Below are 44,746 nucleotides of genomic sequence, written 5' to 3'. Positions count from 1 at the left end.
CCGCCGCCGTCGGGGATGCGGCCGAGCTTCTTGACGTCGATGTGGACCAACTCGCCGGGGCGGGCGCGTTCGTAGCGGCGGATGGGTTTTGCGGTGGTGCGGTCGCAGGCGGCCAGAGGGGGCAGGTGGTGGCGGGCCAGGATGCGGTGGGCGGTGGAGGCGGCGATGCCGCAGCGGGCGGCCAGTCGTACCGGTCCGATGCGGTGCTCGTTGCGCAGGCGTAGGACCTGTTTCTCGACGGTGGCCGGTGTGCGGTGTGGTTGATGGTGTGGGCGGCTGGAGCGGTCCTGCATCCCGGCCCTGCCGTGCAGTTGGTAGCGGTGTGCCCAGCGGGCCGCGGTGGTGTGGCTGACCTGGAACCGTTCTGCGGCCCGGCGTAGTGGCCAGCCCTCTTCGACGACACAGTGGGCCAGGCGCAGTCTGCCGGTCGGAGTCAGCGGGGCATTACGGTGGGACATGAGGGCCTCCTGCGGTCGGTGGTAGATGTCGCAATCCACACCGAACCCGGAAGGCCCTCACCCGTTCAAACACCCCGACGGTGCATGTCACCTGTCACCAACGTGCCGGGACAGCACACCTAGGGGGTGCGTGAGGGCGCGAGTGTCCGGGGGCGGCACAGTGGCCAGACCGAGGCCAGCGACGAGGCCGGGGCAGGCGGCCACCCGTACTGGTGGGCCTGGCCGCTGTACGGCACTGGCGACCGAGTTGCCCTCGGCGCTGCGGCCGCCGGCGTGCTCTTCGCTCCTCAGGAGTGCAGGGCCTCGCGGAGTGCTCGTACCTGGGTGGCCAGGCCGCGCTCGCCGAGGGAGGTGTGGGCGAACATCAGGTCAAAGCCGTGTACGGTGCCGGGGACTTGCACGAGTTCGGTGTTGACTCCGGCGTCGCTGAGTCGGGCGGCATAGGCGATGTTCTCGTCCCGCAACGGGTCCACCTCCGCGACCATCACCAGAGCCGGCGGCAGACCGGTGAGATCGGCGGCGCGGGCCGGGGCGGCGTATCCGTCGGGCGCGCCGTCGGGGCCGTAGTACTCCCAGATGCGTTCGAGGGCGAAGCGGGTCAGCACGGGGATGTCGGTGAAGTTCCGGGCCGAGGGGGTGTCCAGGCGGTCGTCCAGCCCTGCGTAGATCAGCAGTTGGAACCGGATGGCGGGTCCGGCGGTGTCGCGGGCGCGCAGTGCGGTCGCCGCGGCCAGTGCGCCGCCGGCGCTGGAGCCGGCCACGGCCAGTCGCCGCGGGTCGGCACCGAGCTCGGCGGCGTGTTCGACGGCCCAGAGCAGACCGGCGTAGGCGTCCTCGACGGCGGCTGGATAGGGGTGTTCGGGGGCGTGCCGATAGTCCACCGACACCACGACGGCGCCGACGTCGGTGGCATAGCGCAGGGCGCGTGCCTCCTCCGTCTCCGGTCGGCTGTGCACGAAGCCGCCGGAGTGCAGGAACAGGATCAGCGGCTGACGGCCGGTGTCGGCCGTGCGGTAGACGCGCAGCCGCAACCCGCCTTCGGTGTAGTGGTCTTGGACTGCGACCCGGTCGTCGCGCGGCACGTCCGAGACGGTGCGCAGCGCCGGGAACCGTTCGGTGGTGGCGAAGATCGAGTCGGGGTCGTGCAGGAAGGGGTCGTCGGTCGCGTCCAGGGTCGCTTGGATCTCGGGATCAATTGCGGGAGTTGTCATGGGTCCAACTGTCGCGGTGGGCGGAGCGACCGGGAAGTGGCTGGCGGGGCGCGTTGTGCAACAATCGGGCCATGGTCGAGAGGCGCACCGCACACCGGGTTGTTGTGCTCGCCGTACCACCGGTGGTTCCGTTCGATCTGAGCATCCCCGCGCAGATCCTCTCCGGCGTCGAGGTGGTCACCGGCGGGTCGGCGTATGACCTGCGGACCGTGACCCCCGATGGCCAGACAGCACCGACGACGGCCGGGTACGGGATTGCTCCGCAGGGCGACCTCGGGGAGCTGCGGGAGGCGGACACCGTGGTTGTCGCGGGTTCCCACGCACCCGGCCTGCGCGATGCGGGCGAGCTTGAGCCGCGCACGGCCGCGGCACTGCGCGCCGCTGCCCGGCGGGCCCGCATCGTGTCGTTGTGCACCGGGTCCTTCGTCCTGGCGGCCGCCGGACTCCTGGAGGGGCGTCGGGCCACGACACACTGGGCCTACGCCGACCTGTTCCGGCAACGCTTTCCCCAAGTGGACCTCGACGCCGACGCGCTCTTCGTCGAGGACGACGGCGTGCTCACCTCGGCCGGTGGCGCGGCCGCGATCGACCTCTGCCTGCATCTGGTACGCGACGATCACGGCAGCGCCGTCGCGAACCGGGTGGCACGCCTCAACGTCGTCGCCGCGATGCGCGACGGCGGGCAGGCACAGTTCGTCGACCGGCCGGTTGCCGAGGACGCCGACACGTCGACGGCGAAGGCCAGGGCCCGGATGCTGGCTCGGCTCGAACAGCCCCACACATTGGCCGAGTTGGCCGCCGAGGTCCATATGAGCGTGCGGACGTTCACCCGCCGCTTCCGTCAGGAAACCGGCCTGTCACCGGTGGGTTGGCTCAACCAGGCCCGACTCGACCACGCCCGACACCTGCTGGAAGCAACCGCACTCCCCGTCGACGAGGTCGCCCGCCAAGCGGGCTTCGGCACCGGCACCAACCTCCGCAAACGCATGGCAGCCGCACTCCACACCACTCCCTCCACCTACCGACGCGGATACCGCACCCGAGCCCACGCCACCCCCGCCTCGCAGCAGTAGGACGGGCATGTCCCAGTGAGCTCACGAGTCAGTGAGCCCACGCACCGTCATCAGCCTTGGAAATAGGCAAAGTTGGCGGCGAGGAGCGAGCGGCCTGGCTATTCTTCCGCTCATGTCTCTCTCCGATCCGGACTGACAGATCGGAGAATCCATGCCACATCCCGACAGGGGCAGTGCGTCATACCGCGCCGTCCTCGCGCTTCCGCACGCCCGCAATCTGTTCGCCGCCGCGATGCTCGCGCGGCTCTGCTACGGCCTGCTCGGGCTCCCGCTGCTGCTCACTCTGCGGGAGGGCACCGGCTCCTACGCCGTCGCCGGCACCGCCACCGGCCTGTTCGGTCTGGTCACCGCCCTCCTCGGCCCCGTCCGGGCCCGGTGGGTCGAGCGTCGCCGCACCGCCCTGATGCTCCTGGCAGTCTGCTACGCGCTGCTCCTGTGCACGTTGGCCGCCGCCTGCGCCGCCCGGGTACCCGCCCCACTCGCCGTCTGCCTGTCCCTACTGGCGGGGGTGTTCCCGCCCCCGGTCGGCCCGTTGATGCGCACCCTGTGGGGCAAGTTGGCCACGGACGAGGCGCAGCGGCAGTGTGCGCTCAGCCTGGATACTGCGGCGGAGTCCACCGTCTTCGCGCTCGGCCCCGTCCTCGGTGGATTCCTGGTCGCCCTCGGCTCCGCGCCCGCCGTGCTCACGGTGTGCGCGGCCATGGTCATCGCCGGGTTCGGCTGGCTGGCCACCGCCCTGCGGCGGAGCCCGGTGGGCGGTGGCGCCACCTCGCCCGCTGCCGTCCGCCCCCAAAGTCCGCTGCGCGCTGTGCAGTTCCCGCCGCTGCTGGTGCTGGCGCTGAGCACCGCAGCCGCACTGTCGCTGGCCGAGATCGCGATCGTCGCCGCCTGGGGCGCGGTGACTGCCGGGGTCCTGACGACGCTGTTCTCCGTCGGTGGTGTCCTCGGTGGCCTGGTGTACGGTCGACGCCGCTGGCGCGGCGCCCTCTGGCGCCGGCCGCTCCTGCTGGTAGCCGCCGCCACTGTCTGCTACACGCTCCCCGCCCTGGTGTACGCCGCCGCGGCCGCGGGGGCGGCCCTCCTACTCACCGGGGCCTGCACCGACGTCCTGCTGATTTCGACCTACCAACTCGTCGACAGGTACCTCCCCGAGGGTTCGCGCACCGAAGCGGGCGCGTGGGTCACCACCGCTTACAACCTGGGCGTCTCCTTGGGCACGGCTGCCGGCGGCGTTCTGGTCGACCGCTCCGGACCGCCGGCAGCCTTCGGCGCTACCGCCGGGCTGCTCGGTGTCTGCGTCCTGATCTGCGCCCCCTGGACGCGTCGGCGTCGCACGACGGACGCCGAGCGGAATCCGGCGCCGTCCCGAAGCGGAGCGAAAGCCACCACACCAGAGCCGTTCTGATCACCAAAGACCGCATGAGCGCTCGGCGTTGGAGCCCGGAAGTCCAGCAGGTAGGTGCCCGACCTTCGCGGGGCACGGCTCTGCTCCCCGTCGGTCGGGGTCAGTTCGGACACGGTCTTCCGATCAGGTCCAGCACCTCGTCCGTGGACCGTACGTCGCCGAAGGACCGGTAGATCGTGTGCAGCGCCGCGTTGTGTTCCCGGTCGCGTCGGGCCGCGTTCGCGTCGGCGACCATCAGCACGCGCAGGCCCATGGTGGCCGCGTCCCGGGCCGAGGACTCGCAGCAGACGTTCGTGAGGGTGCCCGTGATGAGGACGGTGTCGATATCGCGCTCGTCCAGCAGGCCCGGTAGCGGCGAACGGCCGGGGAAGAAGGCGCTGTAGGCGGTCTTCTCCACCACCAGGTCGTCCGGCCGGCAGTCGAGGGCGCGCCACAGCCGCGAGCGCAGTGGCCCTTCGCCCGCCGTCGCCGCGAACTTCGCCCTGACCCTTGGCCCGTAGAACTCGCCGCTCACCCTCCCGAGAGGGGCCTCGTTCGCCGGCAGCACCCAGACGACCAGCCCGCCCGCCGTGCGCAACGCCTCGGCGAGGCGACCGATGTTGGGCACAATGCCGCGGACGTACGGATTCGCCTCGGCGAAGAACGGCACCATGTCGACCACGATCAGCGCGGTGCGTACCGGGTCCACGCGCTGGTACGCGTGCCGACTGCCGCGCCGCGCCTCCTGCCGCGCGTACTCCCGGGGGTCGATCCGCCAGTCGTGGATCTTGGTATCGGTCCGCATGCGTCCCCTCCATCGGCCGGCCGGTCACCGGGAACATGCCCTCCTACACCGGCAGATAGGCGATGATCGGAGTCGACGACCACCCCGACGACGGCGCCCCGAGCCCCGCCCCGCGCAGCACCGGCAACGACCACCACCTGACGCACCACGGAGGCAGACACAGTGAAGCGCATCGGCATCATCGGAGTGGGCGAGATTGGCCGGGCCCTCGTGCTGGGCCTGCACCACGGGGGCGGCACACCGCCGGAGGTCTTCCTCTCCCCCAGGGGCGCCCGCACTGCCGCCGAGCTGTCCGAACGGTACGAAGGCGTGCGGGTATGCGCCGACAACCAGGAGGTGGTCGACCGCTCCGAGTTGGTGATCATTGCCGTACGCCGCCAGGACCGGCAGGAGGCCCTGGCCGGCTTGCGGGTGGGCGACGACAAGATCGTGGTCAACGTGATGGCCGGCGTCGCCAACGACGACCTGCGCCAGACACTCGCCACCAACGCGCCGCTGGTCCGCGCCATCCCCCTGCCCGCCGTGCGCGAACGCCGCTCCGTCACGGTGGTGCACCCCTCGCACCCACAAATGGACGCCCTCTTCGAGCAGTTGGGCGGAGCGCTCCCCGTTGCCGACGAGGCCGCCTTCGACGTCTTCTCCACGCTGACGGGGACGTTGACCACCCACTACACCTACCTCGCCACGCTCACCGCATGGGCCGCCGACCAGGGCATCGCCCCCGATGACGCCGATCGCTACGTCCGCGGCCTGTTCCAGGGCGTCGGCCGCGCCCTCGGCGACGAGACGCGCTCCCTGTCCCAGCTCGCCGCCGACCACGAAACCCCGAACGGAAACAACGAACGCATCCGCACCACCTGGTTCCACCAGGCCAACTCGGAAGCCCTCAGGAAGGCCCTCGACGGCCTCCTTGCCGCTCTGCGGTAGCCCCCGGCGCTCTGTGGGGCCCGGCCGCCGGCTTCGCAACCCCGAGGGCGGCCTCCGGGATCCGAGGACCTTCCCTTTCGCTGGCGGCTGAGCTTGCCGCCGCCGTGGCGCGCGTCAACCCCACGCCACTGCGGAGCGACGCGCGAGGTCAACGACGTACACCCGGGCCACCCCGTACGCCTGGTCCCGGATGGCCGTCCTGGTTGTTGAAGTACGGGCTGCTTTCCGGGCTGCCTACAATCGAGCGGTGCAAAAGGACATCTCCCCCAAGGCCATCACCCCCGACGTCGTAGTGGTCGCCCCCGATCCCGGCTGGGCGGTCCAGGGTGAGGATCTCGCCGAAGAGTTGTACGGCCTGCTTCGGCCGCTCGCGGTTCATGTCGAACACATCGGTAGCACGGCCGTTCCCGGTATGGCGGCCAAGCCCGTGCTCGACGTCCAGGTCAGCGTGGCTGACCTGGAGGAGGCGGAGAGCGCGTTCGCCGGGCCGTTGGCCGAGCGGGGCTTCACCCTCGCTCCGTATCGGAAGGACCACGTTCCCGCGGGCAGTGACGACGATCAGGCGCGGTGGGTGAAGCGGCTGTGGGTCCGTCAGGGGGGCCAAGGGCTGGACGTCAACCTCCATGTGCGGAAGGTCGGTTCGCCGAACGAGCGGCTGGCGCTGCTGTTCCGTGACTGGTTGCGGGCGCACCCCGAGGCGGTACCGGCCTACGCCCGCTTCAAGCAGGTGCTCGCCGGCGCCGTACCGAATCTCGCCACCTACGCCGACGTCAAGGACCCCGTGGTGGATCTCGTGGTCGCCGTGGCCGAGCCCTGGGCGCAGGCCACCGGATGGCAGCCGTCCGCCACGAAGAAGACCCGGCCGGCGGCCCACCGCGGCTGACGCCCGCCGACTCCTACGAGGCGCGCCGGCACCGGCGTTGGCACCGCACTAGGTCCTGTCGTCAAACTCCCGTCGTTCGCCCGGAGGGCGGGCCGGGCGGTGGTCGGTGCGTGCTCTCGGTGCGCCGGGCGGCGGCCCCTGTACTGGACGTACTGGGGTCGTCGCCCGGTGCGGCGAGAGTGCGTGCCGGGCGCCGAACGGCAGACGGGAGTTTGACGACAGGGCCTAGGCGGCCGCACCGGTGTTGCCCGGCGCGGCCGCGCGGGCGGTCCAGGCGACCCACTGTTCGACGGCGTTGGTGGCGTAGCAGCCGGTGGGAAGGAAGAGGGCGAGTTCGCAGGCGTAGCGGCCCGGGGTGTTGGTGTCCCTGCCGGTGCGGTCGACGCGGACGCGGGTCTGTACGACGGTGGGGCGCAGGCCCTCGGTTTGGCGGATGGCGCCGTCGGTCCAGCGGTAGCGGGTGTAGGGCAGGGTCGTTGCTTGTTGGAGCAGGGAGAGTACGTCGTCGCGGTGGGTGGCGAAGGTGTAGGGGATGCCTTCGCGGTGGGTTTCGTCGAGGGGGTGTCGGCTGAGGTTTCGTAAGTGTGTGGTGAGTTGGTCGTTCCAGGCGTGGGAGGCGTGGGCGCAGAGGTAGAAGGCCCGGACGCGGGGGTCGATGCGGTCGAAGAAGTCGGGGGCGGGGCCGGTGAATTGGCGGGCGTGCCGCGCCTCGGGGGTCTTGGATGCGCGGACGAGGTCGAGTGCGGCCTGGTGGTCGTTGTCCAGGAGGGCGCGGCCGATGTGGTGGGTGGTTTTGGGGCCGTCGGCGACGCCGAAGCGTTGGGTGTCGTAGTAGTTGAGGAAGAAGAGGTCCCTGGTGTGTTCGCCGAGTGTGTCGAGGGCGGCGGCGAAGGTGCGGCTCAGTCCGCGGACGATGATGCGGAAGCTGTTGCCTTCCAGGTGGCCGGCGCGGAGGTCTTGCCGTCCGTAGCCGTGGGGGGTGAGGCTCATGGTGCGGTCGCCGGTGGCGTGGTGGACGTTGAACTCGGCGATCTGGTCCGGGGAGAGGCCGCCTCGGCACGCGAGGTGTTGTTCGGTGACGGCGTCCTCGTCCTTGAGTCCGGCCGTGGAGAGGTCGGAGGCGGGGATGCCGCAGACGGCGGCGATCCGGTCGATCGCCTCGAAGGTGGTGTAGCCGCGTTTGCGCAGCCGTAGGTACTGGTAGGCGGCGTCCGGCTCGTCTTCGACGGGCAGGATGATGGCTTCTTGGACGATGAAGTCGGTGTGCCGGGCCTTGAGGACGGGGTGTTCCACGGTCACTTGGGTCCTTCCGTGGTGAGGGTTTTTTCCGGGGCGGGGCGGTAGGTGCCGCCGCGTAGGAGCGAGACGCCGGTGGCGGCCAGGCACAGGCAGAGCAGGGCGAGCAGGGCCGTGCGGTGGGACTCGGCGAGGGCCTGGGAGCCGGCCGGCATCGCGCGCAGCGGTGCGCCGATGTCGTCGGGGGTCCGGTCCGCCTGCGGCCCGTGGACGGTCACCAGTGCGAGCGAGAGGCCCGTGCTGATCAGGTACCCGGCGCTCTGGAGCGCGGAGCGGACGCCGTTGGCGATGCCGCGGCGGTGTGGCGGCACGAGCGTCATCAGTTCGCCGGTGTTCGGTACTCCGAAGATGCCGGCGCCGGCGCCGGTCAGGAAGAGTCCGAGTCCGGTGAGGGTGGGGGGCGCGGGCGGGCCGAGCGCGATCACCAGGATCGCGATGCCCAGCGCGGAGGTCGCGGTACCGACGCTGGAGAGCAGTCGCGCCGGGTAGCGGGTGGCCAGGCGTCCGGCCAGTGGGGCGGTGAGCATGGCGCCGACGGACATCAGCATGACCTGGAGGCCGGCGGAGAGGGGGTCGAGGTGCTCGACGGTCTGGAGGTAGAGGGACATCACCAGCACGACGGAGAAGAACGACACCGCGGTGAGGAAGGCGGCCAGCAACGCCATGGTGCGGCGGCGGTCGCGGAAGAGCCACGGGTCCAACAGCGGGTACCGGCGGCGGCTTTGGACCACGGGGAACACGAGGAGGGCGGCCACCGACAGGGCCGCGCTCAGCAGTACGGGGGCGCTCGTCCAGCCCGCCGGGGCGGCTGTGCTGCCGCCCCTGGGCCCGCTCCCGGTCAGGGCCAGCGCTCCGCCGCCGAGGAACACCATCGACAGCAGGGCGCCCGCCAGGTCGAACCGCTCGGCGGAGCCGGAGCCGTGGTCCGGCCGCAGCACGAAGGCGGACCAGCCCAGGGCGGCCAGTCCGGCGACTCCGCTGGTCCAGAAGACCCCCGACCAGCCCCAGGCGTTCGTCAACACCCCACCCAGCAGGGGCCCGGCGGCCTGGGTGGCGGAGATCAGTATGGCGTTGACGCCGAGCGCCTTGGTCAGTCGCTCGGGGGGAAAGGCGTCGGCGAGCAGTGCGGTGGTGTTGGTGATCACGGCCGATGCCCCAACTCCCTGGAGAACCCGGCCGAGGACGAGGATCCAGGCGTTCGGGGCGAGGACACAGCCGATGCTGGCCAGGGTGAACGCGGCGATTCCGGCCAGGTAGAGCCGGCGGCGTCCGAAGAGGTCGGCGAGGCGGCCCCAGACGAGCAACAGGACGGTGCTGGACAGGAGATAGCCGACCATGATCCAACTGGTCTGTGCGGCGGACGCGTGGAAGTGCCCGACGATGTCGGGCAGGGCGACGTCCAGGCCGCTGGTGTTGAGGCCGGTCAGCAGGCCGGTGAACGAGGTCACGGAGAGGACCTGGCGGCCGTAGCGGATCGAGGGCGAGTGGTGGGCCGGGGGCGAGTGGACGGTGTCGTGGGGGCGGGTCAAGGAAGGGTCCCCGATCGATGGCGTGACTGACGCGGTCAGTAGGGAAACCTGCGCGGGGTGCGGTCAGTCACGCGCTGATCCGGGGTATTCGCTGCGGCCCGTCGCGTCGGCCTGCTGGAAGGCGTCAACGGGCCCGCCGTCGGCGCGTGTTCCCCGACGGCCGGGGTCGGTGTCGGTCTCGGTGCCGGTGTCGGTGTCGGCGGTGGGGTCGATGAAGTGCAGCAGCAGGGTGCGCCGGTCCTGGCGTGCGGCGCCTGCGACCGGGGTGACCGAGTGCCAGGAGTCGGTCGACCTGACCAGCAGGACCGAGGAGCCCTGGCGGGGTGCGACCTCGGCCGTGACGTCGTCGGGGGCGGCGGAGCCGAGGATGCGTAGCGTGCCCTGCCAGTCGGCCGGCCATTGGGAGTTGAAGTACCAGAGTTGGGTGACGACCTTGTCGGCGCGGTCGGTGTGGGGTGCGATCCAGTAGCCGGGGCCGTAGCGGACCGCGCGGACCTCGATGGTGCAGTGTTCGAGCCGGCGGCCGGTCGCCTGGGCCACCGCGGCGCGGTAATCGGGTGCGGCGAGTTCGTCGACGAGCCGTTGCCACAGGGGGGTCAGGGCGTGGCGGCTTTCGGCGACCGGGCGTCCGTGGGTGATCAGGGGCAGGTTGCGGGTGCGGTAGGTCTTTTCGGCGCCGTGGTCAGTGCGTTCGGTCAACTGGAAGCCCTGGGTGGGGAATTCGGCCTCCAGTTGGCGTGCGGTCCGGCCGTCGGGGTCGTTCAGGGTGTGGGGGAGTTCCGCCCAGCGGTAGGGGTGCTCGGCGAGTTCCGCTCGGCGTAGTGCGGGCAGGTCGAGGAGGGGGGCGGGGTTGTTGGGCGGGGCGGGGTCGGTGGTCGACGGGGCGTCAGTCATCTGTCGTCGCCTCCTGGTCCGGGGCGGCGGTGGTGCCGGGTGTGATCCGTGCGCCGAGGGAGCGGAGTTTGGCGGGGAATTGGGCGTATCCGCGGGCCAGGTGTTCCACGCCGTACAGGCGGTGCGGGGTGCCGACGGCCAGGGCCGCGAGCAGCAGTGCGGCGGCGGCGCGCAGGTCGTTGCCCCGGAGCGGGCCGGAGGCCGGGCGCAGCGGGCCGGGGTGGATGCGCAACTCCTGTCCCGTTACGGATAGTTGGGCACCCATGGAGCGCAGTCCGTCGACGTAGCCGAAGCGTCCTGACCAGACGGTCTCGATGAGTACCGAGGGCGCGGAGGCGGCGAGCAGGAGCAGGGCGAACAGAGGTTGGGCGTCGCTGTAGACCAGGTGGGAGGCGGCGATGACGCGGTCCGGTGCCAGGGGGCCGGTGGCGGGTCGGACGTGGAGCAGATCCCCGTTCCAGTCGAGGGGGACACCGATGTGCCGCAAGTGGCGCAGTTCCGGGGCGAGTCCGGCTTGCACCACGTCCGGGCGGCTCAGGCGCAGGGTCAGGCCCCGGTCGAGGAGGACGCCGGCCGTGATGAAGGTGATGACCTCCATCAGGTCCGAGGGCAGGGCGACGGAGGCGGCGCCGAGGGGGCCGTCCGCGCCCTGGATCTCGATGGCCTCCGGTCGTACGTCCAGGGCCACTCCGGCTCGTGCCAGGACTCGGGCCAGTTCCTGGGCGTCGGGCTTGGGGTAGGGGTGGCGCAGTACCGTGGTGCCCCGGGCGGTGGCGGCGGCGAGCAGTGCGGTCTTGGTGGCGCCCGAGTAGTGGGGGCCGGTGGGGAGTCCGCGGTGGGGGTCGGGGGTGGCGAAGTCGGCCAGGTCGATCACCGCGCCGTGCAGGCCGTGCGGGGCCGTCGCGGTCAGTCCCGTGCCGTCGGTGGTGCAGTGGGCCCCGAAGCGTTCCAGGACGTGGGCGAGGTGTTCCACCGGCCGGCCGCCCTGGCGCCCACCGCCGATGCGGCAGCCGCCGTGGGCGCCGGATTCCACTTTCCCGTGTCGGGCCAGCAGTACGGGGAGCAGGTAGGAGCCGCCGTGGATCTGGGTCGACCAGTCGGCCGGGATGCGGTGCCCGCTCAGCGGGGCCGCGTCGATCCGTACCCGCTCGGTGGCCTCGTCGACGTCGACCCGCGCGCCGAGCTGCGTCAGCATGACGGCCAGTGCCTGGCGGTCGGTCAACTCGGGTGCGTTGTCGAGGGTCCAGGGGTCCTCGGACAGGCATGCCGCGGCCATGCAGGGCACCATGAGGTGCTTGAACCCGGCCATCCGCAGCTCGTCGGTGAGCGGTGGGCCCGACTCGATGTCCCAGTACGGGCCGTGGGGGGCGGGCGCGTCGGTGGCCTCTCCCCCGGTGGCGGGGGTCAGTTGGGGTTCCACATCTCCACCTGACAGGTCAGTCGGAACTGCGGGGCGTGGGCGGCCACGGGGGCGACCGCGTGCCAGGAGCGGTCCGAGCGGGCGAAGAGCACCGAACGGGCCCCGCCCGGTACCACGGTGGCGTACGGGTCGACGGCCAGGTCGGGGCCGCTGCGGACCTCGAACAGTCCGCCGTGCTCCGGTGCCCAGTCGTCGTTGAGGTAGAGGACGTGGGTGGCGCGCTTGCCTGGTTTGTCGGTGTGCGAGGAGATCCGGTCGCCGCCCTGGAAGACGAAGAGTCCGATGTCGAAGGTGGTGTCGCTGACGTCGACGCCGATGGTCCGGGCCACCCAGTCGCGGTAGGCGGCTGCCTGGAAGTCTTCGACGAGCCGGTGCCAGGCTTCACCCACCTCCGCCAACCCCGGCTCGGCCGCGCCCTGGTGGATCAGGGGGAGGACCGCCATGCGGTAGGTCTTGTCGCCGTCGCCGGTGCGCTCGGCGGGGTGGAGCGCCCCTGGTGGGGGCATCTGTTCCCGGAGCAGTCGGCAGGTCGGTGCCGGGATGACGGAGTGGGCCACGGCCCATGGGTACGGGGCGTCGTGCCGTTCCACCGGCGCGTGCAGGTCCAGCAAGGTCCTTGTCCTTACGTCACGGGTGTGGGGTGGGCGCGGGCGGGGCCGTGGCGGTGCCTGGCTCTTCGGGGGCCTGGGGCGTGCGGGCCCCGTAGGACACCTCGGGGGTGCCCTCGGAGCCGGGTTCGCGGCTGCGCAGGATCTGGACTTCGGTGAAGGTCCGGCGTTGGTCGGCCGCGATGTCCCAGATGATCCGGGCGACGTGGTCCGGGTCCATCATGGCGCCGAAGTCCAGGGCGAGTCCGGTGTGGAAGTCGGGGACGGCCAGGCCACCGGGGTTGATGAGGGTGATGCGGTTCTCGGGGTGTGCCGCGCGCAGTTCGGGGACCAGGTTGCGCACGATCGTCGCCTGCGCGGCCTTCAACCCGCAGTACAGGGACTCCCGTTCGCGCCGCTTCCAGGCGGACGAGGAGGCGACCGTGATCAGGTGGACGGGCTCTTCGACCGCGGCCAGCAGGCGGCGGAGGAAGAGCACCGGGCCGGTGAACATCAGTCGGGTCAGTTGCTCGACCTCGTCCTCGGTGGTGTCCGCGAGGGTCTTCTTCAGGAACGCCCCGGCGACCCAGAGCACGTAGCAGGGGCTCGGCACGTCGACGGGGGTGTCCCGCACGCTGTGTGGATCGCACAGGTCCAGGTGGCGAGGGTGGAGGCCGTCGTCGGAGAGGGTCTCGGCGGTGCGGCCGTAGACGACGGTATGCAGCCCGCGGTCGCGTGCGGTCCGGGCGAGCGCGCGGCCCAGGCCGTGGGTGCCGCCGATGACCGCGGCGCCTCGGAAGCGTTCCGGGAGGGGCGGGGTGGCGGAGGTGGATGGGCTCATCGGGGGCTCCTGTCACCGGTGGTTCGGGAGAGAGCGGACGGGCGGGGAGCGCATCGGAGGGATTCTCTGTCCTGGGGAGGAGGCAAGGAGCTGGCCACTGCGGCAGGTGCCGGCCGGCGGACCGGGACGGCGTTTCTGGTTGACTCGCGGCTGACCTTCTCCTTGCCTCCACCGTTGGACAGGGAACCGCCGCGCGGCCCTCCGGCGACCGTGGTGTCTCAGGGGCTTTCGGGCTCAGGGCGGTTGGGCGCGGGACGCCGGCGGGTCGCGGAGCGCGGCCGTTATGGCGGCGAGGTCGCCGGGGCGGGCCCCGGCCCGCAACAGCGCGGCCCGGGCGCCGCCGTGGCGTTGCCGCAGCTCGGCCAGCCAGGTCCGCATGACCATGGCGGGGGTGTCGAGGTGGAACAGGTAGTCCTGTTGCGTCCAGCCGTGGGCCCGCCACTTGTCCGCGAAGCGGTCGACCAGCGGTCGCAGCGCGGCGCCGCTGGCCGCGTAGTCGGCGGCGATCGCCTCGTCGGGCACCCCGGCCAGGGCCAGCGCGGCGGCGACCGCCACCGCCGTGCGGTCCTTCCCCAAGTGGCAGCAGATCAGGAACGGTTCGCCCGCCGCCTCGGCCAGCGCGCCGAACAGCGCCCGGACGGCTCCGGGGGCGCTGCCCAGGAGGATGCCGTGGTAGTAGCGCACGTAGTGGTCGGGGGTCGGTCGGGGGACGTGCACGGTGTCGCGCGGGTATCCGGTGAGCGGGGTGCGGGACCAGCGCACGCCGCGCCCGAGGAGTGCCGTCGGGGCGCCCGAACGTTCCGCCTCGCCCGCCGACCGGAGGTCAATGACCGTCCGCAAGCCATGCCGTTCCGTCAACTCAGCGACGACCACCGGGTCCATGGCCGCCCCGGCGCTCGCTCGCCAGATGCGGCCGCCGGCGATGCCCACCGGTGCCACGGCGCGGAGGTTGACCGCGTCGGGCGCCGGTCGGGGCTGCGGCGGGGAGGGCGGCGGGCTCATCGGGCGGGCGGGACGCAGAGCGGTCCGTTGCCGGCCGCGGCGCGGGTGGGGTCCATCAACAACGGTGCCTTTCCCGGTGAGTTGGCCGTTCGCGCCCAGGGGGCGCCGGCCGTTCCGTGCGGCGGGCGGTTCGCGGGGACCGGCCGTGAGCCGGCGGACGGTCAGGGGTAGAGAAAGTCGCGGTTCGCGGGCCGGAAGGAGCGGCGGCCGAAGGCCGGGCCGGTGGGCGGCGCGGCGGCAACCGCGGCGGGCCGTCTGAGCAGTTGGCCGGCGGCCACCTGCGCCGCCAGCTTGTGCGCCCAGGTCTCGTGGCCGTCCTCCGCGGGATGCCGGCCGTTCCATCCGGTGCCGGAGGCCCTGAGCACAGCGGCCATGGACCCGTCGGCGTCGCCGAACCGGTAGAAGCGGGACCGGTCCACCAGCTCCACTCCGGGGCTCTCGGCCAGGCCGCCGCGGCCGAGGCTGTCGAAGGAGCCCTCGATGGCGTCGAAGAACAGATACGGAATCCGGTACTGCTGCAAGAACGCCTGGAGGGAGAGGATCTGGGTGAGCAGTCGAGTCGCGCACTCGTGCTCGTGCCAAGCGAACTTCCGGTAGAGATCGGTCAGTTGTTGGACGTCCGGGTGCCGTTGCGGCTGGTAGGGAATGACCTGGTGGAATGCGCCGTCCACGTAGAACTCCCGGCGCATGGCGCCCGACCAGCCGATGACGACCAGCAGTTGGCCTTGTTCGGCCGCTTCGCGGTGGCCGGCCAGCCAGTCGATGGTGGTGCGGAGGATGCGGTCGTTGGATCCGGAGATCACCGCATCGTTCACCACGCGGTCGGCGTCCAGGAATTCCCCGAGCCGGCCCGGCCAGGCGTTCTGCTCGCGGTAGCGCTGACGTTCCGGGTCCGGGTCGAGATCGTCCACCAATTCCGCGCCATACGTCATGGAACAGCCATTTGCATAGACCATCATGCGGATTACCCCCAACGCGCGGCAGGGAAGTAACGTCAAAGTGGGCAGGCTTCGGCCGCGGGCTTTCGATTTAAGCAGTTCCCCGCTCCGTTCGGCAACCGGCGGCATGACCGGACCGCGAGCTTCGGCCATGCGACGGCAGTGAACCATGGGGTTCCTGTTACCGCAGGAAATTCACGCAGTTCGGGCCCGCGTCATATCGGCACGGAGCGGCACGAGCCAGGGTCACCCGGCGTGTCTGAAAAATATCGGTCGGGCCAATTCCCGGGAATGAAAGGGGTTTCAACGGGGGTAGACGACCCCGCAGGTTCCCCGCGCACTGTGCCCGCTCCGCCCGCTAGGCAAGGAAGCGCACATGACCGACGTGCTACTCATCTGGCCGCCCCACGTGCCCAGTTACTTCAACGCCGGCCATCACACCCCGCTGTATATGGTGGCCGGCCAGTTGCGCCGCCTGCCGCAGACGGGGCGGGTGGACACCTGCGAGGCCGGCACCCTCACCATGAACTGGAAGGGCGTCGGCGACCTGCTCTACCAGGGCCGCTACGACGTCATCGCGGTGATGAACGACTTCGACGCGGTGGACGGCCTGGCACGGTTCGCCGAATACGCGCGAGCGCTCTCCCCGCACAGCCGGCTGATCACGTTCGGCCGGCTCTCCAGCCTCAACCCCGAATTCTTCCGACAGTTCGACCTGGACGCGGTCGTACAGTCCGGGGACTACGAGTGCGGGGTCGCACACTACGTCACCGCGCTCGCGGAGTCCGGCGCCGGGGACGAGCGCGCGGCGGGATTGCCCGGCGTCGCGGTACGGCAGGGTGATCACTGGCTGGAGCCCGACGGCCACGGAGATCGACTGCCGCCCGAAAAATGGGTCCTGCCCGACATCGACGAAATCCCCTACCAGGACTACGACCGCTTCTACTCCCGCGACGAACACAAATTCTGCGGCATCCCCTTCCGCCGCGAACTGGTCGTGCCGGCGGCCCGCGGATGCCCGGTCGGCTGCGAATTCTGCGAGGTCCCGGACATCTTCGGGCTCCGCGAGCGCCGGCTGCCCGTGGACACCGTCATCGACTACATCCGGGACAGCTACGCCCGCCATCCCTTCGAATACGTCGCCTTCTACGCTCCCACGTTCACCCTCGATCGCCGCTGGGTGCGGGAGTTGTGCGAACGGTTCATCGAGGGTCCGATATCGCCGCAGTGGAAATGCGCGACCACGGTCCACCACCTGAGCGAGGAACTGGTCGCCCTGATGGGCCGGGCCGGCTGCGTCCGCATTTCGGTGGGGTTGGAAACCCTGGAGGAAGAGGGCCAGGGCGTCCTGCCCCGCAACAAACGCATCGAGGAGGAACGGTTCCGGGCGCTCGCCCAGTGGTGCACCGAGGCCGGGATCGAGCTCAACGCGTTCATCATCGTCGGCCTGCCAGGCACCTCCGTCCAGGGCGCCACCCGCACCATAGAGCTCGCCCGGTCGCTCGGCGCCCGCATCCGCCCGACCATGTACACCCCGTACCACGAGATGACGGGCGATATGACGTCCCAACAAGTCTCCCGGTACAACCGGCAGTTGATCACCGCCGAGAGCCTCAAGGACGCCGCGGGCGGCGACCGGTCCCCCGGTCGGCAACCCGAGGCCGACGCCCGTTACGGCTTCCTCTTCGGCCGGGAGGACCGGCTCACCCAGGTCCAGGAACGGATTCCGAAGCGGACCGCCCGTTGACCGGCCCGGAACCCGACGCCCCGGAAGGCACACACCCGGTCAGCCTGGACGGCTTCCGCTTTCCGCTCGGCACCGAGACCCGCACCCTGACCTGGCAGCCCCGCGAACTCCGCCCCGGCGTCCTCAACCTCAAGAGCTGCGAACTCCAACACCCGTGGAGCGACGACTTGGTGGGGCGGGAACTGGCCGCGCTCTCCCTCCCCGAGATCTTCGCCTACCCCGTCCAGGACCACGCCCTGAAGCAGCTCGCCGCCTACCACGGGCTCGACCGCTCCCAAGTCCTGCTCACCCCCGGCTCCGGCTACGGCATCGGCCTCGTCGTCGACGCGCTCGCCCGCCCGGCCGGCCAACTGCTCCTCCAGGAGCCCGCCTTCGAAGCCTGGCGCCACTACGCCACACTGCGCCGCGTCCAGGTGACCGGCGTCCCCGGCATCACCGGAGCACCCCCCACCGCCGACCCCACGCCCCTCATCGACCTGCTGCGGACCACCCCACGGCCGGCCGTGGCAGCCGTCACCAACCCAGGCAGCCCCAGCGGCCTGTGCTACGCACCGTCCGCCATGCGCCAACTCGCCACGACCGCACGGGAACACGGCCATCTGCTGGTGATCGACGAGTGCTACGGGGACTTCGTCGACGTCTCCCACGCGCCGCTCGTCGCACAGTTCCCCAACGTCGTCGTGGTGCACTCCTACTCCAAGACCTTCGCGCTGGCCGGGCTGCGCATCGCCGCCCTGCTCTGCCACCCCGTCCTGCACGAACACCTGGGCCGCTTCCTCCCCGAGAGGGCGGTCGGCGCGCCGGCCGTCGCCCTGCTCAGGCGCCTGGCACCGCAGCGCGAGCGCTGGCGGGAGATCTGGCGGGACGTCCGCACCATCCGACAGGACTTCGTCGACCACGTCCTGTCCACGCACCCGTCGTGGCGGGTGCTCCAACCAGGCGCCAACTTCGCCACGTTCTGGTCGCCCGTCCCCACCACCGCCGACGCCGCCCGCGACCATCTCGCCGCGCACCACATCCGCACCCGCGCCCTGACCGACGTCCCCGGGCTGCGCGGCTGCTTCCGGGTGTCCCTGGCGGACCGCCCGCAGATGCGACGCGTCGCCCGTCTCCTGGACGACGTCACCGACCGCGGGCGTCCCCCCACCACCGTCCCTCCCTCCACACCCGCCGACTCCCCGCACGACGCACGACCCGCGTGACTCCGGCGAACTCGGCCCGAGCGCCCTCGACTTCCGCACACCTGGAGGTGCCGCACCATGGCGCACATCCTCGGCCTGTCCTGCCGCAGTCACGATGCGGCGGTCGCCGCGGTCCGCGACGACGAACTGGTCTTCGCCTCGCACTGTGAGCGGTACAGCCGGCGCAAGAACGATCCCGCACTGTCGCCCGCTGCACTGTCCGCGGCCCTGGCCCACCTGGACCGCGTGGACGACGTCGTCTACTACGAACGCCCGGTCCTCAAACGCACCCGGCAGCTCCGCTCCGGACAACTGCGCCTGGCCACCGACCCGATCGGCCTGCGCGCGTACCTGCGCCGCTTCCCGCAACTGCGCGGAGCCCGGGTGCACATCGTCGACCACCACCGCTCGCACGCCGCCGGCGGCTACTACACCTCCGGCCTGGACGAGGCCGCCGTGGTGGTCGTGGACGGCATCGGCGAGTGGAACACCGTCTCCCTCTGGCGCGGACGCGGCGACCGCCTCGATAGGGTGGCCACCGTCAACTACCCGCACAGCATCGGCCTGTTGTACTCCGCCTTCACCCAACGCACGGGCTTCAAGCCCAACGAGGAGGAGTACATCATGATGGGCCTGGCGGCCTACGGGACGCCGGACCTCGCCGACGTCATCTGGGACGACCTCGTCGAACGCGACGACTGGCCCCACTTCCGCCTCACCCGCTCGGTACACCGGGGCATCGCCGACTGGCGCCCCGGTCTCACCGACCGGGCCACCCTCGCCGCCAGCGCCCAGGAGGTGACCGAGCGCCTGTTGGACGGGCTGTTCGCCTGGGCGGCCAAGGAGACCGGCTCCCGCAATCTGGTCTACTCCGGCGGCGTCGCCCTCAACTGCGCCTACAACGCCCGCCTGGCCCGCTCCGGCCTCTTCGACACCATCTGGATCATGCCCAGTCCCGGCGACGCCGGCAGCTCGGCCGGCTCGGCCCTCGCCCACCTCGGCCGACACATCCGGTGGCCCGGCCCGTACCTCGGCCACGACATCGGAGGCGAACCCGACCTCGACGAGGCCCTCGCCTCGCTCCTGAGGGGCGAGGTGCTGGCCGTCGCCCACGGGCGGGCCGAGTTCGGCCCCCGGGCGCTCGGCAACCGCAGCCTGCTCGCCGACCCCCGCCCGCCCACGGCCAAGCGCCGGGTGAACGCGATCAAGCGCCGCGAACCCTTCCGCCCGTTCGCCCCCGTGGTCCTGGAAGAACACGCCCACACCTACTTCGATCTACCGGTACCAACCAGCCCGTACATGCAGTTCGTCGGGCGGGCCCGCGATCCCGAGGCCCATCTGGCCGTCTGCCACGTCGACGGCACCAGCCGCGTGCAGACCGTCAACGCGCGACAGAACCCCTTCCTCCACGCCCTGTTGCAGCGCTTCCACGAGGCGACCGGCTGCCCGATGCTGCTCAACACCAGTCTCAACATCAAGGGCGAACCACTGGTCAACACCGCCGAGGACGCCGCCCGGTTCGGGAAACTCCATGGCATCCGTGTCCTGTGAGGCGCATCCGGCGCCGCCCCGGCGGATCGTCGTGCTCGGCAGTCCAGGCAGCGGCAAGACCACCTTCTGCCACCACCTCGCCGCCGCGACCGGCCTCCCCCTCTACCACCTCGACGACCTCTACTGGTCCGCCAACTGGTCCCGCCCCAGCGAGGAGGAGTGGACCCGCCTCATCGGCGACCTGTGCGCGCTCCCCCGGTGGATCGCCGACGGCAACTACGCCGCCAGCGCCGAACCCCGCACCCGCGCCGCGGACTTGGTCGTCCTCTTCGACCGCCACCCGCTGCTGTGCGCGACGGCGCTGATCCGCCGCTCCCTGCGACTACGCCGCACGGGCCCCGGCCCCACTCCCCCGGCCCGCGGCGCACCGCGCGCCTCGCTCGCCGTCGCACGCCACGGGCAGCGGCAACGCACGCCAAGCCCCCGCGAGTACGTACCGCGCGGACTCCGCGACACCGGCACACCACCGGTGCGCAGCCTCACCGCCCTGCTCCGCAAGGCGCTCCTCTTCCGGCGCCGGGACCTGGTCGTCATCCGCACCGCCCTCCGCCGCACCCACGCTCCCGTCCGCCGCTGCCGCACCCGACGCCAGGCGGCGGCACTCCTCACCACGCTCGCCCCGTCCCAGGACCGTAGCGCCCCGCCGCCGGAGAGGCCGCCGCCGGACGGCACGGGCCCCGCCTTCCTTCCCTGCACCTGCCCGGCCGCCGCCCCCGCGACGCCCCCATGGAGAAGCACGTGAACACCCAGCCCCCGCCCGGCCGCCCGGAGCACTCCCCCGACCTCGCCGAAGTCGCCGACATCGTCACCCCGTTCGCCGTGCGGGCGGCGGCCACCCTCCGGCTCGCCGACCACATCGCCGCCGGACACACCCGGCTTCCCGACCTGGCCGAGGCCGCCGGCGCCGACCCCCAGGCCCTCCTCCGGCTCCTGCGTTTCCTCACCTGCCGCGACATCTTCGCCGAGCCCGAACCCGGCACCTACGCCCTGACCCCACTGGCCGAGCAACTGCTCTCCGACCACCCGGCCAACCTGCGCCAGTGGTTGGACGCCGACGAGGTGGCCGGCCGGCTCGACTCCACCTTTCCGCACCTGGTGGACGCGGTCCGCTCCGGCACCTCCGTCTACGCGGAGGTCCACGGCGCCTCGTTCTGGGAGGACTTGGGCGCGTCCCCGGCCCGTACCGCCTCGTTCGACCGGCTGATGGCGCAGGTCTCCCAGTCAACGCGGGGCATCAGCACGGCCTACGACTGGTCGGACGTGCGGCACGTGATCGACGTCGGCGGCGGCACCGGCGCCCTGCTCCACGAAATCCTCGAAGCCCACCCGCACCTCCGCGGCACCGTCGCGGACCAGGAAGGCTCGGTGACCGAGGCCCGCCGCTTCCTGGCCGACCAGGGGCTCAACAGCCGCGCGGACGCGGCGGTCTGCGACATGTTCGTCTCCCTCCCACCCGGCGGCGACGCCTACCTCCTCTCCCGCGTCCTGGCCGACTGGGACGACGAGAAGGCCGCACGCATCCTGCGCACCTGCGCCACCGCCGCCCCCGACGACGGCCGGGTACTGATCGCCGAACGCGTACTCCCCGAGGCGCCGGAAGCTCCTCAAGACCCCGCCGAGGCCCGGCGGTTGACCTCGCACGACCTGCGCATGCTGCTCCTCCTGGGCGGCCGCAAGCGCACCACATCCGACTACGCCCGCCTCGCCGCCCAGTCCGGCCTGACCCTCAACACCTCCCGCCGCCTCCCCGGCGGCGCCACGGTGCTGGAGTTCCGGCCGGGGGCCGGTGGCGCCAGGCGCGGCTAGGGTCTGTCCGATGGGTCAGGGTCGGATAGGCTGCGGCGTCTGGTGCGGTGCATCGCAAGGCGCCGGAGCGGCCTGATAGCGGAGCTATTGGGGCGTTTCGGCAACGCCGCGAGGTGCCGTGCCAGACGCCGCAGCCCCGGCCCTGGCCCATCGGACAGACCCTAACCACCTCGGGGACCCGGCCCACCCTCCTCAACGGGGTCGACTCGTCTCCCCCGGCACCCCAACGGCCAGCAAACCCCCGTCCGTTGCCACTACTACCTACTACTCCACCGCATACAGCAACCTGTACTCAGCCCCGTCCGCCCTGAAGCGCAGACTGCGCTCACCAGGCGTATCCGTGATCCACTGCTCCCCGACCCCGCCGTCCCCGCCCAAGGCGCCGGCCTCCCCGAGCGAGACCCCGATCCTGCCCGTGAAGTCGCAGTCGTACTTGACGGTGAACATCCGGTCTCCCCGCACCGTTCCGTTCCACACGGTGCCGCGATCCTGGACAACCAGCCTCGGCTCACCGGAGCCGCTCCAGCCCTCAGTCGTGACGCACTTGAGCTTCTCCAGATACAGCTTGGCCATACCGTTCCCCTGTGAAGGATCCTTCTCGACGCTCCACATCCTGCCGAGCCCCAATAAACGATCACTAAACAGCGGGGCTGAACGGCGGTGTGCGCCGCAAGGACCCTGTCCTCGCGGCGCACTTGACCCCGTATCAGCCGAGGTGCTTCACAGCAACGGAGCCTACGGCGCGTCCGGGCTGTCGACGAAGCGCGCACGCAGCGCCTTCTTGTCCACCTTGCCGACCTTGGTCGTCGGCAGCTGATCCAGCAGCACCGTCTTCCGGGGCGTGTACAGCTCGCCCAACTCGGCGGTCACCGCCGCGGCGACCGCCTCCGGGTCGACGTCGACGCCCGCGGCCGTGGCCAGGAAGATCTGTACGGCCTCCCCGTACTCCTCGTCCGGCACGCCCAGCGCCGCGGCGTTGCGCACGCCGGGCAGCGTGAGCAGGAAGTCCTCCAGGACCCGGGAGTAGACGTTGTCGCTGGTGCTGCCGGTGACGATGATGTCCTTGGCCCGGTCGACGAGGTAGAGGTACCCCTCGGCGTCGAGATAGCCCATGTCGCCCGTGCGCAGCCAGCCGTCCTGCAGCGCCGCCGCGGTCCGCTCCGGGTCCTCGTAGTAGCCGAGCATCACCGGCTCGCCGTGGACGCACACCTCGCCGACCTGCCGGACGGGCAGTGCCTCCGTGCTGTCTTCGGCACGGATCTCGATCTTGACGTCGGAGATCGCGCGACCGCAGCTACGCCAGAGCTCGGGACGCCGGGCGCCCTCCGAGGCGAGGTCCTCCGCGCCGAACGCGGTGATGCCGAGCGACTCCGACTGCCCGTAACCCTGGCTGACCACGGGCCCGAACACCTCGACCGCCTGCTGCAGTCGGCTGGGCGACGTGGCCGCGCCGCCGACGACGATCCGCCGCAGCGCGGGCAGGACGCCCGGCTTGCACTCGGGGTGGTCGAGCACCGCATAGAGCATGGGCGGCACGAACATGGTGGCGGTGATGCGCTCCTCGCGCAGCACCGTCAACGCCGCACCCGCTTCGAACTCGGGCAGTACGACGAGGGCGGACCCCGTCACCAGAGCCTGGAGCGAGGTGAGGTGACCGCTGCCGTGCGTGAGCAGCGTGGCGGCGAGTACCCGGTCCGTGCCCTGGTCCATGTTCGGGAAGAACGTGGAGCCGGAGTTCTCCGAGGCGTCGTCCACCAGGTCCACCAGCATGTTGTAGAGCCGGTGGCTGTGCGAGGCGAGCTTGGGGCGGCCCAGGGTTCCGCCGGTGTAGAGGACGGTGACGGCCTCGTCCGCGCCCGGGGCGGGCACGCCCTCGGGGCGCTCGTCCGAGCAGTCGTCCGCAAGGGCCAGCAGGTCCGTGCACTCCTGCTCACAGGGCCCGAGGCTGAGCAGTTCGGGCTTGTGGATGCTGCGGCCGGCAGCGTCGGCGGCCCGGTCCGCGAAGAGCGGGTCGGTGACCACCGCGCGCGCCCGGGACTGCTCGACCAGCGCGGCGAGCTCGCCGGGCCCCGGCTCGGGCGGCAGGAACACGACGCGACAGCCGATGAGATGGACGGCGAGCTGCACCAGCACGGAGTCCACGCGGTTGGCCAGGAACAGCCCCACTCCGTCGCCGGGCGTGAGCCCCTGCCCACGCAGCGCGTGCCCCAACCTGAACAGCCGCCGACGAGCTTCCCCCCTGGTCAGCCGCTGCGCCCCCTGGACGAGCGCCTCGGCGTCCTCGTCCTTGTACCAGTGATCCAGAATGCGGTCCACATAGGTCCGCGACTCGGATGTCTCCTGTGCATTAACAATCACTAATACATCCAAACATGCCGCCGAGAGGCCGTGGCCGCGCGGGGGCCTCTTCGCTCTGCGGCCGGCGGAGTACCATGCCCCGCCCTCGCGGAAATTCAACATCCGCCAGACATCCGCAGGCCATTCACAGGCCATTGCAGGTCAATTGAGCGCTAGAGAGAACGCACTGAACGCCCGTCAGGACCGGGCCCGCGAGACCGCCGTTCTCGCGCTCCCGGAGGCTGTTCGAGGAGCCCAACGCAGCGGAACTCGAAGGCCGTCGGATCGTCGGCCCGCCTTCTGGGTGGCCGGGATGGTACGAGTGGGCGGCCGATCGATGGCCCTCACTCGTGTGACCGTTACCACCGTCCGAGGCGATCAGTGAGCAGACTCCAACCTGCTTGAGAATCGGCCCTGTTGGCCTTGATGTGACCAACACGGCAAAGGACAGCAGCTTCGCCTGTCTGTCTCGTCTCGCCTCGGCACGCTGAGCCGCACCTGGCCGTGAGCTGCTAGCTTGCACCCAGGCGAACGCGCGTACGGAGGTTGTGCTGTGATCGGGCTGGGAGCAATAGCAGGGATCGCGGTGGTGGAACTCGGCATGGTGCTGATGCCGGGACCCAACATGATCTACTTGGTCTCCCGCTCGATCGCCCAAGGCCGCCGGGCGGGGCTCACCTCGCTGGCCGGGGTCTTCCTCGGCTTCCTGGTCTACCTCATCGCGGTGTCGGCCGGTATCGCCACCGTCTTCGCGCTGGTGCCGGAGATCTACCTGGCGGTCAAGCTGGCCGGCGCGGGCTACCTGCTCTGGCTTGCCTGGAAGGCCCTCCGACCGGGTGGCCGATCCTCTGTCGCGACCCAGGAGTTGACGCCGGATGGGCCCCGCAAGCTCTTCCTGATGGGCTTCCTCACCTGCGTACTCAATCCCAAGGTGGCCATCCTCTACATCTCGCTGCTGCCGCAGTTCGTCGACCCGGCACGCGGCCATGTCGGCCTCCAGGGACTGCTGTTGGGGCTTACCCAGATCGCGGTGGGAGTCGCAGGCAACGCGTTCTTCATCGTCACGGCCGGCTCCGTCGCCGGATTCTTCGCACGGCACCCGCTCTGGCAGCGCCTGCATCGCTATGTCATGGGCACCGCGCTCGCCGGCTTCGCAGTCAAGATCGCCACCGAACGAACGGAAACTGCGGTCGCCCTGCCCTGACGACTGACAGCCGACAGCTGGGTTCTGAGGACAACCACCGCAGCCAAGTTGACCAGTCATCAGCCAGCGGCTGCCCGCCGACCGCGGCCACGTCTTCGAGCTCCGCTCAAGCCGAACACCCTCACGACGCATGTGATCTCAGTAGGATCGCGAGAATGCCAAAGCCGACTGCAAGAAGCGTTGTGCCTGGGAGCAGGACCGGCAGACTCGCTCAGCTGTACCGACGCTTCGGCGAGGTCGAGGCCACCGGAACGTCGTTGCTGTACGAGCGCGTCGCCGTCGCCCTGAGCGAGTCCGACGAGGCGCTACGCGCCATCGAGGCGGCGCCAGCACGAAAACGGCACCCCACGGTGATCCTTGCCGCGCTGCACGACCTCGCCCTGGCCGGACGTGCCCCGGCGCTTGCCGCGGCCTATGCCGCTGTCGATGGCGATGCTGCCGCCGCGGCGGCGGTCGACGCGCTGCTGCGCATGACGGACTCGGTCGTTTCCCTCGCCGCGCGGCGCAAGACCCGGCCCGACGAGACCGGGCGCTACACCGTGCTGTATCCAGCCGTTGCCGAGGCGGCGCGCCGGGTAGGTGCAACTGCGGTGGGGCTGGTCGATGTCGGCTGCTCTGCCGGGCTCAATCTCCATGTCGATCGTGTGGGGATCGCGTACAGCAACGGACAGTCGCTGGGCGATCCGTCATCTCCCGTACAGGTGTCTGCTTCGCTCGTCGGGGATCGCCCCATCCCAACTCGGGCGATTCCCAAGGTCGTCACCCGGGTTGGCGTCGACCCCGATCCGATCGATGTAACCGACGCGGATGACATCCGATGGGTGCGTGCCTGCCTGTGGCCGGACCAGCCGGAGCGGGTCGCGAGGCTTGAAGCGGAGAGGGCATTGGCGGCGACGGCACCACCCATGCTGCTCCGCGGTGACGCCGTCGAGTTACTGCCCGAGGCCCTCGCCCGTGTGCCCGCCGACGCCCTACCTGTCGTCACCACGACATGGGCGCTGTCACGCCTCTCTCGGGAGAGCCGGGAGGGCTTCCTGCAACGCCTCGTCGAAGCAGCGGCCGGCCGACCAGTGGCGTGGGTGTCAGCGGAGGGAGTCGGAGTCGCGCCGGCAGTACCGACACTGGGCGATCGCCGCGCCTCCGGCCACAGCATCATCGGCCTGGCGGTGCTCGACCGGTCGGCTCGCCACACCGAGGCCCTCGGCCGCTGCTGGTCACGGGGCCGCCTGCTGGCCTGGCTTGCACGGCGATGAGCCGTGCCCAACCTCACCAACCCATCTCCTGCTCGGTTCGGAGGTGTCAGGTCGTTGGTTCCTGAGGTCGGTCGGGGGGCGATGTGTTCGCCCTTGAACAGGACCTGGACCGTGGCGTAGGGGACGAGTTCGAAGAACTTCTTCATGACCTCGCCCTGGCCTTGGGCGTCGAACGCCGAGGAGTCGGTGTAGACCTCGCCGAGGTAGAAGCGGTTCGGGTCGCTCTCGTCGTGGATGGCCTCGAAGCGGAGGGTGCCTTGCTCGTTGGCCAGGGATGCCTGGGCGTCGTGGAGGGCGGCGGTGATGAAATCCTCGCGCCGCTCCGCCGGTACGTCGAACCGTGCCAGTACGTGGTAGGTCATGATGCGCTCCTCAGGGTGAGTTCGGCCATCGGGCCCCAGCCGCCGTCGGGGGCGTCGCTGACGTGGATGATCTGCGGGCGCTCGGCGATGTAGTCGGGCATGAACGGCATGGCGTCGACGAAGTGGGCGGACTGGACGTGGACTTGCCCGGCCCGGGACCACGCCCGCGTTCATTCCGAACAGCTCACCGGGCTTGGCCGATAGCGCGCGTTGGGCGGACGGCTAGTTTGGAGTGCCAACTCCAGTGCTGGCCAGCCCTGAGGGCAGCGTCATGCAACGTCCCGAGGAGCCGAGGAAAACCGTTGGGCTGGCCGACTCGCCTCGGGCACGATCGGCTCGTGGACACCTACTTGGAGACCGAGCGCCTCGTCCTGCGTCGCTTCACGGCCGACGACGCGGACCTGCTGATCGAGTTGGACAGCGACCCGGCGGTGATGCGCTACCTGACGGGCGGCGTTCCGACCGCGCCGGAGCGCGTCCGCGAGCGCTACCTGCCGAACATCCTTGCCGGCTACGAGAAGTGGGGCGGCGACCTCGGGCTGTTCGCCGCGCACGAGAAGGACGGCGGCGCGTTCATCGGCTGGTTCATCCTGCGTCCCGAGCCGGCGGGCCCGCTGGACGAAGTCGAACTCGGCTACCGGCTGCGGCAGGCGGCTTGGGGCAGGGGCTATGCCACCGAGGGCTCGCGGGCCTTGTTGGGCAAGGCGTTCGCGGAGCTCGGGGTGCGCATGGTCTGGGCCGAGACGATGTCCGTGAACCACGGTTCGCGCAATGTCATGGAGAAGCTCGACATGACGCTCGTGGGCACCATCCCTATCCCCGCCGACATGGAGCGCGTCGAGGGCGCCGAGCGTGGCGGCGTGCGGTACGAGATCACCAGGGAGCAGTGGGCGCAGCAGTAGCGACGGGGCGAACGGCCGTTTCGTGGATCGTGACGACCACGGCGTGGACGCCCCGGCGCCTCGCCGACCGGCCTTCGACAGGTGTGCGGAAGGAGGACCAGGGCCATGTCCTGTAAAGGCCAGCTAAGTGTGGCAATGGCCGCAGAACGTCATGGCTATACCATCTGGGACATGGCGCCCCATTCCGTCCCAGACGCCGCCTCCGAGGCCAACGAGCGGATACGCGCGTTCATGGCCGCCCGTGCCGGCCGGGCACTGTCCCCGGAGGAACAAGCCGAGTACGAGCAACTGCTCACCGACTGGGCGGACTCCGTACCTGACCGCCCGGCCTCCAGCTGAACGACGCACCGCCCCGCCCCTGCCGAAGCAGCGGCGGGGCGGTTCTTATGACGGCAGTGAGCCGGTGGCGTGGCTGGTGCACGGCGGCCTCGCGTATGACTGCCCCTTTCCCGTTATGTGACCGGAAGGTGACCGCCGGGCTGAGCGGCTCCGGGCGCTGTTTGTCTGGGCGCATGAACAACGACAACGGCTTCGCCGCGCGCCAGAACGATCACGTCGACGGCGATCAGCACATTCACCGGTCCCCGCGCGCCCACCACTCCCCGCACAGTCACCATCACGGTCACAACCACAGCCACAGTCACGGTCACGGTCACGGCCAGAAGCAGAGCTCCAGTCACGGTCGGCGTCCCGGCCGGCGGCGGGGGATGCTGGCCGCCCTCGTCGCCGTCACGGCTGTGACGGGTGTCGCGTTGACCGGTTGTGGGAAGTCCGGCGGTGGGGACGGTGCCGGGAAGGCGGATGCCACCGAGGCGGCGCAGAAGAGCAAGAAGGTGCTGTGGATGGGGGACTCCATTGCCGGTGCCGAGGCGCCGCCGCTGGAGGCCGCGCTCAAGGCGAGCGGCGTGGCGTTCAGGAACGCGGCGTCCGACGGGGGCGGCACGGTCGTCGAGGGCGACAAGATGGCCGCGCCGATCGCGGCGGACACCTGGAAGGACGTGGCGAAGAACGTCGGGGAGTTCCATCCGGACGTGATCGCTTACCAGATCACCACCTACGACTGGGGCACCCAGGACCAGCAGCGGGCCTCGTACGAGAAGCTGGCGAAGACCGCAGAGCAGGCGGGCGCCGAGTTGGTGATCGTCTCGGCCCCGCCGTTCAAGATCGACGACTTCTACAAGAAGTACGAGGGTGCGATCGCCAGCGCGCCGAAGGCGGCCAAGGAGGTCGCCGACCGCAGCGGCGGCAAGGTCCGGTTCCTGGACGCCTCCGCGCTGTGGGGTACCGACGCCAAGGGCGGGAAGGCCCTGCGGGCGTCCGACGGTATCCACTCGTGCCAGCAGGGTTCGGCCGCGTTCGCCAAGTGGTTCACGGACCAGCTCGGCAAGGTCTACGACTTCACGCCGGCCGCCCCGGAGAAGTGGGCGAACGGCTCGTGGACCGGCAACGAGCGATACGGCAAGCTCGGCTGCCGCTGAGTCGGGCCGCGCAACGCCTGATCCCTCCTCCCTCCCGCACTCGCCCTGGACCCTCATGTCGTCATCGACTTCGCCTCAGCCCCCGCACCCGTCCCCACCCCCGCCCGCGTCCGCGTCCGCGATCGTGCCGGGCTCGCACCGTCGTCCGCGCCGCGGGTCCGCTGCCGGGCGTTCCCGGGCCACCCATATCGCCCCGCTCGACGGGCTGCGCGGGCTGGCCGTGTTCGCCGTGCTCCTCTTTCACGCCGGGCACCTCGGCGGCGGCTTCCTCGGTGTCGATCTGTTCTTCGTGCTGTCTGGCTTCCTGATCACGGGGTTGCTGCTGCGCGAGGCGGCGGATCGGGGCCGGGTCGGTCTGGTGGCGTTCTGGGGGCGGCGGGCGCGGCGGTTGCTGCCCGCGCTCGCCGTCGTCGGGGTCGGCACCCTGCTGCTCACCTGGGCGTTCGGGTCGCCGTCCACCCTGCTCTTCGCCCTCGAAGACGCGCCGTGGGTGGCGGCCCAGGCGGCGAACTGGCACTTCATCGTCGAGCAGATCGGGTACTGGAACGCCTCCGGCTCCCGCGTCTTCGCGCACCTGTGGAGCATCGGCGTCGAGTGGCAGTTCTATCTGGTCTGGCCGCTGGTGGTGGCGTGCGCGGGGCGGGGGCGGGGCGGGCACCGGCGGGTCGCGGTTCTCGCGGGCGTCGGGGCGCTGGTGTCGCTCGCGCTGATGCTGCGCCTCGGCGGTGCGGTGGACACGACGCGGGCGTACGAGGGCACCGATACCCGGGCGTTCTCCCTGCTGTTGGGGGCGCTGGCGGCCACGGCGCCGGTCCGGAACCTGGTGGCCCGTATACCCCGGCGTGTCGCGGACGGGGTGTGCGCGGGGTTGGTGTGCGGCATCGGCGCGGCGTGGGTGTTGACGGATGGTCAGAACGCGCCGGGGCTCTTCCGGGGCGGGTTGTTCGTGCACTCCCTGGCGGCCGCGCTGTTGATCGCGCTGCTCGCTCAGACACCGGACGGACGCGCGGGTCGGCTGGCCGGCAGTGCCGTACCGCGCCGTCTCGGGGAACTGTCGTACAGCCTGTATCTGTGGCACTGGCCGGTGTATCTGCTGTTGCCGCAGACGGTGTTGGGGGTCGGCGGGTGGGGGCGCACCGCCTTCGCCATCGGTGTGTCGCTGTTGGCCGCCTGGCTGACGAAGGTGTGGGTGGAGGACCCGGTCCGGTTCCGGGTGCGATGGGCGACCGGGCGTCGGGGGCTGTTCGCGGTCGTCGCCGCCGTCGGCGTGGCGGTCGGTGTCTGGGCGGCCGTTCCGCAACCGAACCCGGGCGCGGGGACGGTGGATGTCGGGCGGTTGACGGCGCCGTGAGGCAAAGGTGCCCGGCGCCCGGACGGCCGGCGGGGAGACTGGGCGCGTCCAGGAGGAAGGGGGCATGGCCGGTGAATGGGACGAAGGTGGCGTACGAGAAGTGCGGGGCCGGCGTGGCTTGGTGGGGCGCGGCAGCGCGGAAGGCGCCGTCCCGGCTTGGCGCGCGGCCGGTCGGCGCCGTCGGGACCGCGCTGCTCGTCGCCTCGGTGCTCGCCGGCTGCGGTGTCCCCGATACCGGGCCGGAGGCGGCCGGCGCGCCGGCCCCAGGGGGGCGTGCCGCCAAGGCCGACCACTGGGTGCGGGCGTTCTTCGCCGCCCGGAACGGCACCTGGCCCGTCGCCCGCGCCGCACCGGCCGGCGCCGGTCCGCAGTGGGCGCTGGATGAGTTGTTGGCCGGGCCGACCCGTGACGAGCGGGAGCGCGGGCTCAGCACGGCGCTGCCGGCCGGCACCCATCGCGTCCGGGCCGAGGCGACGTCGCCCGGGACCGTGACGCTGCAACTGCCGTGGCTGGTATCGGAGTTGGACCGGGTGGCGGTGAACCAGTTGGTGTGCACGGCGGCCGCGGCGCCGGGCGTTCCGGGTGGGAGGCCGCCCACGGACGTCCTCGTGCAGGTCCATGAGTCCGGGCTGCCCGGGGAGCCGTGGACGGTCACCTGCGATGAGACCGGCGCGGCCGTTCCGGTAGGGGCGCCGCGCGCGGGTCACTGAGGCCCCGAACTCCGGGCGCCCCCTGCACCGTCTGTGTATCTTCGCCGTAAATCCGCCGACTATGCCCCGTTGTCAGCTGCTCGGGGAGAGCGGATGCGTCAACGAGCGAAAGGAGAGGACCAGTCCATGACACGCGTCCTGCTGATCGAGGACGATCCCGCCGTGCGCCGCGGCGTCGAACTGGGACTGCGCCGCAGCGGCCACGACACGGAGGCGGTGGCCACCGGCGAGGACGGCCTGGAGTCGCTCGAACCGTTCGCGCCGGACATCGTGCTGCTCGACCTGATGCTGCCTGGCATGAGCGGGTTGGAGGTGTGCCGCCGGATCCGTGAGACCAGTCAACTGCCCATCGTGATCCTCTCCGCCCGGGGCGATGACATCGACGTCGTGGTGGGGCTGGAGGCCGGCGCCGACGACTACATCATCAAACCCGCGAGCGGGGAGGTCATCGAGGCGCGGATGCGCTCGGTGCTGCGCCGCGTCGCCCCCGCGCAGCCCGACGGCGACGCCCGCGACCAACTCCTGGTCCAGGGCGACCTGGAGATCGACGGCGTCTCGATGCGCGTGCACAAGCGCGGCGAGGAGCTCACGCTCGCCCCGTCCGAACTGAAGCTGCTGCTCTTCCTCTCCGCGTCTCCCGGCCGAACGTACAGCCGCCAGCAGCTCCTCGAACAGGTCTGGGAACACAGCTACTACGCCGACGCGCGGCTCGTCGACGCCTGTGTGAAGCGACTGCGCGCCAAGATCGAGGACGATCAGCGCAGCCCGCGCTACGTCCAGACCGTGCGCGGCTTCGGCTACCGCTTCGGGCCGCTGTGAGCCGCCGCCGTGTGCGGTTTTGCCGCCTGCCGCAGGGTCTGCGCACCCGGCTCGTCGTCGCCTTCCTCCTGGTCTCCGCGCTGAGCGCGCTGTGCGCCGCCGCCCTCACCTTCCGCCAGGCACGCTCCGCCATCCTGGACCGCGCCCGGGACGGCGCCGTGCACGACCTGCGCGCCCAAGTGGGCTCGCTCGCCCCCGACTTGCCGTACGCGCCCACCGCGACGGACCTGCGCACCCTCGCGCTCCAGGTCGACCGGGCCGGCGGCTCCCGCGGCTGGCGCACCGCGGCCGCCTACCGCGACGGCGCCCTCGTCTCCGCCGCGAGCACCACCCCCGTCCTGCCTGGAGGACTGCGCACCCACGCCGCCTCGGCGCGCACCGCCGTCGTCCAACGCTTCCACCACGGTGGGGAGCCCTGGCTGGCGGTGGCCCTGCCAGTCACCCGCGCAGGCCAACCGTCCGAACCGTCCGGACTGGTCGTCTACGCCTCCTTCTCCCTCGCCCACGAGGAGCAGGACGTCGCCGCCCTGGTCTCCGCCGCGCGGGCCGGCGCACTGCCCGTGGTCGTGCTGTCGATCATCCCGGCGCTGCTCGCGGCCCGCCGCGTCCTCCGTCCCGTACGGCAACTGCGCACGGCCGCCGAGAACATGTCCAAGGGCGCCCTCGACACCCGCATTCATGTCACTGGAAACGACGAACTCGCCGACCTCGGCCGCACGTTCAACACCATGGCCACCACCCTCCAGGCCGACGCCACCACGCTGCGGGCCATGGAAACCAGGGCGCGCCGCTTCGCCTCGGACGTCTCCCACGAACTGCGCACGCCGCTCGCCGCGATGACCGCCGTGACCGGGATTCTGGACAAGGACGCGGCCTCCGGGCGCCTGGATCCGGAAACCTCCGAGGCGTTGGAACTGGTCGCCGGCGAGACCAACAAGCTGGTCCGCATGGTCGAGGACCTCATGGAGATCTCCCGCTTCGACGCGGGCGCCGCCGTCCTGGACCTGGACGAGATCGACGTCGGCGAACTCGTCCGCAAGACACTCGCGTTGCGACACTGGCAAGACCGGGTCGCCTTGGACGTCCCGCACGGGCTGCGCGCCCGCCTCGATCCCCGGCGCGTCGACGTCATCCTCGCCAACCTCATCGGCAACGCCCTGCGGCACGGCGGCGCGTCCGCACCGGTCGACGTACGGGCCCGGGCCGCGGACGACCGGCTGGTTCTCACCGTCACCGACGGCGGTCCAGGCATCCCCAAGGACGTCCTACCGCACGTCTTCGACCGCTTCACCAAGGGGGACGCGGCCCGCACCCGCAGCGAGGGCAGCGGCCTCGGCCTGGCCATCGCCGCGGAGAACGCCCGTCTGCACGGCGGCACCCTCACCGCCGCCAACGCACCAGGCGGAGGCGCGGTGTTCACCCTCACCCTGCCCCAGGAACCGGCATGAAGCCCCGCACAACATCGGGGGCACTGGCCGCCCTCTGCCTGGCGTCGGCCCTCACCGCCTGCGGCATCGACAACACCGGCCCCCTCCACGCCGGGGCCCCCGCCTCCGGGCTCCCCGCGCCGGGCGGCCACCCGGCCGCCGCAGTGCACGTCTTCTTCTCCTCCCCTCTCGGCCTCGAACGCGTCTCCCGCCCCTACCGCGGCCCAGACACCCTCCAGGCCGCCATGGACCGACTGGTGGCGGGCCCCGACCCGGCCGAGCGCAGCCGCGGCCTGATCAGCTTCATCCCGCCAGGCACCCCCGCACCGGCCGCCGTCACCCGCGAACCCAACCTGGCCGACGTCTACGTCCCGCCGCACTGGACGACCAACCCCACCGCCCTTCGCCAACTCGTCTGCACCACCGCCGACGCCGTCGCCCTCTCCGGTGGCACCAGACCCCAGGAAGCCCGCATCAGACTCCACCGTCCGGAGGGTGGCAAGTCCAACACGCAGACGTGCACGAGCCCTTGAGGCACCTGCACCTGCTCGGCCAGTCACCAGCACAGTCACCGCAGTACGAAGCCGGTGCCCAGGCCGTCTGCGGGGTCGAGCTCGAAGCGGTGCTCGCCGGTCCGGTACGCCGTCCCCGCGACCTGCGGGACGACGGCGGGGTACCCGTCGGACATCAGCTGCCCGGCGATCCGCGCGTGGAAGCGGGTGCCCACGATCGAGTCGTGGACCAGGGTCTGCTCAGGCGTGAGACGGCCGGCAGCCGCGAGTGACGCGACGCGTGCGCAGGTACCGGAGCCGCACGGGGACCGGTCGACCTGGCCGTCGGCGAAGACGGTGACGTTGCGCTGATGCGGGTTGCCGTTCTCGTCACAGCCGAGATCGGCGTAGAGGATGGTGCCGTAGATGCCGCTGAGGCGGTCGTCGACGGGGTGCCGCGCATGCTCGGTGTCGTTGAGCGCCCACTTCACCTCGCGTCCGAGGGCGATGAGGTCGGTGTAGTGGGCGGGCGTGATGGCCAACCCGAGGCCGGCGACGTTCAGTTGGGCGTAGATGGCGCCGCCGTAGCCGATGTCGACGACGACGTCTCCGCGGGAGGTGGCGACGGTGACGCGTTCGGCCAGCCGGTAGCTGGGGACGTTGAGGAAGTCGACGCCGGTGATGCGTTCGCCGTCGGAGCGCACGCGCAGGGTGACCCGGCCCGAGGGGACGTCGATGACGACGGTGGTGACACCGGTGGGGTCGCGGGCGACGCGTCCGGTCTGCACGGCCCAGGCCGCGAGTGCGATGGATCCGTGACCGCAGGCGGTCGAGAAGCCGTCCTTGTGCCAGAACAGCACCCCGAAGTGGGCTACCTCGTCGTCGGGTTGGGTGACGAAACCGCCGTACATGTCGGCGTGTCCGCGCGGTTCGCAACACAGCAGCTTGCGCAGGTTGTCCACCTCGGGGTTGTTGAGGGCGAACATCCGGCGCTCGGCGACGGTGGTGCCTTCGATGGCGACCGGCGGTTCGGGAACGATGCGGAAGGGTTCACCGGCGGTGTGGTAGTCGGTGGTGGAGACCTGATGGGGGGCCATGGCGTCCTCCTCGGGCTGAGTACGGGGGCGAGGGGTAAGCCAACTGTCCATCTCATGACCCGGAATTGACCAGGTGACGGGACGACCTGCCATGACGATCCGGCACATTCTGCTCCGGGGTACGGTGGCGTTGCGTTGCGTTGCGACCAGCGTGAGGCGTGCCACTACTGGGGGATCAGGCACGATCTGGGTGATTTAGGCGAGCCTGAGGAGCAGTTCGCTGAGCTCGGTCGGCATGGTGATCATGCAGTCGTGGCCGGTAGGTAGCTCCCAGACCTGCGCGGGGGCGCCGTTGGGTTGGGTCGCGGGGACGGGGCGGCGGGGGATGCCCGCCGGGGTGGCGCCGACATTGTGGATATGGGTGCGTGGGATCGCGTTCACGGCCGGGTTGTCGAGCCGCACCGGTTGTTGCAGACAGCGCACCGGCTGATCCGAGAGCATCCCGCGCAACCAGGCGATGTCCGCCGGCTCCGTGACCCCGAACAGGCCGAGGGGCGCGGGCTGTTCGGGCATCGGCGGAACGCGCCAGCCGCTCTCGGACGTCTCGGCGAGCTCGATCAGGTGCCGTACCGCGGGTTGCACGTCGGCGGCGGACTCGCCGTCCTCCGGGACCATCGCGTCGAGGTAGACGAGGTGTGCGATGCGTTCCGGAATCCGGTTGGCGGCGGAGGAGATGACCAGTCCCGCGTAGCTGTGGCCGACGAGGATGACGTCGTTGAGGTTCTCCTCGGTGATCAGCCGGACCACATCGTCGACGTGGGTATCGAGCCCCACCTCGGGACCGACCAGGTGCACCTTGTCGCCGTAGCCGGTCAGGGACGGTGCGAACGCCCGATGCCCGGCAGCCTCCAGCAGCGGCACCACCCGTTCCCAACACCGCCCACTGTGCCAGGCACCGTGCACCAACAGAAAGGTGGACATGGGCGAATCAATCCTTCATCGCAGCAGCGGAAGCGGAAGCACACCAAGGCAGAACGGGGCAGAGCGAGCAGTGCGGAACAGCACGGAGCAGGGGCCAACGTCCGTGCCCAGTACGGCAGTTCGCGGCTCTGGGGCTCTGGTGCCGTGATGGTCACTCTTCGTGCCCCGGTACTGTTCCAGTACCAAGAACATGGTGGTGTACGCGACGCAGCGCAGGCAATAGGGCACTTTTCGGTGCCCCGGTTCTCTGGAGGTAGCGATGGACACGGGAGATGGCGGAGGGCAGGCCGACGCACAGGGCGGTCCGCGGCCGGCGGTGCAGCCCAACGACGCCTGCCGAACCCGGGTCGTGCTCGACATCGTCGGCAACAAGTGGGCGCTACTGGTCGTGCGCAACCTCAGGAACGGGCCGCGCCGTTTCACCGAACTGAAGAGGTCCATCGACGGCGTCAGTCAGCGCATGCTCACCGTGACGCTGCGCAACCTGGAGCGTGACGGCATCCTGACCCGCACCGTGCACCACGTGATGCCGCCGCACGTCAGCTACGAGCTCACCGAGATGGGCGCCACCCTGCGCGAGGCCACCTTGCCCCTGCTCGAATGGAGCGTCGCCCACCTCACCCGGATCGACGACGCCCGCGCGGCGTACGACACCCGCACGGACAAGTCGGCGACCCCGTAACGACTTTGGGGCTCGCGATGTTCCCGGCTCCTGTCCTCGGTTTCCGTCTGACCCGTGCGGCCCGGCTCCCCCCGGGCCGCACGGCGCTCAACTGCCCTACCGCACCGCCATGGTGCCTATTCCCGTACGTATCGCCGCAGCAGCCCGTCGTCGGTGGCGCGGGCGAAGCGGAATCCGCAGTGCGCCAGCAGGCGGTCGGCCCGCTCGCGCGGGTAGGCACGGAACTCGCAGCGCTGGTGCGCGAGGACCTCGCCCTCCTTGCGGACGAAGTAGTCCTTCACGAACCGGTCGCCTTCGGAGCGGATCTCCTGGGCGTACACCAGGCCGCCAGGCAGGGGGCGTTGGTAGTTCCGGTGGGCCTGCTGGACGGCCAGCAGCAACGGCCCGCCGGGCCGGATGGCGGTGGCCAGGTTCTTCAGCGCCCTGACGTCATCGTCCTCCTCCAGTAGGTGGCTGCACAGTGCGCCGCCCTCCGGGTCCTGGGTCCCGTACCAGACACCGCCCACGGAGTAGGCGGCGTCGAAGACCGACGGCGTCGTCATCTCCACGATGTCCTGTCGGACCAGTCGGACGCGGTTTCCCAGTCGGTCCCGCGCCTGGCTGAGCATGCTTTCGGTGTGGTCGATCCCGGTGAGCCGCAGGCCGGCTCCCCCCAGCTCCAGCAGGCTTTCGCAGACCAGTCCGGTGCCGACGCCGAGTTCGAGGACTTCTCTGTGGTCGCCGAGTTCGGCGGCGAGGGCGCGGGCGTAGGCGCCATAGTCGTAGTAGCCCGAGGTCATGATGAGGTCGTAGTGCCGCGAGAGCGCGGTGTATGAGTTGGCCACGCACGGCACCGTAGTGAGCGCAATCAGGCGCCAGTAGGGCGCTTTTGAGCCCCGGCCGGCTGGTCGGCGGGCCGGGCGGCGAGGAGACATTTCCGGCGTGGCGCGCGGTGACGTGCGCAATGCGAGGCGCGCCACGCCGGGTTGAAGCGGGCGGGCTCACGGGCCCGGTGCTTCGGAAATGGCCGACGAGGTCAGTTCGAGTGGTTGACTGCGACTGGCTTGCGGGGCTCCGCCGTTGGGTCGGTCTCCCGCACCGCCGTCGCCTGCGGGCGCGCCCCGGCCGTCGCTCCGGCCGTCGCTTCGGCCTTCGCCTCCGCGGCGTACCTGTCGATGTACTCCTGCTCCGACAGCTTCATGATCGCGTACATGATCTCGTCCGTGACCGCTCGGAGCACCTCGCGGGACTCCTCCATCCCCGCGTACCGGGAGAAGTTGAGTGGCGCTCCGAAGCGGATCGTGAGCGGAGCCGGGCGGGGCAACCGGCGCCCGGCTGGCTGCGCTTCGAACGTGCCGATCACCGCGCAGGGGATCACGGGCGCGCCCGATGCCAACGCCATCATGGCCACGCCGACCTTGCCCTTGTACATCCGCCCGTCGTGCGAGCGCGTCCCCTCGGGGAAGATGCCCAGCAACTCGCCCGAGCGCAGCACCTTCAGGCCCGCCTCGACCCCGGCCTGTCCCGCTTCCTTCCCCGAGCGGTCCACCGGGATCTGGCCGCAGCCGCGGAAGAAGCCGCGGGTCAGTGCGCCCTTGAGGCCCCGCCCGGTGAAGTACTCCTTCTTGCACAGGTAGGTGATCTTTCGCCGGGTCACCGTCACCGTCAGGAACTGATCACAGAACGACAGGTGGTTTCCCGCGATGACGGCCGGCCCCGTCGTCGGGATGTGCTCCATCCCCTCGACTCGCAGCCGGAACAGCCACCGGAACAACGGCACCAACAGCACGGCCCTGACGAACGCATAGAGCACCGCAGCGATTCCTCCCTCACTCCCCCGTGCCTGGCGAACCTTGTGACGGGGCACGCTACTTGTTGGTAGGGATCACGGGGAGAGTGACAATTGAGCCACCCCCACGCTGCCAGGCACCGCCTCGCCTGCCGGAACGCGGCACGCCCGAAGGCACCCACGCCCACTCCATGGGCATCGCCGCGTCTAGGAAGGGCGGCACCCATTGACTCGATAGCCGAGCCCCGTGCTCAGGATCGCCCCGCCCATGAAGCCCACAAATCTCGGCTGGACCGAGGACGGGTCGATGGTTCCGCTGTCGAGCATTTCCTTGATGATCGTGGCTGCCGCCTGCGCCGCGTTCGCCGAGTCGAGTTGTGCCTCACGAACACTGAGTATGCGTCCGTCGCGCAGTGTGATCGGCGCTCCAACGATGACGCCGACCTTGAATTTTATCGGCGTCAGGAACGGGGAACCATACGCGAACTGGATAGTCACGCAGCCGGTACTCTGCCAATTGGCGCCGCCCGGGTCGGGTGCAAAATTGAACGCATCGGGGCTGATCACGAATGGTATTCCGCCGCTCGCCGCCGGTTCAGCTTCCGTCGTGACAGAAGGTTGAGGGCTTTCCAGCAGTTCGTCATCTCCGCCCGTCACTTGAGCGGAAGGATCGCCGGATCCGCCGATTTCCGTAACTGGACTCGATGGCCCCTCGGTGCCACCACCAGGATCCCCACCGGGCTCTCCGTCGGCCCCTCCACCCGGTTCACCATCGGGTTCATTCTCGATCATCGCAATCTCTCCTGGTCGGAGTCACGGTCACCATAGGGTCTTGACCAGGAATGACCATGGATTCCCCTACCCTGACGACCGTCATCAGAATATCCCGGAGCCACCCTCCCTGCATGACGGAGAATGCTAGACGTATCGCACGCGTGGGCCGATGCCATCGAGGCCGTCCGTGACGGTTGCCGACCTCTACGGCTGACATCAACGTCGGCGCAGAGCGGTAACGTTGAGCGGTCCCGAGAGGCGCAACGCCGTTGCGTGACGCACACGTCACAGACGCCTCATCCGGCCATCAATTCACTGCCGTATTTTTCCTTCCGGTCGCGATTCCTTCGGCGCCCGGGGGGCCTTCGCGGTTCCCGATGAATGTCAGGGTTTGCTGGTTGCGGCGAGACTTCAGCGGCTAGGCTGTCGCGCGCTGCTCGCGCCGGCGGTCGGCGAGATTGACGGTGGTGGGGGGCGAGGGCACCGTGATTGAGCTGCAAGGATCCCAACTCAGGGCAGGCTCGGCCGAGTTCGCGAACGGGCGTTCGCTTTTCCTGGTGCCTGCGGTGCTCGCAACCCGCCGGCACTATCCCAAACGATCACCACAGAGCGGCCCACGCAACAGTCCGCGCCGCGCCAGTAACCCCTTTCGCTTTCCTCTTCCATGGCGTTCGCGACCGGCGTGTGAACGTACAGCGAGAAGTGGACGCTGCGTTTTCGCGACGAGAGAGACACGACGAGAGAAATGTGGAGTGTGATGCGATGAACCAAGTCGGCAGAGACTCGCGCCGGTTGGCCTTCAGGCCCGTGGAACCGCTGGCGCGCATCGGGTTATCCGTGCTTTTACTGGCGGTCGGCACCATGGGAGCGGCGGCCGGACCGGCCGCCGCTTCAACTGCCGACGGCACACTGACGGTTGAGGTGCTGCGCGACTTCTTCGGAACTGGCGTGATCAACGCGACGATGGACGTGCCGCAGCGGGGCATGAAAGTGAAGGTCACCGACCCCGCCGGGCACGAGGTCGCCGGTGTCACGGACGCCACGGGAAAGGTCGTGGTGTCGCCGTCGACGGTACTGAGCGGCGGCCGGTACCGCGTCGACGTCAGCATCCCGGCGCCGTACAACGGCTATCTGCGGGCGGCACCTGCGTCGACGGCCGAGAACCACTTCGACAGCTTCACGTCGTTCGTGGAGGTGTCGGGCGGGAAGAACTCCTCGGTGGTGACGGGGGTGTGGGATCCGGCCGACTACGCGCTGCCGGACTCGCGGTATTTCGTACCGGTCCAAAACGGCGCCAACGGGACCGACACCCGGGCGTTGGTGGCGTTCGGGACGAAGGCCCGCGGCACGTGTCCTACCGGCGTGTCGTGCCCGACCACGCTGGACACGCAGGCCCAGGTGGGCACGACGTTCGGGTTGGCGTACGACAAGTACCGGAGCCGGCTGTTCCAGGGCGCGTTCGCCCGCCGGTACGCCCCGTACGGGCCCAAGGGCGCCGGCGCGATCTATACGGTGCCGGTCAGCGACGCGGGTGCGCCGAAGCTGTTCGCGCAGGTGCCGGACGCTGCGGTGACGCCGCACGACACCACCAACATGATCAAGGATGCCGGTTTCACCAACGCGCCGGGCAAGGAGAGCATCGGTGGCCTGGCCCTGTCGGAGGACGGCTCCACGCTGTACGCGGTGAACCTGCTGACCCGCAGCCTGGTGAGCTTCAGGGCGACGGGCGCCACCGCCTCGGCACCCGAGGCGACGGTGCGGATTCCGGACCCGGGGTGCGCGAGCCCCGGTGACTGGCGGCCGTTCGGTCTCGCCGTCCACGACAACACGCTGTACGTCGGCGGCGTGTGCGACGCGGAGAGCACGCAGCGGCGCGCGGACCTGAAGGCCGTCGTCTACGCCTACGACGGCAAGCGGTTCACCACGGTGCTGGCCCATCCGCTAACCGCCAAGCGTGGCACGGTCTTTGTCGGTGCCGGCAACGCCGACCAGGCCACCCACTGGAACCCGTGGAACACCACCCTGGCCACATGGGACGAGCGAAAGTCCGGCGGCGCCTTCATCGATCCGCAGCCGGAACTCGCCTCGCTCGCCTTCGGCCGTGACGGTTCGATGGTTCTGGGTTTCCGCGACCGGTTCATGGACGTGCTCAGTGCGAAGGGGCTGGATCCCCGCCCGGGGAACGCCACGCCGGAACTCGGCATGTCCGGTGGTGACATCACCATGGCCTGCACCCGCCCCACCGGTGGTTACGCCTGGGAAGGCACCGGAAACTGTCCCAACCACGCCACCCCCGCCAACGACGACGGCGAGGACAATGGCGTCGTCGAATACTTCCCGGGCGACTTCTTCGCCGGCGGGCACCAGGAGACCGCGCTGGGTTCGGTGGCCTATATTCCGCAGCAACAGTGGGTGGTGAGCACGGAGTTCGACCCGACCGTCAACGTCGAGACCGCCGGGACCGGTTACTACGACATCGCGACGGGGCAGGGCCCGGGCAACAATCCGGCCGCCAACGCCTACCAGTTCATCGGTCAGGAACAGAACGGGTTCGGCAAGGCCGGCGGGCTCGGTGACATCGCGTACGCGGCGGCGAACGCACCGGTCCAGATCGGTAACGTCGTGTGGTTCGACGGCGACCACAACGGCATCCAGGACCCGGGCAAACCGCTGCTGCCGGGGGCGACGATCAACCTGCTGGACGCCGACGGCAAGAAGGTCGCCACGACCAGGACCGATGCCGCCGGCGAGTACTACTTCGGTGGCGTCGGCGCCGCGTACCAGCTCACGCCTGGTGCGAAGTACACGGTGCAGTTCGACGTGTGTACCGCGGACACCAGCAAGGTGCCCGGTCACCCCCCGGCGAGCGAACTGCGGTTCACGCGCCCGCTGGCCGGTAGGGACCGGGCTCATGACTCCAATGTGATCCCGCCGACCACCGGGAGGTTGTGCAACGGCTACGCACCCGTCACGGCGCCGGACAAGCCGGGAGGGGTCGATCACACCATCGACGCCGGGGTGTACGTCCCGAAGGCAACGCCAACACCAACCCCGACGCCCTCCCCGACGTCGCCACCGGCCGCCACGCCACCGTCACCCGCGCCGCCCGCCAACCCGGCCCCGGCCGGCGGCGCTACGGGCTCACTGGCGCACACCGGTATGTCCGGGCTGCCGGGGGCGATCGCCCTCGTTGGCCTGTTGGTGGGTGCGGGCCTGGCAGTCGTGCTCATGAGCCGGAAGCAGCGCGCGCGGAAACACTGAACGCACGAGCCGGACAACAGTGATCTGCCTGGCCGCGGTCCGGAGGGCGCGTTCGGGCAGATCGCGTCGGGGCCGGTCCGCGAGGGCCGGCCTCGGTGTCGTCTGTGACGGGACCGTCGAGGGGCGCCGGGCTGCAACTGCGGTCCCGTAGCGTGGTGTTGGGGAGGGTGAGGTCGAACAGTGTCAGCGTCGAGCCGCGTGCGGAACGCGAGAACCCAGTGCGCTCAACCAGGCGGTGCGGCTGTCCGGCGCCGATGGCTGCGGCCATGGTGGGTGACAGCCGTCATCGGCGCCGCGGCCGTCGCGGTGGCCGCGTTCCTGGTCGCCGGCGGCCCTGGCCCCAGCCGTCCGCGCGCCCTGACGTCGGACGAGGTGAACCGACTGGCGATCACGCGGTTCCGTAACTACGAGGCGCACGGCCGCGCGGTGACGATCCGCGTGCCGAGCGCGTCCGGCGGGCTGTTGGTCACCGGGTCCGTCGACTACCGCGCCAAGGTCGGCTACGGGGTGGTGCACGGCACCGGGCGCGACACGTCCAGCGACGGGCTGATCCAGTGGAAGGCCGGCACCGTGCTCGTCCACCCCATGGCCCACACTCCGACGGTGGCACCGGCATCGCCGCCCGGGTCGGGCTGGTACGGGCGTCCGTCGCAACCGTCCGGCAGCGCGCTGGACAGTGCGCTGGCCATCGCGCTCCGGCTCGGCAGCAACCGGCCGGACAACGCCGAGTTGCTGCCGCAGAACGGCGCGGCCTGGGTGGGGGAGGGCCAGTTGCGCGGCCATGGCGTGGACATCATGCTCGGGCCGCACACCGGCGCCGGTACGTCGGGCACCGTGCGCTACTGGATCGACTCGGACGGCACCATGTTCCGGATGCAGGCCGGTGTGGCCTCCGCACCGCAGCCGGTCGTCATCGACTTCGACACCCAGAAGTACGCACCGGTCCGACCGCTGTCGGGAGTTGCCCCTACGCCGTAGCCGCCGCTCAGTTCGGAGCGGGGCGGGGCGTCGCGCTCAGGACTGCACCCGCGCGTGGCCGGCGAGCAGTGACTTCGTCGGCAGCGGGATGCTTGCGGTGTCCGGTAGCGCCGGAACGGCGGGCACGGTGGTGGCGCCGGTGGCGGTGGCCTTCGGGAACTGCGGCTGTGGGCCCGGCGCGGCCACGTCGGTGAACGGGATGCCGCCGGGCGCCTTCGGCACCGCCCATGTGCCGGACGGCGTGGGCGAGTTGGCGGCGGCCGGGCAGGGCGCGGTCGCCGCGAGCTCGGCGGGCGCGGTGGTGCTCAGCTTGTTGCCCCGTAGGCAGTTGCCCTTCCCGCGCGTGGCGCCGGGGAACGTCCAACCGACGTCGAGGCCGTTGGCGGCGAAGAGGTTGTCCACGATCTGGTTGCCGTCCGGAGGGATATCGGCCCTCGCGGTGATCTCCAGTCCGGCGTTGGCGTTGTCGGTGATGCGGTTGCGGATGAACCGGTTGTCGCTGCCGCCGTCGATGCCGATGCCGATCCCCCATCCGCCGTCCGCCTGCTCCGGGGTGGCCTGCTGCTGGTTGGCCGCGATCAGGTTGCCGGCGACCACGGCGCCCCGCTGCGGCAGCAGCTTCTCCTGGTGGTCGGAGTTGGTGGTGAGGCCGACCCGGTTGCCGACGAAGCGGTTGCCGACCACGTACATGTCGTCGCTGGCGTTGGTGCCCTCGTAGCCCACCGCGTTGAGTTCGGCGATATTGTCCCGCACCACGATGTGGCACGGCTTGCACTGCCCGACGTAGATCCCCGAGTCGGCCCCGCCGGACGTGTAGGTGTGCTCGATGACGCCGTTCTGTGCGGAGAACGCATAGATGCCGTACAGGCCGTTCCGGGTCGCGGTCACGTACGAGACCAGGAACGACTTGAGGAAGGTGGCGGGCTCGTCGCCGGTGTCGTAGCCCCCGGAACGCCCCGGCAGCCCGGCGGCCACCTTCGCCGAACCGGTGACCAGGACCCCGTTCTGGGTGTTGCGCTGCACGGTCAGGTTCTCCACGGCCACCCCGGGTGCCGCGACGACCACACCGTTCGGCTGCCGCAACTGCCCGTCGATGACGACCTTTTCCCGGGCGACGCCGCGGAGGGTGATGCGGGCCGTGGTGATCCTCACCGACTCGTGGTACACGCCCGGAGCCACCAGCACCAGGTCACCGGGCCGGGCCAACGACACCGCGGCCGAGATCGTCGGGGCATCGGCGGGCACCCGGATCGTCACCTGCCCGCCGGCCGGTCGCCGGCCCCCGCTCGATCCACCGTCGCCACCACTACAGCCGGCCACCAGTGCCAGTGCGCCCAGTACCGCCACACCCACGCGAAGAGCTGATCGAGGCATGATCCCAGTCTGGCATGTCACCCA

At 70.6% G+C, this 44,746-nt stretch carries 41 protein-coding genes and 1 pseudogene; 22 read left to right on the top strand and 20 right to left on the bottom strand.

All coding sequences use genetic code 11. The features are described from left to right. Both ACFVFQ_RS02005 and ACFVFQ_RS02000 read right to left on the bottom strand, forming a co-directional pair. Positions 1-458: helix-turn-helix domain-containing protein (locus ACFVFQ_RS02005; protein ID WP_383406966.1), on the bottom strand; the 458-nt coding region annotated here is incomplete at its 3' end. Between the two features lie 287 nt (positions 459-745). After that, on the bottom strand, positions 746-1,669 hold the full coding sequence (locus tag ACFVFQ_RS02000; RefSeq protein ID WP_383406964.1) for an alpha/beta hydrolase: 924 nt from the start codon (positions 1,667-1,669) through the stop codon (positions 746-748). A 71-nt stretch (positions 1,670-1,740) separates the two neighbouring features. Here ACFVFQ_RS02000 and ACFVFQ_RS01995 point away from each other — a divergent pair, with 71 nt between their 5' ends. Together ACFVFQ_RS01995 and ACFVFQ_RS01990 are read left to right on the top strand one after the other, a co-directional pair. Next, complete coding sequence (locus ACFVFQ_RS01995; RefSeq protein WP_383406961.1) at positions 1,741-2,742, top strand: GlxA family transcriptional regulator; 1,002 nt, start codon at positions 1,741-1,743, stop codon at positions 2,740-2,742. Positions 2,743-2,893: 151 nt separating this feature from the next. Further along, positions 2,894-4,147, top strand: coding sequence for an MFS transporter (locus ACFVFQ_RS01990; protein WP_383406958.1), 1,254 nt, complete (start codon positions 2,894-2,896; stop codon positions 4,145-4,147). A gap of 100 nt (positions 4,148-4,247) precedes the next feature. Here the strand turns inward: ACFVFQ_RS01990 and ACFVFQ_RS01985 are convergent, their stop codons facing one another. After that, positions 4,248-4,931 carry an isochorismatase family protein gene (locus tag ACFVFQ_RS01985; protein WP_383406955.1) on the bottom strand — a complete coding sequence of 228 codons (684 nt, stop codon included), beginning with the start codon at positions 4,929-4,931 and terminating at the stop codon, positions 4,248-4,250. 162 nt (positions 4,932-5,093) lie between these two features. Between ACFVFQ_RS01985 and ACFVFQ_RS01980 the strand changes: the two genes are divergently transcribed. Beyond that, positions 5,094-5,858: an NAD(P)-binding domain-containing protein gene (locus ACFVFQ_RS01980; RefSeq protein ID WP_383406952.1), complete on the top strand. Its 765-nt coding sequence runs from the start codon at positions 5,094-5,096 to the stop codon at positions 5,856-5,858. A gap of 247 nt (positions 5,859-6,105) precedes the next feature. Continuing rightward, positions 6,106-6,741, top strand: coding sequence for a GrpB family protein (locus tag ACFVFQ_RS01975; RefSeq protein WP_383406949.1), 636 nt, complete (start codon positions 6,106-6,108; stop codon positions 6,739-6,741). Between the two features lie 225 nt (positions 6,742-6,966). Here the strand turns inward: ACFVFQ_RS01975 and truD are convergent, their stop codons facing one another. The 8 genes from truD to ACFVFQ_RS01935 form a co-directional block, all read right to left on the bottom strand. Then, positions 6,967-8,034, bottom strand: coding sequence for a tRNA pseudouridine(13) synthase TruD (gene truD / locus ACFVFQ_RS01970; protein WP_383406946.1), 1,068 nt, complete (start codon positions 8,032-8,034; stop codon positions 6,967-6,969). Between the two features lie 2 nt (positions 8,035-8,036). After that, positions 8,037-9,566 (bottom strand): MFS transporter, encoded by a 1,530-nt coding sequence (locus tag ACFVFQ_RS01965; protein WP_383406943.1) that lies wholly within the window; start codon positions 9,564-9,566, stop codon positions 8,037-8,039. A gap of 63 nt (positions 9,567-9,629) precedes the next feature. Then, complete coding sequence (locus tag ACFVFQ_RS01960) at positions 9,630-10,460, bottom strand: 2OG-Fe(II) oxygenase (protein WP_383406940.1); 831 nt, start codon at positions 10,458-10,460, stop codon at positions 9,630-9,632. After that, positions 10,453-11,880: a hypothetical protein gene (locus ACFVFQ_RS01955; RefSeq protein ID WP_383406937.1), complete on the bottom strand. Its 1,428-nt coding sequence runs from the start codon at positions 11,878-11,880 to the stop codon at positions 10,453-10,455. The genes ACFVFQ_RS01960 and ACFVFQ_RS01955 overlap by 8 nt, the downstream gene beginning before the upstream one ends. Then, complete coding sequence (locus tag ACFVFQ_RS01950) at positions 11,865-12,491, bottom strand: 2OG-Fe(II) oxygenase (RefSeq protein WP_383406934.1); 627 nt, start codon at positions 12,489-12,491, stop codon at positions 11,865-11,867. Before ACFVFQ_RS01950 ends, ACFVFQ_RS01955 begins: the two co-directional genes overlap by 16 nt. Positions 12,492-12,507: 16 nt before the next feature. Further along, a complete protein-coding gene (locus ACFVFQ_RS01945) occupies positions 12,508-13,308 on the bottom strand; it encodes an SDR family oxidoreductase (RefSeq protein WP_383406931.1) in 801 nt (266 codons plus the stop codon). Positions 13,309-13,542: 234 nt separating this feature from the next. Next, the gene (locus tag ACFVFQ_RS01940) at positions 13,543-14,310 is read right to left on the bottom strand and encodes a tyrosine-protein phosphatase (RefSeq protein ID WP_383406927.1); all 768 of its coding nucleotides are present in this window, start codon (positions 14,308-14,310) and stop codon (positions 13,543-13,545) included. 161 nt (positions 14,311-14,471) lie between these two features. Continuing rightward, positions 14,472-15,242 carry a DUF6071 family protein gene (locus tag ACFVFQ_RS01935; protein ID WP_383406924.1) on the bottom strand — a complete coding sequence of 257 codons (771 nt, stop codon included), beginning with the start codon at positions 15,240-15,242 and terminating at the stop codon, positions 14,472-14,474. Between the two features lie 382 nt (positions 15,243-15,624). Here ACFVFQ_RS01935 and ACFVFQ_RS01930 point away from each other — a divergent pair, with 382 nt between their 5' ends. From ACFVFQ_RS01930 to ACFVFQ_RS01910, 5 genes are read left to right on the top strand one after another with little or no spacing between them, the layout of a single operon-like run. Next, a complete protein-coding gene (locus tag ACFVFQ_RS01930; RefSeq protein ID WP_383406921.1) occupies positions 15,625-16,995 on the top strand; it encodes a B12-binding domain-containing radical SAM protein in 1,371 nt (456 codons plus the stop codon). Continuing rightward, positions 16,992-18,197, top strand: coding sequence for an aminotransferase class I/II-fold pyridoxal phosphate-dependent enzyme (locus tag ACFVFQ_RS01925; RefSeq protein ID WP_383406918.1), 1,206 nt, complete (start codon positions 16,992-16,994; stop codon positions 18,195-18,197). Before ACFVFQ_RS01930 ends, ACFVFQ_RS01925 begins: the two co-directional genes overlap by 4 nt. Positions 18,198-18,254: 57 nt before the next feature. Continuing rightward, complete coding sequence (locus ACFVFQ_RS01920) at positions 18,255-19,727, top strand: carbamoyltransferase (protein ID WP_383406915.1); 1,473 nt, start codon at positions 18,255-18,257, stop codon at positions 19,725-19,727. Beyond that, entirely contained in the window at positions 19,708-20,469 is a 762-nt protein-coding gene (locus ACFVFQ_RS01915; RefSeq protein WP_383406912.1) for a hypothetical protein, read from the top strand. Before ACFVFQ_RS01920 ends, ACFVFQ_RS01915 begins: the two co-directional genes overlap by 20 nt. Next, the gene (locus ACFVFQ_RS01910; protein ID WP_383406909.1) at positions 20,466-21,533 is read left to right on the top strand and encodes a methyltransferase; all 1,068 of its coding nucleotides are present in this window, start codon (positions 20,466-20,468) and stop codon (positions 21,531-21,533) included. Before ACFVFQ_RS01915 ends, ACFVFQ_RS01910 begins: the two co-directional genes overlap by 4 nt. 264 nt (positions 21,534-21,797) lie before the next feature. On the opposite strand, the gene ACFVFQ_RS01905 is transcribed toward ACFVFQ_RS01910, so the two are convergent. Together ACFVFQ_RS01905 and ACFVFQ_RS01900 are read right to left on the bottom strand one after the other, a co-directional pair. Then, positions 21,798-22,106: a hypothetical protein gene (locus tag ACFVFQ_RS01905; protein ID WP_383406904.1), complete on the bottom strand. Its 309-nt coding sequence runs from the start codon at positions 22,104-22,106 to the stop codon at positions 21,798-21,800. A gap of 162 nt (positions 22,107-22,268) precedes the next feature. Continuing rightward, positions 22,269-23,849, bottom strand: coding sequence for a class I adenylate-forming enzyme family protein (locus ACFVFQ_RS01900; RefSeq protein WP_383406901.1), 1,581 nt, complete (start codon positions 23,847-23,849; stop codon positions 22,269-22,271). A gap of 574 nt (positions 23,850-24,423) precedes the next feature. Here ACFVFQ_RS01900 and ACFVFQ_RS01895 point away from each other — a divergent pair. Next, on the top strand, positions 24,424-25,074 hold the full coding sequence (locus ACFVFQ_RS01895; protein WP_383406899.1) for a LysE family translocator: 651 nt from the start codon (positions 24,424-24,426) through the stop codon (positions 25,072-25,074). A gap of 155 nt (positions 25,075-25,229) precedes the next feature. Then, positions 25,230-26,327, top strand: a complete 1,098-nt coding sequence (locus ACFVFQ_RS01890) for a DUF2332 domain-containing protein (RefSeq protein WP_383406896.1) — start codon at positions 25,230-25,232, stop codon at positions 26,325-26,327. A gap of 140 nt (positions 26,328-26,467) precedes the next feature. Here the strand turns inward: ACFVFQ_RS01890 and ACFVFQ_RS01885 are convergent. Further along, positions 26,468-26,689 (bottom strand): annotated as a pseudogene (locus ACFVFQ_RS01885) (putative quinol monooxygenase); the annotation flags it as partial. Between the two features lie 338 nt (positions 26,690-27,027). Between ACFVFQ_RS01885 and ACFVFQ_RS01880 the strand changes: the two are divergent. The 8 genes from ACFVFQ_RS01880 to ACFVFQ_RS01845 all read left to right on the top strand — a co-directional run bounded on the left by ACFVFQ_RS01880 (position 27,028) and on the right by ACFVFQ_RS01845 (position 33,909). Beyond that, positions 27,028-27,591: a GNAT family N-acetyltransferase gene (locus ACFVFQ_RS01880; RefSeq protein ID WP_383406893.1), complete on the top strand. Its 564-nt coding sequence runs from the start codon at positions 27,028-27,030 to the stop codon at positions 27,589-27,591. Positions 27,592-27,762: 171 nt separating this feature from the next. Further along, positions 27,763-27,930 (top strand): hypothetical protein, encoded by a 168-nt coding sequence (locus ACFVFQ_RS01875; protein WP_383406890.1) that lies wholly within the window; start codon positions 27,763-27,765, stop codon positions 27,928-27,930. Positions 27,931-28,298: 368 nt separating this feature from the next. Beyond that, positions 28,299-29,069, top strand: a complete 771-nt coding sequence (locus ACFVFQ_RS01870) for an SGNH/GDSL hydrolase family protein (protein WP_383407025.1) — start codon at positions 28,299-28,301, stop codon at positions 29,067-29,069. 55 nt (positions 29,070-29,124) lie between these two features. Continuing rightward, the gene (locus tag ACFVFQ_RS01865) at positions 29,125-30,420 is read left to right on the top strand and encodes an acyltransferase family protein (protein ID WP_383406888.1); all 1,296 of its coding nucleotides are present in this window, start codon (positions 29,125-29,127) and stop codon (positions 30,418-30,420) included. A 71-nt stretch (positions 30,421-30,491) separates the two neighbouring features. Beyond that, positions 30,492-31,130 (top strand): GerMN domain-containing protein, encoded by a 639-nt coding sequence (locus ACFVFQ_RS01860; protein WP_383406885.1) that lies wholly within the window; start codon positions 30,492-30,494, stop codon positions 31,128-31,130. Positions 31,131-31,256: 126 nt separating this feature from the next. Continuing rightward, positions 31,257-31,949 (top strand): response regulator, encoded by a 693-nt coding sequence (locus ACFVFQ_RS01855; protein WP_383406882.1) that lies wholly within the window; start codon positions 31,257-31,259, stop codon positions 31,947-31,949. Beyond that, on the top strand, positions 31,946-33,397 hold the full coding sequence (locus tag ACFVFQ_RS01850) for an ATP-binding protein (protein WP_383406879.1): 1,452 nt from the start codon (positions 31,946-31,948) through the stop codon (positions 33,395-33,397). The genes ACFVFQ_RS01855 and ACFVFQ_RS01850 overlap by 4 nt, the downstream gene beginning before the upstream one ends. After that, a complete protein-coding gene (locus ACFVFQ_RS01845; protein WP_383406876.1) occupies positions 33,394-33,909 on the top strand; it encodes a hypothetical protein in 516 nt (171 codons plus the stop codon). Before ACFVFQ_RS01850 ends, ACFVFQ_RS01845 begins: the two co-directional genes overlap by 4 nt. Positions 33,910-33,944: 35 nt before the next feature. Here the strand turns inward: ACFVFQ_RS01845 and ACFVFQ_RS01840 are convergent, their stop codons facing one another. Beyond that, positions 33,945-34,964: a proline racemase family protein gene (locus tag ACFVFQ_RS01840; protein WP_383406873.1), complete on the bottom strand. Its 1,020-nt coding sequence runs from the start codon at positions 34,962-34,964 to the stop codon at positions 33,945-33,947. Positions 34,965-35,159: 195 nt separating this feature from the next. Then, positions 35,160-35,885, bottom strand: a complete 726-nt coding sequence (locus ACFVFQ_RS01835) for an alpha/beta fold hydrolase (protein WP_383406870.1) — start codon at positions 35,883-35,885, stop codon at positions 35,160-35,162. A 259-nt stretch (positions 35,886-36,144) separates the two neighbouring features. On the opposite strand from ACFVFQ_RS01835, the gene ACFVFQ_RS01830 reads away from it, so the two are divergent. After that, entirely contained in the window at positions 36,145-36,567 is a 423-nt protein-coding gene (locus ACFVFQ_RS01830) for a winged helix-turn-helix transcriptional regulator (protein ID WP_383406863.1), read from the top strand. Positions 36,568-36,683: 116 nt separating this feature from the next. Here the strand turns inward: ACFVFQ_RS01830 and ACFVFQ_RS01825 are convergent, their stop codons facing one another. The 3 genes from ACFVFQ_RS01825 to ACFVFQ_RS01815 all read right to left on the bottom strand — a co-directional run bounded on the left by ACFVFQ_RS01825 (position 36,684) and on the right by ACFVFQ_RS01815 (position 39,127). Then, positions 36,684-37,391, bottom strand: coding sequence for a class I SAM-dependent methyltransferase (locus ACFVFQ_RS01825; protein WP_383406858.1), 708 nt, complete (start codon positions 37,389-37,391; stop codon positions 36,684-36,686). Positions 37,392-37,582: 191 nt separating this feature from the next. Continuing rightward, positions 37,583-38,359: a lysophospholipid acyltransferase family protein gene (locus ACFVFQ_RS01820; RefSeq protein WP_383406855.1), complete on the bottom strand. Its 777-nt coding sequence runs from the start codon at positions 38,357-38,359 to the stop codon at positions 37,583-37,585. A gap of 183 nt (positions 38,360-38,542) precedes the next feature. Beyond that, the gene (locus ACFVFQ_RS01815) at positions 38,543-39,127 is read right to left on the bottom strand and encodes a hypothetical protein (protein ID WP_383406852.1); all 585 of its coding nucleotides are present in this window, start codon (positions 39,125-39,127) and stop codon (positions 38,543-38,545) included. 843 nt (positions 39,128-39,970) lie between these two features. Between ACFVFQ_RS01815 and ACFVFQ_RS01810 the strand changes: the two genes are divergently transcribed. Then, a complete protein-coding gene (locus ACFVFQ_RS01810) occupies positions 39,971-42,370 on the top strand; it encodes an SdrD B-like domain-containing protein (RefSeq protein WP_383407022.1) in 2,400 nt (799 codons plus the stop codon). Positions 42,371-42,643: 273 nt separating this feature from the next. Continuing rightward, entirely contained in the window at positions 42,644-43,348 is a 705-nt protein-coding gene (locus ACFVFQ_RS01805; protein ID WP_383406847.1) for a hypothetical protein, read from the top strand. 36 nt (positions 43,349-43,384) lie between these two features. Here ACFVFQ_RS01805 and ACFVFQ_RS01800 read toward each other — a convergent pair whose 3' ends face one another. Beyond that, on the bottom strand, positions 43,385-44,722 hold the full coding sequence (locus ACFVFQ_RS01800) for a right-handed parallel beta-helix repeat-containing protein (RefSeq protein WP_383406841.1): 1,338 nt from the start codon (positions 44,720-44,722) through the stop codon (positions 43,385-43,387). Positions 44,723-44,746: the final 24 nt, after the last annotated feature.

Origin of the sequence: Streptomyces sp. NPDC057743 (assembly GCF_042798755.1) — a bacterium.
Lineage (GTDB): Bacteria > Actinomycetota > Actinomycetes > Streptomycetales > Streptomycetaceae > Streptomyces.
Note: the sequence above shows the minus strand (reverse complement) of the source record. Positions and strands in the feature narration are given on the sequence as shown.

Bases quoted from the DNA above. Each gene is read 5' to 3' on its own strand.
- ACFVFQ_RS02000 (WP_383406964.1), bottom strand. From the start codon at position 1,669: ATGACAACTCCCGCAATTGATCCCGAGATCCAAGCGACCCTGGACGCG.
- ACFVFQ_RS01995 (WP_383406961.1), top strand. From the start codon at position 1,741: ATGGTCGAGAGGCGCACCGCACACCGGGTTGTTGTGCTCGCCGTACCA.
- ACFVFQ_RS01990 (WP_383406958.1), top strand. From the start codon at position 2,894: ATGCCACATCCCGACAGGGGCAGTGCGTCATACCGCGCCGTCCTCGCG.
- ACFVFQ_RS01985 (WP_383406955.1), bottom strand. From the start codon at position 4,931: ATGCGGACCGATACCAAGATCCACGACTGGCGGATCGACCCCCGGGAG.
- ACFVFQ_RS01960 (WP_383406940.1), bottom strand. From the start codon at position 10,460: ATGACTGACGCCCCGTCGACCACCGACCCCGCCCCGCCCAACAACCCC.
- ACFVFQ_RS01945 (WP_383406931.1), bottom strand. From the start codon at position 13,308: ATGAGCCCATCCACCTCCGCCACCCCGCCCCTCCCGGAACGCTTCCGA.
- ACFVFQ_RS01940 (WP_383406927.1), bottom strand. From the start codon at position 14,310: ATGAGCCCGCCGCCCTCCCCGCCGCAGCCCCGACCGGCGCCCGACGCG.
- ACFVFQ_RS01935 (WP_383406924.1), bottom strand. From the start codon at position 15,242: ATGACGTATGGCGCGGAATTGGTGGACGATCTCGACCCGGACCCGGAA.
- ACFVFQ_RS01930 (WP_383406921.1), top strand. From the start codon at position 15,625: ATGACCGACGTGCTACTCATCTGGCCGCCCCACGTGCCCAGTTACTTC.
- ACFVFQ_RS01920 (WP_383406915.1), top strand. From the start codon at position 18,255: ATGGCGCACATCCTCGGCCTGTCCTGCCGCAGTCACGATGCGGCGGTC.
- ACFVFQ_RS01915 (WP_383406912.1), top strand. From the start codon at position 19,708: ATGGCATCCGTGTCCTGTGAGGCGCATCCGGCGCCGCCCCGGCGGATC.
- ACFVFQ_RS01905 (WP_383406904.1), bottom strand. From the start codon at position 22,106: ATGGCCAAGCTGTATCTGGAGAAGCTCAAGTGCGTCACGACTGAGGGC.
- ACFVFQ_RS01890 (WP_383406896.1), top strand. From the start codon at position 25,230: ATGCCAAAGCCGACTGCAAGAAGCGTTGTGCCTGGGAGCAGGACCGGC.
- ACFVFQ_RS01875 (WP_383406890.1), top strand. From the start codon at position 27,763: ATGGCGCCCCATTCCGTCCCAGACGCCGCCTCCGAGGCCAACGAGCGG.
- ACFVFQ_RS01870 (WP_383407025.1), top strand. From the start codon at position 28,299: ATGCTGGCCGCCCTCGTCGCCGTCACGGCTGTGACGGGTGTCGCGTTG.
- ACFVFQ_RS01865 (WP_383406888.1), top strand. From the start codon at position 29,125: ATGTCGTCATCGACTTCGCCTCAGCCCCCGCACCCGTCCCCACCCCCG.
- ACFVFQ_RS01855 (WP_383406882.1), top strand. From the start codon at position 31,257: ATGACACGCGTCCTGCTGATCGAGGACGATCCCGCCGTGCGCCGCGGC.
- ACFVFQ_RS01845 (WP_383406876.1), top strand. From the start codon at position 33,394: ATGAAGCCCCGCACAACATCGGGGGCACTGGCCGCCCTCTGCCTGGCG.
- ACFVFQ_RS01840 (WP_383406873.1), bottom strand. From the start codon at position 34,964: ATGGCCCCCCATCAGGTCTCCACCACCGACTACCACACCGCCGGTGAA.
- ACFVFQ_RS01835 (WP_383406870.1), bottom strand. From the start codon at position 35,885: ATGTCCACCTTTCTGTTGGTGCACGGTGCCTGGCACAGTGGGCGGTGT.
- ACFVFQ_RS01830 (WP_383406863.1), top strand. From the start codon at position 36,145: ATGGACACGGGAGATGGCGGAGGGCAGGCCGACGCACAGGGCGGTCCG.
- ACFVFQ_RS01815 (WP_383406852.1), bottom strand. From the start codon at position 39,127: ATGATCGAGAATGAACCCGATGGTGAACCGGGTGGAGGGGCCGACGGA.
- ACFVFQ_RS01810 (WP_383407022.1), top strand. From the start codon at position 39,971: ATGGGAGCGGCGGCCGGACCGGCCGCCGCTTCAACTGCCGACGGCACA.
- ACFVFQ_RS01800 (WP_383406841.1), bottom strand. From the start codon at position 44,722: ATGCCTCGATCAGCTCTTCGCGTGGGTGTGGCGGTACTGGGCGCACTG.